This window comes from Staphylococcus sp. FSL K6-0223, assembly GCF_038008285.1.
The window spans coordinates 115,344-173,014 of the sequence record NZ_JBBOYX010000001.1 but is presented as its reverse complement, the minus strand read 5'-3'; the positions used below and the strand labels follow the sequence as shown (position 1 = coordinate 173,014).

Genomic DNA, 57,671 nt, shown 5'->3' with positions numbered 1-57,671 from the left:
CGAAATATTATATGGGTATGATTAAATTGTACTAATAGAAAGGATGTATTATATGTATGAAAATTTTGCTGATAATATTCTCCTCATTGGACATAAAACACGTTTAACTATGTTAATTGAATTATCTAGTGGTATATCTCTTTCAGCTGGAGAATTAGCTAAATTAGCTGGTATAAAACCTCAAACAGCTAGTGAGCATCTTTTAAAATTAGTAGAAGCCAATTTAATCTCAGTAAATACTCAGGGACGACATCGTTATTATAAAATTGATAATGATAAAGTTGTTGATGCAATCCAAGCTTTGTCTGTCATATCTCCACCTATGAGTAGTAAGTCGTTAAAAGAAACAACAAAAAAAGAAAAATTATCATATATGCGTACTTGTTATGGTCATATTGCCGGAAAAATAGGGGTTAAGTTTACTGAATCTTTGATAGAAAATAATTATATTAAAGAAGAAGAAAATTTTTATAAATTAACTCAAGAAGGGAAGACTTGGTTAAAAAAAATAGGAATTGAAACAGAAAAGAGTATGTACTCTAAACCTATTCCTAAACATATAGATTGGACTGAGAGAAAAAATCATATGGCAGGACCGGTTGCATTGCAAATAACTGAAAAAATGATCGAATTATCTTGGATAAAAAATAGTGAAATTAATCGATGTCTTAATTTAACCAAAAAAGGAAAAAGTGCTTTTAAGACATATCTAAATATGAATATCCCATAATAAAAAATGAATAGGTTATACAAAAGCACTACCCATAATGCATGTTATGGCAACAAAAGGGAACTCAATAATGAGTTCCCTTTTGTTATTTATTATTCTAATTCTATTGTTTTAACCTCAGGCACTTCTGGGATAAAAGCATGCTTAATTTTTATATAAAGTTTCGCAGGTTTATCATTTAGATTCACTTGGTAATATCCGATGCCCTCACTTCCTTGATTATCTGATCGTAATTTAATTGATACTTTTTTAGAGTTTCTTAAAATTTGATAAGTTTTATTATTATCTGTTATATCATGTAATTTTTTTGTATCGTGATTTTTTATATAACTATTGATTTGTTTTTCGCTAGAATAGCAAGCCCATTTATCAAAAAAGAAAAAATTCATAAAAATATAACAAATAATTATAATCATGATTATGCCAATGATATAAAATGATTTTTTCATAAAAAACACCTCATCATCAAAAAAATTTTTATAATTTATGATAACTTAAAAATATATAGATTTTCTACATAAAATAATTAAGTTTCAAGGAGATGTAAAAATTGAGAAATATCATTAAATTAATGTTAGCAGGTATTTTAGTCTTAGGGACTGGTATGGCTAGTTTAGAATCAAATCATGCTCATGCTGAAGAAAATCATGATAATCCTCCACAAAATGTTAAATTAGTTGGTACTTATAATGCGTCTCAAGTTGATTCTCAAACAATGCAACAATTTAAAAACATAGAAAAAGAAGATAATAATTTTCATGTAATTCAAAAAAACAATCAAATCATTGTAGAAGACGTATTACCTAATCCAGACAATAAAAAAGTGAATGAGACTGAAAACAGAAGTGCTAAAATGGATACAAAAGTAATTAATTTTTCAGACTTTGTTGGTAGTATGGATGGAAAAGATGATGGCAAAATAAAAGATGGTACATCTTTTTATAGTGCGTCATATAAGGGACAAAAAGATGGGCAAAAAGTGAAAAAAGGGACACACGTCCATTGTAATAGATTTAACGGGACTAAATCGGATCATAGATATTGGTCTAAGAAACATCCTAAAGCTTATGTAGATTTTTATAAGAGTGATTGTTGGTATCATGCAAAAGCTTATAAATGTTCTTCAATAGGTAAAATGACAAAATGTGATGGGTTGAATGTTAAGAAAAAAGGGGTTAAGGATTGTTCTTCATGGAAAGGGAAACCTAAACATAAAAATTGGCCAAAGACAGCATGGTATAGAAACTAGTAAATGAATAATATATACAAACTAACTACCTATAATAGTTAATTATGTAAATTATTAATTAAAAAAAGGGCATATATAATATACCCTTTTTTTAATTTTTTCTTTTAGTAAAGAGATGATAAGCAATTCCAAATTCATCTTTAATATATCCATACCCCTCCGTATAAAATTTCGGGGCAAAGGGTACTAAAATTTCAGACCCTAATTCAACTAATTCATCATAAATTCGCTTTGTATCTTCGACATTTTCGAATGTCACGCACAAAGAAACATTATTTCCTTTTGTAATTGGAAGGCCTTCAGTGTCATCTGCAATCATTAACTTTACATCACCAAATAAAATCACACATTGATCGATTTTTTCTAAATCTCTTTCATCAACATCTTCACGTGCCTCTAACGGTCTATCTTTTATTCTTTGAATATAAACTGTATTTGCATTAAATATTTCCTCTAAGCGTATTCTTAATTTTTCAGCATTATTAGTGATTACAAAATATGGACTAACTTCAAAATTCATATATTTTCCTCCTTCAATAATTTGTTATATAATTATCATACTATTTAAAGGTGTCAATTCTAGACACCGAAAGGGGAATTTATGAATAAAACTATCAGACTTTATAATCTAATAGAATTTTGTAATAATAATCGAAATTTCAAATTAAAAGATGTAATGGAAGAATTTAATACTTCAAAAAGTACAGCTTTAAGAGATATTAAAGATATTCAAGAACTAGGGGTGCCTTTATACAGTATTGGAGGAAAGAATGGAGGATATAAAGTTATTAGAAAAGCTCACCTCACAAGAATTGATTTAAATGATGAAGAAATTAAATCTTTATATTTTGCTTTGTCGAGTATCTCTAATTTAAAAAGTCTTCCGTTTTCATCTGAATATATAAGTATAGTCAATAAAATATATAACAGTTCTACAGAGGTGCAAAAATCGATTATTAATCAATACAAAAATATGTTTGAATACTTCAATGTTGAAATCGGTAATGAATATTCCAATGATATTTTTAATAAAGTTATAAATTTCACGATACTTAAAAAGCAATTCACTTTAGTTTATGGATCAAAACATCTTACTTATATTTATCAAGGGATAGGGTTAACTTATAAAAATAATGTATGGTATTTTGTGACGGCGAACGTTAAAACTAAAATTGTGAGATTATTTAACTTAAATAAAATTGAGGAGATATATGAAACAAGATTTGAAGAGGCAATCCCAAATATTCATCTAAAAAATTATAAACAGTACTTAGTAGAGAAAGAGTCCAAAATAAATATAACTATTGAAAGTAATGAAATAGGCGTAGATTTATTACAAAATCATTTGTGGTCTAATATCACTATAGATAAGTTAGAGGATGATACATTTATATTAAAAATAGACATCAATAAAGAAGATGTGAATTTTGTATCAAAAATCATTATATCTTGTGGTAAAAATGTAAAAGTTTTAAGTCCAGAGAGTTTGCGTAATAATATAAAACAAGACTTACAAGAAATATTAGATTACTATTAAATGAATACGATATACAATTTAACTACCTATAACTCTTTATTAAGTTAAGTCAAATCATTATCGTATTTAATTCTATAAACAGTCTGCCTTGTTATATTTACTTCTTTTGCAATTTTACTAATTGCTTGGCCTTCTTCTAACATTTCTACAACTCTATGATAAATAACACGTTTCTGAGGATCTTTAGCATTCGCTGAATAAAGTAACGGACGCCCTTTATATACACCTTTTTCTTTCGCAACTTGAATACCTTGTGCTTGTCTACGTTTACTTTCATTTCGTTCTTGTTCTGAAATCATTGCTAATATTTGTATGATTAAATCTTTCATAAACTTATCTAATAAAGGATTGCCAATGACTTCATTCATCATAGGTAAACTAGTAATCATCAATTGAACTTCTTTATCCTTTAAATAATTAACTGTGTTAATCACTTCATCATAATTACGACCTAAGCGATCAATCGATTCTACTACAAATCTATCGCCCATTCTCACAAAGTTAAGTGCTTCTTGAAATACGGGTCTATTTTCTACTGAATTTCCCGATTGTTTCTCTGTAAATATTTTCTCTACGCCAAATGTTTTCAAATTATCTAGCTGTCTCTCTAAATTCTGATCTACCGAAGATACTCTTGCATAACCTATAATCATTCGTTTTCACTCCACAATTAATATACACCCTAATCATACGTTTAAGTTACTATAAATTCAATAACTTATTTTGTATGATTAGGGTGTACCTATAACCTACAATATCCCGCAATTTTATATCGATGTTATTTTATGTAAATTTAACTTAGTTCTTTTTTTATGATAAATTAAGTTTAGATTTATATTAAAAATTTTAATAACTTAAAAGGAGATTATCGTATGAATGTTTTAACAGTAGAACATTTAACCAAAAAGATAGGTAAAAAAACTATTCTTGAAGATGTTTCATTAAAGTTAGATCAAGGTCAAATCGCAGGTCTTGTAGGAGCTAATGGCGCAGGTAAAACAACTTTAATGAAAGTTATATTGGGATATTCAAATTATCAAAAAGGACAATTTAATGTTATTGAAAATAAACATAAAAAGAGCAATATTGGAGCGTTGATTGAAAGTCCGGGAATATATCCATTCATGTCAGGCTACGACAATCTAAAGATTTTAAATGAATCTAAAAATTCTAATGACATTGATACTATTGTCTCACAACTCAAAATGAATGAATATATACATAACAAAGCAAAAACATACTCCCTTGGTATGAAACAAAAATTAGGTATCGCAATAGCTTTCTTGAATCAACCTCAATTAATTATTTTAGACGAACCTATGAATGGTTTAGATCCTAAAGCTGTACGAGATGTTAGAGAACTTATCATTAAAAAAGCACAAGAAGGCGTTACTTTTTTAATTTCTAGTCATATCTTAAGTGAATTAGTAAAAATCACCAATTCTATCTTTATTATCAATAAAGGGAAAATTGTAACAGAAACTACAGAAGAAGAATTAAATAAATACGAGGATAATGATTTAGAAAATGTATTATTAGATATTATAGATAAGGAGGAACAATCATAAAATGAGTACGCTAATCAAACAAGAGTGTTTCAAGTTATTCAAAAAGAAATCAACATATATTATCCCTATTATTATTATATTATTAATGCTTGCTCAAGCAGTAGTTTCTAAAAATTATGATGACGTTTTTTCACCAAAATTAGCTATTTCATCAGCATTTAGTGGCTTTTCATGGTTAATCTTCTTATTAATCATTCAAGCAAGTACAATCATTTCCATGGAATTTTATCATGGTACAATTAAAAATCTGCTTTACCGTAAATATACAAGGTCAAGTATCATTATTAGTAAAATCGTAACTTTAATTATTTTTTCGTTAATTTATTTTATTATTACAATAGCTATAGCTATTGTGTTATGGGCTATTTTCTTTAACGATATTAATTTACTTGAGAGTAAAGGTGATGAACTATCATTATTAAGTAAAATGTTATTAACTGGATTAGGTACATTCGTTGGAACTTGGTTAGTTTTAAGCATCACTTTATTAATCTCATGTGCAATGAAAAGTCCAGGTGTTTCTATTGCAGTCGGCATTGTCTTTTATTTTGCTACTTCTATTTTATCAGGTTTATTAACAATTGTTATTGATAAATGGGAATGGTTAAAATGGAATCCAATTAACATGATGAATATCATGGTTCAAATTATTGATAAAAGTTTTAAAGAAATTACAAAATTAGAATTACATGAATTATTTATTGGTAATATTGTTTATATATTTATTTTCTTAATTCTTGTTGTATTTGTCTTCAGAAAAAAAAATATCTAAATAAGTTCAATGTACTTGTGATTAACAAATAATATATTAACCTCCTCACATTAACAATAGTGAGGGGGTTAGAATGTATTCAAACAATACAAAAGTAAATTTAATATAATTAATTATATTAAATTTACATGTTTTAAATCTATAAGTGGTACTTTTTTTTCTAATAATTCATTAAAAAATTCATCTACATCATCTTTTGAATTAATATAATTCCAGTTTAAATCGCTCTTATACCCTTTCTGCTTTGACTCATATTTTTGACTCTTGCAATAACTATTAATTTCTTTTTTAGAAATCACATTTTCTTTTATTAAGTAATAAATAAAGTATCTGAAATACCATAAATTTTGCGACATTACACCTACTGTTGCTGGATAATCTTCCTTAGAATTTTTAAATAGATTATCAATTCTTTTTAATAATTTTTCTATTTTCCAAGACTTTCTTAGATATATTATTGTCAATAACGATAAAGATAAGTTATCTGTATTTTCATTTAGTAAATTCAAAACATCACTTCTTAAAAGAATATCTACATCATATTCAACAATATATACAAGAATTTGATAAGTTTCTTGATGATAATTATTTTTATTATAAAATACTAATAAATTTCTAATTTCTTCGTTTCTATTTTTAAAATACTGGTTAACTTGTTTTGAGACTAACTTTTGATCGTCCATTTTAATAGTTAAATAGTTTAATAAAGATAAGCATCTATTTGTTAATTTAGAGTCCTTTAGTGACAAATCTAATATAAACTGCAAGATATTAAATTTAGTAATATTATTTTTATATCCAAATATCTTACTTATTTTATATTTATTTATTTTTTTCGTCTTTAAAGTATTTTCTATTACTGGGAAAATACTTTTTATTGCGCCTTTATTTCCTTTTCTTTCTTCATCTATGCATAAATCAATAAAGTTCTTAATACCTATAATCCAAGTTTCATCTTTACTATTTGAAGAATAATTTTTGAAATAATTAAATATAAAGTCTTTGTTTTGTGGATGTATATATGGAAAATCATTTACTTCAGTTTTCTTGTCATTTATTTTTAATTCATATTTCATACATACTTTGTTAAAATCTCTATAAAATTTATCTTTCTCTTCTTCAAAATTAAATGAGAATGATATGTCATCCACGTATCTCGCATATCTATATCCTTTATTTTCCATTTCAGAATCGATATAACACATATATAATTCACTAATAATACGACTTAATATATTGCCAGTAGGTATTCCATGAGTTTGATTATATTGACAAGATGTAATTAATTTATCTAATTGATTTGAAAAACCCTTATTTCTTTCTTTTTTAGCATTCTTCTTTCCCATTATTACCCAAGGTATGCTATGTGTATAAAGAGAATGATAAAAATTAGATAAATCAACATTTAATATATGATTACCACCGTAAAGTAAAGTCTTTTTTAGATTATCAGTAAATTTAAAATCAAAATCTGGAAGTGAAAAAAATTTAGATGTTGAAAATTTATTGGCTAGAAAAACCTCTTTAAATTCTTTTTTATTTTTTTGCATGAAGAACATCAAATTTAAATAGCTATAAATATTAGGAATCTTATATTCTCTTCTTGATGTATTATTTTTCGGAATAGTAAATATTACTGGTTCTGTACTGCGTATGTTTTTGTCATTAAAAAACTTTTTAATGTAAAATGGATTATAATTAATATATTCTGCTAATTTACTCATATTAAATATTTTTAAATAAAATGCATCTGATTTACCATAGTTGTTTAATTCTGTTAAATCTTGATTATTTTTAGGAGTAATATCAAAATAACCATAATTAATTAAAAAATTAGTACTAAATAGATCATCGTACAATCTTTCCATTCTTTTTTTACTCTTCATAGCCTTTCTCCTACCTTTGCATTCCTCTACTAACCAGTGTTATAATTTGATTAACAAATAGTGTACTAACATGATAAACACCGAGCCCGATAACTACTGCGAATAGTTATCGGGCTCTTTTGGTGTATTAGCTATATGTCGTCGCTAAATTACTTTTCACGATTATTCAGCCAATGAGAAAATAACGTGAGTATAACCCCTACTATGATAGGAGCTATAATAGTTACAAATAGTGTACTGAACATGATGTCACCTCCTTCCATGCTAAATACAGCACAGAAGTGAACGACGACTTTTGTATTATATCATTTCTAATAATTGAGTTACAGATAACTTCCGATAAGTTAAATTATGTATTATTTTCTGTTTTTCTCTTTCCTTGTATTTTTTCAAATTCTTCTATATGGTTCAAAATCATTGTTGGAGTAATATTAATATATATACTTTCAAACTTTATTTTGGGGTAAATAATAGAAAAATTATTTACATTGATATTCTGAGATAGTGAGGCGTATAAGAAAATAAATTTGATGGTGAATGAATGGGGAATATCCTCCTTTTGTTATAGATACTATTTTCAAAAAAAGATGATTATATTCAATAAATTCACATGATTTATATGTAAATTATGTATATTTAACACAAAATAATAATTACTTAATTTACTCGTTTGAGTTTGTATTTTAATAACAGGGGCATATTTGCTAAAAGAGGATGATTGTATGAAATCAGTTACTTATCAAGGATATAAAAATATGGAAGTATGTGAAGTAAATGATCCAACAGAAATTATCACTCATATTATGCCGTTAGAAGATGTAAAAGAAGCTTATGATATCTTTGATCAAAAAAAGATAATACTATTAAAGTTATTTTAAAACCACAATAACATATAGATAAAGACGCCTTACTTTGAATAACTCGTTCAAAGTTGAGGCGTCTTTTACATATATATTTAAATTTTAATCTTTTTCTATTTAGAAATTTCTTCCAGAAATTCATCCCCCCAATCACAAATTGCATAAACTACTTTATCGAGTGTTTTTCTATGTTTGTTAACTTATACTCAACTTTTGGTGGAACTACTGGGTAGACAATTCTTTCAATATTTCTATATTGAAAGAATCTATGATAAGAAAAGAGTTGAATGAATATAATAAATATAAACTCATCCAACTCTTCTATTTCTACTGATTGATATAGCGTTTCAAGTGTTTAGATGTCAATGTTTCTGAACTATCAATAAAGTTTTTAGGTGTTCCACTAAATTGGACCTTTCCGCCATCCAACCCAGGGCCTGGACCGACATCGATGATCCAATCTGCTTCACACATAATCGATAAATTATGTTCAATCAAAATAACTGTATTGTTTTGATCAATTAAATCATCAAAACACTCCATCAATATAGGGATATCCGATTCATGTAGGCCTGTGGTTGGTTCGTCAAAAATAAAAATACTATTTTTTATCTCTTCATCTAAATGTTGTGCTAGTTTCACGCGTTGAATCTCTCCACCAGACAAAGTGGATAAAGGTTGTCCAAGTGACATATAATTCAAACCTGTTTTACTTACAGATTGTAATTTTGACTTAATATCATTCTTTTTATCAAAGAAAATAATACCTTCGTCAACCGTCAAATCGAGAACATCGGCGATTGAATACCCATCTATGGTAGCATCTAATACTTCTTGTTTATAACGTTTGCCATGACAAACTTCACATGTCTGTGAAAAATCACCCATAAAAGCAAGTTCCGTTTTAATATAGCCCTTTCCACCACAATTTGGACAGGCACCTTTTGAATTATAACTAAACATAGCTTTATTTAAGCCTGTTTCTTTACTGAAAAAGCTTCTTACGCTATCAAAAACACCTAAATACGTTAACAGATTAGATCTATTAGATCCTTGAACTGCTTTTTGATCAATAAAGATGGTATGGTCATTATTTTCAAAACCTGCTTTAACAAGGGTACTCTTACCTGAACCAGCAACGCCTGTTAAGACTGTTAATACGTGTTTAGGTATAGACGTTTTTACGTTATTTAAATTGTTTTGTGTCACAGGACCGATATTATAAAAATGGTTCGCTTCACGAATATTCTCTTTTAAATTATGTTTGTTACGTAATGCGTTACCTGTCGAAGTATTTGAAGAGAGTAATTCATTATATGTTCCTTCAAATGTGATTTCACCACCATTTTTTCCTGAACCTGGTCCCATATCTATGATATAGTCTCCTTCTTTAATAACATCGGGATCATGTTCAACAATTAACACAGTATTGCCTTTGTCTTTTAAAGATTTTAAAATTTCATTGATTTTAGCTATATCTTCCGGATGCAAGCCAACACTTGGTTCATCTATAATGTAAACCAAATCCGATAAAGAACTATTTAAATGACGTATTAATTTAAGACGTTGCGCTTCACCGCCTGATAATGTCGTTGTGACACGGTTAAGCGTTAAATAACTTAGTCCAATATATTCTAGTGCTTCTAACTGCTTTTTGAGAGGATCAATAATATATTTAGCTGTTGGATCCTCTAATTTATTAAGAAACTCTAAATTTTCCTTAATTGTCATTTGGGTAAAATCAGAAATATTTTTACTCATAATTTTAGAACTTAATATTTTCGAGTTTAAACGTTGACCTTTACATGTGGGACATATTTTATTATTTACTACATTTTTAAGATGTTTGGCGTAGCGTTTCTTATTAAATTCTTTATCGCCTAAAAATATTCTACTGAATCTAGGTATTAGCCCTACATATTTAGCTGACTTTCTCCATTCTTTAGGAGGATTTTTTAACGTCATTGGCTCTTGATATAAAAATAACTCTAATTCATCTTTTGTATAGTCTTTCAATTTTTTATTATTATCAAATAAACCACTATCTCGATAGGCTTTACCACGCTCTTTATCTGGTCCAAAAGAAGGAAAGTCTATTGCACCTTCATTTAAAGACTTATCCCAATCTAGCAATTCATCTAAGTTAATGTCTTCAATATATCCTAATCCTTCACAAGTTTTACACATGCCCTTAGGACTATTGAAGGAATATGCATCTGAATAGCCAACAAACGGTTCGCCTATTCTAGACCACAGTAATCTAACGGAGGCATATATATCCGAAACTGTTCCTACCGTAGAGCGAGAATTCCCATTGAATCTTTTCTGATTAATTGTCATTGCTACAGGAAGATTTTTAATTTTTTTCACTTTCGGTCTGGGTTGTTGATTTAAATGAAATTGGATATAACTGGAATAACTTTCATTTAGTAGCTGTTCAGATTCCGCAGCAATAGTATTAAACACTAAAGATGATTTCCCTGAACCAGAACGTCCTGTAAATACGGTTACTAAGTGTTTTGGGATATTTACATCTATGTTTTTCAAGTTATTTTGTGAAGCACCTGTAATATTAATAAAATCCATTAAGTATCCTCCCTTTATAATCTTTACAACATTGATTATTGCATATTAATCAATGATTAACTACTCATTCAAAAGACGACAACTTTAAGTCTTTTATATTACAAATTATTCCACCAATTCAATCCGTCTTCACTAAATAATTTTTTCACTTTCTTTAGGTCCATAGCTTCCAGAGGCATAATTAGGAAACTGTAGCTGTTCTTGTTTTCATACATTTACAATATCAACGAGTAATATAAAAATGTTTTCAAAATTCAATTACACTATATTTATATCAATAGCGTTAATATTTGTTAATACTGAAATTTTTGTCATCTACGAACATATTGATATAAATAGAATTATAAAATTTAAAATATGACTCATTTGTCAGTATTGTTTAAAAACAGGAGCTATGTAAAAATGAGTTATATCAAATATTAAAAGATAAATGTCAGTACTTTAAATGTTTATAGAACTTTTAAATAAAATACACTTCAATATATAGTACTTTCTATTATAAAGTTATTAATTATCTGGACAGGAAGAAACTCATGATACTCGTTTCAAAAAACAAAAAAGAAAGGGTTAATTATGCTAAATATTAAAGACCAAAATTATTTTAAAAGAGCATTAAATTTCTTTATACTATCAACAATTCTACTACTAATGACAATTCCAATCGCTTTATTTTTTCATCCTTCAGAAGAATTTATAAAACAATTAGGATCCAATTCACCTGAAAGCGTTAGTAAATCACAAGGTCTAAAAAAAGTTTGGGGGTTTATACAAAATAATGGCTTTCATGTACCAATACAAATGCTTTTGTTAGCTTTAATACCCATACCATTTTTATATACTCTAAACTTAATAGTATCACTTATTATTCCTGGCATACTATTCGGTTTTTTCATCCATTTTGATACTTACAAAGGTCTAACTAGCTTAATCGCTTATATACCCCATTACACTTTGGAAATGATGAGTTTTTGTATATTTACTAGTGGTCTTTATATGCTAAATAAATCAATCTTAAGAAAAATAATCAATCTATTCAGAAAAGAAAAAAAGCAAAACTACTCTTTCAAATTAAGTTTAATTAATTTATTAAAAGCATATTTATTCGTCTGTTTACCATTGGTTATATTAGCAGCATTTACTGAAACATATGTAGCTGATATGCTCTCAAATTTAATGAATTAACTACAATCAAAAAAATACAAAATCGCAAAAAGTGAGGTCATTTTATGTTTCTTGAAAAATTAAAATGCAGTCATTGTGAAAAAGAAATCGACAAAAACGAAAATATAACAATACACACAAATTCAAAAAATCTTAATGGCGTAACAAATCTAAAAAGTTGGGCTAAAAATCAAAACGTTTTATGTGAAAAATGCTCAAAATAAAAAAGAGCCTGTGTTTAGGCTCTTTTTATCAATACATCACATACGATTATTAGTATTTCCATGTCTTTGTTTAACTAATAAATAAACACCATTTATTAAACCCAAAATAGTCCAAGCAACTGATAAGTAGACATTATCCAGACTATAAATTGGAGCCATAAAAATTAAAAAGAAAATATTCATAACAAACGAAATACGATGAAATGTACTGAGCTTATTAATATCAATTCTGTTATTTTGAATAATAAATCACCTCTTGATATTTATATTATTTCAAAATTTTTACTTTATTCCAATTGCTTTATTGACGTTGAATCTCCGAACCCATAACAAACCCAAAACTTGTCGAATGGTCGACTTAATAGGTCACGCTATGCCAACATTCGTTTGCAAGTTTAGTTAAGGGTTCTTCTCAACACAAAACAAATCTTCTTGTCATAAATGTGCATTTTATTTTTTACTTTTATTTCCTTTTAAAACATAAATAAATAGAGTCATAAATATTGCAAAAAATAATGTAGAAATAAGACTTGGATATACATCAAAATCAAGGATGGATATCACTAAATCAAGTAGCAAATTTAAAATAAAAAAAGAAACAAAGAAATATACGAAATATAAAATAAATTTCAAAATGAAGCCTTCTTTTCCAGCAAAACTTTTTCACAAACATAATTTAAATTTTAAATATCTCTTTCGCAGAGTATGTTGATTATGGTTTTTATTATTATGTGATTCTTGTGTCTGTTTCTTATCCTTATCCTCTCGATTTCATCAATCTGTGTAATGTTTATCGACCATGCGCTTAATAATATAGTACTAATTAATGCTATAATTAATACTTTTTCATCATGAAAACCTCACAACCATCTAAGATATTTAACTTCTTAGATGATATCTTTATTTATCATTTCCAATATTTATTTCTAGAATTATAAATCACAGATGCTATTCCAAAGCTGGCTATAATAAAAATGAGTATGTATATAGAAAAGTTATCAGTCTGTATGTAAAATTTAAAAAGAAGAAACAATAAGAAAGCCACGATGAAATACACAGGAATAAATGCTTTCTTCCAAAAGATAGAATCTTTCATGAATATCCTCCTTTAATAATATTTTTTTATCTATATATTAAGGTTAACATTTTATATTAATCTATTTCTAAAACTATTTGTATAATTATATTTTATTCTCATATGTAAAAACTTAGAATATAAATAGGTGTCTTAGGTATGTTTAAATTATAGTTTTAACAAATTATATACGTAGCTTTCTAATCATACTTTTAAAAATTCAGCTATAATAAACAATCGTAATGCCTTTTATCATCATTGTAATTGTACAAAAATGATAGTTGATTGTTATTTTAAATCACGTTATGTTTGAAACAAGAATTCTAGATGTACAAGGAGATTATTACATGAAGTTTATTAGTATTGTTTTAGGATTGCTAGTTATCATTTCATGGTTATTTGTTTTACGAGAATACCAACATGGACATGAGAAAACAGAAAAAGGAAAGTTAGTCATTATTATTGCTTGTATACTGACTTTCATTATGACATTCATCAATATACTCGATTAATAAAAAACAGCACCTCGCAATGAGGTGCTGCCCTTTTATATCTTCTATTAAGACACAACAACGTGATCAACGTATCCATTTGTGACATGGAATGTAATATGACCTTTACCTACTGTGTAACCGTATAATCCTTCTGTTTTATCTGCTTGTTTTTTAGACAATGATGGTTGATATTGATAATGATCTCCGTAAACATCTTTTACTTGTTCTAAGCTTACTGTTTTAGGTGCGACCTTAAAATCAATCATTGCTGCTGTGTTGCCTTTGACTTGATTAAATGTTTGGTCATATACTTTTTTTGTTGATGTACCGTTTTGATACTGCTCATTCACTTTAATTCCGTTAAATGTTACATTTCCAGCTTTTAACGCATTATAGAACGTGTGATTTAATACGAATTCGCCACCTGACTTTGTATAACCATGATAATGATAATAATAGCCTTGTGACGTATGTGTTTGTGCCTGTGCTTCATTTGATACACCGTTATGCTCAGTTACATTAAACCCTAATACTGTTCCTAAAGTAATACCACCAACGACCATTGCTTTTGCAAATTTCTTCATTATGGATCACTCCTCTTATAGAATTATAATGAACTTCCACCTTTAATATATAATATTACACTCATACATTCAAAATTTTTATAAATTAAAATATAATTTTATTTAAAAATAATTAATTGAAAGACTAATTAATTATATAATACTTATAATATCACTCTGCTTTTTTATTCTTTCATTATTTTTAATTTATATTTAATACATGTTAGCCTTAAATCATACATATTTTAATTGATAAGGAGATTACTAATGAAAACAATACGTTATTTCCTATATTTTTTTATCGTTTATTTTATAATCTTTTACTTAGCACAACGACTATTAAAATTAGATTTAGGTATTGTGCGTTGTTTCATTTCATCCGTCATTTTCGCTATAATGATGAGTTATTTTGCTTACTTTGCGAAGAAACTTAATAGATAATACCTATGTTTATTTGTCATACTTCTGCTTCATTCTATTAACGGTACTTCTTTCTATATCAGTAGTCATCCTATGAAAAGTTAAAAAACGTCATGACATGGTATCAATTGCTAGAAATGTAAATAATAAAAATAATGAAGAATATGTCGTGCAGATTCTTAGATTTAAAGGAGGTATTGTCTATAATGAAGATCATTGATGTAGCTATGTATCTTGTTCACTCTACAATACCTTTATTAAAATTAACGATGGACATGTTTTTTTATTTTGAAAACGGGAATACTTCACTATACGCTTTAACTACGTAAAACTTAATAAATGGAGGTCATATTATGGCTGGATATAAATCACCAGGACGTAAAATTTCTGAATATATTGGCATTATTGCTATCGTAGCAGTATTTGCTGGCGTTTTTTATAAAAACCTTAAAAATGAAAACCAAACTGGTAACGGTTCTTTAGGCTAATTTAAATATTTTTTATAGATGATAAATAGAGCCATCCTTCACTCATCAAGTAGTGAGGGGTGGCTTGTTTTTTATTCTGGTCTAGGACTACGTTTCATTTTAATATATTGAGAGATACTATAAAGCGCAATACCAATCCAAATAAAGATAAATGTAATGAATTGGTGGATATCGAATTTTTCTTTAAATACGAAGATACCTAGTAAAAAGATAATCGTTGGACTAATGTATTGAATAAATCCTGTCAGTGATAGCGGAATGCGACGAGCGCCCGCTGAGAATAAAATAAGTGGGACAGCTGTTACCGCTCCAGAGAATAAGAGTAAAAATGTACTCATATTCAAACCGACTGATGATTGGTGTGCTTGCCATAAATAAATGATATAAATCAGTCCTGCTGGTGCTGTCACAATACATTCAATCGCAATCCCACTCATTGCTTCAACACGTACCAATTTTTTTAGTAAACCGTAAATCCCAAATGAGAATGCCAACATTAAAGAAATAATTGGAAATTCTCCTATCTTCATTGTCATGTAAATGACGCCAATTACGGCTGATACAATCGCTAACGTTTCAAACTTATTGAAACGCTCTTTTAAGAAAATAAATGCGAGTAAGACACTCACTAATGGATTAATATAATAACCTAAACTGGTTTGTAGCACATGACCATTAGACACTGCCCAAATGAATGTTCCCCAGTTAATCGTAATCACATAACCTGCAATAATAATCGCAACAAGTTGAATCGGATGTGCTACGAGTTGATTGATATCATGTTTAAGCGCTTGTGATTTTTTTAATACAAAAATCATTAGAATCATAAAAACCATCGCAAGGATAATGCGATATGCTAAAATTTCAAATGCGCTAATACCGTGAATGAATCTCCAATAAATAGGTAGAATCCCCCATAATAAATGCGCCCCTAACGCAAATAAAATTCCTTTTCTAAATTCTGCATGATTATCCATGCTAAACCCTCCTAGCAATATTACCCTGGAAATATGTATAACTCTATCGTATCAGTAGTTAAACGAAATGGATATATCTAGAAGAATTTTAAAAAAAAAGGTAGCAATTTATATCGCTACCTCTTTACCATTATCATTAATGATATATTCTATTGCCGCCTTCTCTAAATTCTTCGGCTTTCTCTTTCATGCCTTCAAGTTGTTCTTTGTAGGAATCGCGAATATCATGTGATAAGCGCATTGAACAGAATTTTGGTCCGCACATACTACAGAAATGTGCAATTTTCGCTGATTCTGCTGGTAATGTTTCATCGTGAAATTCTCTCGCTCGATCAGGATCTAACGCGAGGTTGAATTGATCAATCCAACGAAACTCAAAGCGCGCTTTACTAATTGCATCGTCGCGTTCTGTTGCCCCTGGTAAGCCTTTAGATAAATCTGCTGCATGTGCTGCAATTTTATAAGTGACCACACCATCACGTACGTCATCTTTATTTGGTAAACCTAAATGTTCTTTAGGTGTCACGTAACATAACATTGCCGTACCATGACTCGCAATTTGAGCAGCACCAATGGCAGATGTAATATGGTCATATGCTGGTGCAATATCTGTTACAAGAGGTCCTAATGTATAAAATGGTGCTTCTTTACAATAAAAATCTGCTAAATCTTGGTTTTCTTTAATTTTATGCATTGGAATATGCCCTGGACCTTCAATCATAACTTGCACATTATGTTTCCAAGCAATATCCGTTAACTCACCTAACGTTTTCAACTCCGCAAATTGACTTTCATCGTTAGCGTCATAAATTGAACCAGGTCGTAAACCATCTCCTAGAGAAATAGCAACATCATATTGACTTAAGATTTCACAAATCTCATCGAAGTGTGTATATAAAAAGCTTTCTTCGTGATGTGCAAGACACCATTGTGCAATAATTGAGCCACCACGAGAAACAATCCCAGTTAAACGATCAACAGTTAATGGAATATAGTGAAGACGTAATCCTGCGTGAATAGTAAAATAATCGACCCCTTGTTCAGCTTGTTCAATTAATGTATCTCTATACGCTTCCCATGTTAAATCTTCTGCCACCCCATTTACTTTTTCTAACGCTTGATAGATGGGCACTGTTCCTACTGGTACAGGTGAGTTACGTAAGAGATACTCACGAGTTGTATGGATATTTTTTCCTGTAGATAAATCCATAATCGTATCTGCACCCCAATGTGTGGCCCAAACTAATTTTTCAATTTCTGCTTCAATAGATGAAGACACAATAGAGTTACCAATGTTCGCGTTGATTTTTACAGAGAAGTTTTTACCAATAATCATTGGTTCAGATTCAGGATGATTGATATTATTAGGAATAATCGCGCGTCCTCTCGCAATTTCTTCCCTTACAAATTCTGGTTCCACTTGTTCTCTAATTGCTACAAATTTCATTTCTTTAGTGATAATCCCTTGTTTAGCGTAGTACATTTGTGTAACTGGTGTATCTTTACTGCCACGTCTTGGTTGATATTCGAATGGATGAGCTACATAGTTTTTATGTCCTTCTTTTGAAAAACCGTTATCAATCGATTGAATACGGCGACCTTCATAATGTTCAACGTCTTCACGTGCTTCAATCCATGCATCGCGAACCTTTGGAAGTCCGTGATTGATATCAACCACATAACTGTCATCATGATAAGGACCTGCTGTATCGTACACTACGACAGGTTCATTTTGAAAACTACGTTGTTCTAATTGGGTGTCAGAAAGTTCAATTTCTCGAAATGGTACAAAAATATCACTATCATTACCTTCACCTTTTTTAAAAATACGTTTACTTGCTGGAAAAGTTCTTTTAAAATTGATTTTTTCTTGTTTCATTAACAATGCCTCCTAAGTTAGGTTACTAGAAGGGTCTAAATATCACTGATTATATGATTCATAAAAAAGCATTCAGCTTAATACTGAATGCATAAGAATAAGTGAATATATACGAAAATATATGTAAGTATCATAATGAAGAAAATGATTCATCGTTAAATTGACCTTTTCATCAAATTATGAAAACATCCATATGTCATTGTAAAGTGACTCACTGGCTTCCCTACGCTAGTATTAACTAGATCAGGTTCAAAGGGTTGGAACATGATGTTCCTTTCAGCAATATAAAGCACCCCTAGCAGAGATTATTAAATTATAGGTTACTTAACCTATACTTATACAATGACTTAAAATTCCAAGAATATCAAGTCAATATATTAAATATTTTTTATAACTTTTAGACATCCGAAAGTCTAACTTCACACGACCCGAAGTCTTACTTAAAGATTGAAAAAGCAGCAACCACAAGGGTTACTGCTGTCCTATTTTTTTGACTTATCCTCCAAAGAACAAATCAATAAAGTCTCTACTTCTGTTTCTATCTTGTTTATAAAATTCGGTATATCCACAATTTTTACAAGTTATCGTCTTAAAATTATTATGTTGTACATCTAAAAATTTAGACAATCCTGATCCTGTTGCAGATAATGTACCTTCTTCTACTTCTGTATGACCACATTTTATACAACCTTGATTTTGATTTTCTGACATAATGAACCACTCCTCTATTATATTTGTTGTTAGCTTACATAATACAATAACCCCCAAAATTGGGGGTTATTCATTAAATTGATGTTTCATGTTTTTTATAACATCAATAAATATGGATTTTCAATATATTTAGCAAGTACTTTTAAGAAATCAGCTGCGCCTGCGCCATCTAAGATTTGATGATCGAAAGTTAAACTTAATGGGATACGAGAGACTTGTTTTACCTGATCTCCTTCAAGCACAAGTTCTTTAGCTAGAGCACCGACACCTAAGATACCTGTTTCACCTAAATTTAAAATTGGTGTGAAGTATTCGATACCACTTGCACCCATATTCGTAATTGTAAATGTCGCGCCACTAAGTTGAACGTCACCTGTATTTCCTTCCCGTACTGCTTCAGCTGATGTTTTAATTTCTTTTGCTAAAGTGCCAATACTTTTAGTATCTGCATTGTCAATGACTGGCACCATAAGACCATCTTCAAGTGATGTCGCAATACCTAAATGTACATCATCGTATTCTGTTAATTCACCGTTTTCATAACGAGCATTCATTGCGCCATATTCTTTAAGTGCTAGGACTACTGCTTTAGCTAATAAAGCTGTGACTGTCAATTTTACATCTTGATCTGCATCTTTTAATTCTTCAGATAATCGAGCTTTAAAGTCTAATAAACGATCTGCATTGACTTTGCGATGTAATGTTAATTGAGCAGTATTATTAAGACTTTGTCGCATATTTTGAGCAATACGTTGACGCATTGGATTCAGACCTTCACCAATGCTAGACACATCGAAGTTTTGTGGCGTTGAAGATGCATTTTCGTTAGACGTATCCGCTTCACCTTCATAATCATAGCCTTCTGAGTCTACACGTTGAATATCTAATTTTGTAATACGATCATTTCCACCTGTACCTTTAATTCTTGTGATATCAAGGTCCTTATCTTTAGCCATATTACGTGCTAATGGAGAGATAAAGATACGGTCACGTTGTTCAGGCTTCGCTTCTTTTTCTGTATCTTTTTTATCAGATTGTTCTTCATTTGAAGAAGCTTGTTGATCTTCAGACGTTGTGTCGTTATCTTTATTCTCTTGGGTAGTTTCTTCAGAATCATCGTCATCGCTTCCTACGTCTTCGCCTTCTTCTCCGATGATACCAAGCACTGCTTTTACTTTTGCATCTTCGCCTGCTTGTACTTTGATTTTTAGTAATGTTCCACTTGTAGGTGCTTCGACATCGTTTGTTAATTTTTCAGAGCTAATTGTGACAATGCTTTCGCCTTCTTCTACTGTATCGCCTTCTGATTTAAACCACTCTTCTACAGTACCTTCTTTCATTGTCATACCAAGCTTTGGCATAATAATATTTTCACTCATTGTGATACACCTCCCTACACGTTAGCCTTTTTTAAGTCATCAACTAATTCAGATGCTACGTCTAATACTTTATCTGCATTTGGAATATATGCCGCTTCTAAGTTTGATGCAAATGGTACTGGTGTATCTGGTGCTGTTACTTTTTTGATTGGACCGTCTAAATAATCGAATCCAATATCACCGATGACAGAAGCGACGTCACCAGCAATGTTACATTGTGGACTTGATTCATCAATAACAATTAAGCGACCTGTTTTTTTCACTGATTCTAACACTGTATCTTGATCCCATGGAGACACTGAACGTAAATCAATGACTTCTACTGAAACGTTATCTTCTTCAAGTCGGTCAGCTGTTTCTTCAGCCACTGCAACCATTTTACCAATTGCGACAATAGTTAAATCATCACCTTCTCGTGTAACATTGGCTTTACCAATCTCAATCGTATAAGGTTCTTCAGGGACATTACTTTTTTGACCAAGTAATGTTTTATCTTCTGAAAATACAACTAAGTTATCGTCTTGAATCGCTGACATTAATAATCCTTTTGCATCATATGGATTTGATGGTACAACTACTTTAACACCTGGAATTGTTGCGAACATATTATATAGAGATTGAGAGTGTTGTGCTGCCGCACTTGCGCCAGCGCCATGAACGGTACGTACCACTAATGGAATTTTAGCTTTACCACCAAACATATATCTCATTTTTGCACCTTGGTTTAAAATTGGGTCTAAACCAAAGCCAATAAAATCGTTAAACATGAGTTCTGCGATTGGACGTAATCCGGTAGCTGCTGATCCTACAGCTGCACTTAATGTAATATGTTCAGAAATAGGTGTATCAATCACTCGTTTACGACTATATTTTTTAGCCAGTCCTTTTGTAACACCGAATACGCCACCAAATGTATCGTCGTCTTGAATATGTTCTACTTTTGCGCCACCTGAAACGTCTGTACCAATTAAGATGACATTTTCATCTTTCTCCATAGATTGATCAATCGCTTCATTAATCGCGCCCATAAATGTTAATTTACGTTCTTCACTCATCGTAAAAACCTCCTCGTCTGGTTAGGTTCGTTCTTATCTATTTCTTCGTTTTAGTGCTTTAAAGGTTTCTTATGCAAAAACATCTTTGTATAGTGAATCTTCATCTGGTAATTCACTTTCGTCCGCAAATTTCACAGCATCTTCTACGGCTTGTTCAGCTGTGTTTTCAATATCATCTGCTTCTTCTTCAGTTAACCAACCTTCTTCAATCGCTTGTTTTCTGAATTCTACAGTGGCATTTTTATCCGCATTACGATCATCTGGTGACTTAACTTTTTGTTCGTCACCTTCAAAGTGACCATATTTACGATACGTATCACATTCGATTAATGTAGGCCCTTCCCCTTTTTTAGCGCGGTCTACTGCTTCTTGTGTTGCTTTATAAACCTCTAAGACATCCATGCCATCTACACGTACGCCTGGCATATTATATGCAGAAGCACGTTCAGCAATCGTTTCAGATGCACTTGCATAGTCGTGTGTCGTACCTTCAGCGAATTGGTTATTCTCACAGACAAAGATAACTGGCAAGTTTAAAATTGAAGCGAAGTTTAAACCTTCATGGAATGTCCCTTCATTTGCAGCACCATCACCAAAGAAGCATACGGCGACATTGTCTTTACCTTGGTTAATAATTGAAATACTTGCACCAATCGCAAGACCAAAACCGCCACCTACGATACCATTGGCACCGAGCATCCCTTTGTCAATTTCGGCAACATGCATTGAGCCACCTTTACCATGACCTAAACCATCACGTTTACCCATGATTTCTGCCATCATACCGTTTAAATCGCAACCTTTTGCGATAGCATGTCCATGACCACGGTGTGTACTTGTAATATAATCATCGTCAGTCAGTTGTGACATGACACCTGTGGCAACGGCTTCTTCACCGACATATAAATGTACAAATCCTGGGATTTGACCATCACTAAAAATTTTGTGTACCTTCTCTTCAAAAAATCGAATTTCATTCATTGTTTTATAAATCCAACGTGCTTGTTCTTTTTCCATTTTCATTGTCAATTCCTCCTATCTTTCATAGGGCGTAAGTGTAATAACTACATGTGAATTGCAGAACCAAAGTATGCATCCGCACCTTCGCCAATCGCTTCTAATAATGCGGGATGTGGTTGAATTATTTCGGATAATTCATAGATGGTACCTTCTGACGCTTTTACTCCTAGGACTTCACCAATTAAGTCTGTCGCATGAGGTCCTACAATAAAGGCGCCAAGTATTTCTCCATATGTTTGATCAATAACTAATTTTATAATTCCTTCATTTTCCCCTTTAATGAGCGCCTTCGCATTACCTTGAAACGCTGATTGTATGACTTTCACATCATATCCCGCTTCTTTGGCTTGCTCTTTTGATAAGCCAATGGATGCCGCTTCAAGTCGTGTATAAATACAACGTGTAATGTTTTCTTGACGAACAAGTGGTGGGTGTTCTCCAGCAAGTGTTTCTGCTACATGAATACCATGTGCACTTGCAGCATGTGCAAGTTGATAACCTTTGACTAAATCACCAATCGCATAGACATGTTTTTGACTTGTTTGATAATGGTCATCCACTTTAAAGAACTTGCCATCCATCTCTAAATTTAAATCTTTAGCCACTTGTGTATTCGGTTGTCTACCTGTCGCGACAAGTAACGTTTCGAAGCTGACGTCATCTTGACCATCGAGTACAATTTTAGTTTTATCTACTGTTTTAATTTTCGCCTTTGTAATAATGTTAATACCTTGATTTTCTAAATGAGCTTTTAATAACTCACGTGTATCATCAATTTCAGTAAGTAAAATATCATCTGCCACTTCAACAATGGTTACGTTCACGCCAAGATCAGCCATTGATGAAGCGAGTTCTGTTGCGATGACACCACCGCCAATCACTGCTAATTGTTTAGGTAGTTGTTTTAAATCGAAAAATGTATCTGTTGTTTCATAATCGATGTTATCTAATCCATCAATAGGTGGTACAAATGGTTTACTACCTGTCGCTAAAATAATATCTTTACCTTGATACGTTTCATTATTTACTTTTACGTTTAAGTCTTTTGAAATGCTTGCTTCTCCCTCAATATAAGCTACTTTATTTTTCTTTAGTAACTGTTTAACGCCACCCGTAAGTGTTTGTACCACTTTCTTTTTACGTTGTACAAATTTAGGAAAATCGATATTTAATTCTTTCGTCGTCATTCCCCAGTCATTAGCAACTTGAATGCTATGTGCTTTTTCCCCGTGTTCTAATAATGTTTTAGATGGAATACAACCCACATTTAAACAAGTGCCTCCAGCATTGAATTTTTCGATGACTGCCACCTTTTTACCCAATTGTGCGGCACGAATGGCTGATACATACCCTCCAGGTCCTGCACCAATCACAATCAAATCATATGATTCACTCATGAATGAACGCCTCCTTCCACAAGAGAAATTTTATCATTTTATTATAAAGAGATATTTGTAATCGCTTTCTAATCTCTTAATTTTCATTTTACACTTTATATTTTGAATTTTCAAATTATTTAGTATTTATTGTTTTTTATTTTTTCCATGCAAGTAGACATTAAAAATTTGGTGAAAATTTTAAAATAAAATCTATATAATTCTTATTTGAAATGCGTTATACTTTATTCAATATCACTTTTAAAAGGACAGTTAAACTATGATTCAAACTATCATTACTGCTGCGATATTGTATATCGCAACTGCAGTCGACTTACTTGTTATTTTGCTTATTTTTTTCGCGCGAGCACAGACAAAAAAAGAATATAGAAATATTTATATTGGTCAATATGTAGGATCTGTGACATTGATTGTCGTAAGTTTATTCTTTGCCTTTGTCTTAAATTATGTGCCTGAAAAATGGATTTTAGGATTACTTGGTCTTATTCCTATCTATTTAGGATTAAAAGTAGCTATTTTTGATGATTGTGAAGGAGAAAAAAGAGCGAAACAAGAACTAGACAAACACGGATTAACTAAACTAATTGGCACGGTTGCGTTAGTGACGATCGCAAGTTGCGGAGCAGATAACATCGGATTATTTGTCCCTTACTTTGTCACATTAAGTGTCTCTGAACTCATTGTGACATTAATCGTCTTTTTAATTTTAATCTATGTCTTAGTGTTTACTGCACAGAAGCTTGCATCTATTCCTGAAATCGGAGAAACTGTAGAGAAGTTCAGTCGTTGGATAATGGCAGTGGTCTATATTGGACTTGGTTTATTTATTATTATCGAAAACCATACCTTGCAGACGATTTGGGGAATGTTATTTTAAATGAAAATTATAAAAGGACTCTAACCTAAGCTAGAGTCCTTTTATTTAAGGTTCTAATTTCATCATCGCACCAAATTGTTGTTGGGCATTTGTAAATGTGATGAACGTAATAAGTTCGACGATTTCTTTATCTGACAAATGAGACTTTAAGATTTCTATGTACGTTGTAGGTATTTGATCTCCCAGTTTGATATAGACTTCTGTAAATCCAATACATATTGCTGATTTTTCATCTGTTAGACTCCCGGTAGGCTTGCCTTTTGCTTTACAATATTGGCAACCATTTTTCTGCGCTAGCATACGGCGTATCTCTTCTTTGAGTTCTGCGTTTAAAGCACTAGTATTTTCTAGTGTGTCACTCAATGCTGACCACGTCTTCATAATGTCCTCATGATGACCTAATAATTGTTGAAATGGTGTATGACCTATGTGTGAGGGTTCAATAATAGCCATGATATATCACTTCCATTTAAACTAAAGCCGCTTTTATTTTTTGTAGTCCCTTTTTCATCACTTCTCTAGGCACTGCAATATTAATTCTAATGTGACCCTCTGCGTTATGAACAAATTGCTCTGCGCCTTCAATGATGACACCAGCGTTTTTAATAAAGAATTTCGCCATTGATTCATCAATATCTTTTTCTTTAATATAATAGCTTAAATCTACCCAAGCTAAATACGTCGCCTCTGGAATTTTAAATTCTGCATGCGGCAGTTCTTTTTCTAGGAAATCTGCTAAATAGTTAAAATTATCATCTAAATAATTATTCATTGCTTGTAACCAATCTTCCCCTTTTTCATAAGCAGCTTGCGTGGCAACCACACTTAGAGGATTTTCTGTACCAAAGTGATGGGTGTTCCAAGTTTTTAGAAGTGATTCATTTTGAATAATGATATTTGAAAACATCAAACCTGCAATGTTGAAGGCTTTACTTTGAGACATAGTAGTGATGATTTTGTCGTAATCTGGGACAGCTTTGGCAAATGGCATATGTGATTGACCTGAACGTTTGATATCACAATGGATTTCATCTGAAATGAGCCATACATCATTGTCTTTCATAATTTGACCCAATGTGGCTAACTCTTCTTCTGACCAGACACGTCCCGTTGGATTATGTGGATTCGCAAAAATGCATAATTTAATATTTTCTGTCTCTATTTTTTTACGTACATCGTCAAAATCAATCTCATAATATCCATGATGATTGATTAGTGGAGAGTATACTGTTGAAATATGATTTTTATCACATGCCATTTTAAATGGGCCATAACTCGGCGTAAAAATTAATGCTTTATCATCCTTATCACAAATATAACCTACAAGTTCAATTAACCCAGCCACAATACCATGAGAGAATACAAGATGCTCTTGAGGAAAAGTGAAACCATAACGTTTCTTTGTCCAAGAAACAAAAGCTTCATAATATTCAGAACCGAAGACGTTTGTGTAGCCTAAAATTTTCTTATTTAAACGTTCACGAATCGCATTTAATACGACTTCTGGTGTACTAAAGTCCATATCTGCTACCCACATACGAATCAGTTCATCATTATCTTTTAAATCTGACGTATCTGTATTACCAAAAAGATAACCTTTATAGCCTTCCACATTCATTGAATTTGTATAACGACGATCAATGATTTCATCAAAATTGTAATTCACGATAGTTCCTCCTAAACATGTTCATATGTTTTATCAATTATCATTCTAATACTTACGTCATATTCTGTATATCAACTTTACTTTTCATTCAACACAGTAGATATTCTTTTTAAAAGAAAAACTCCTCACTTTACAACAGTGAAGAGTTTAAAGTTTAATACGTTTAAATATATTATGCTAGGCCATCAATCACGTATGTCACACCTAGGATTGCGAATGTAAGTGCGATTAATGTTGACACAAAAATCATACCCATCATTGGGTTAAATAATAAGATTATCCCTAAAATAATACCTAGGATATTTACGATAATTGATAAACCGCGTAATTGATGTTGTTGTGATATGGTAAACAGACCGATAACCGAACTGAAAATAAACCAAAACGCAAACATAAATACAAAGAATACTGAACTTGCTCCAACATTAAATACAACAAGAATTCCAAAAATTAAATCGATAATACCATTAATTAAAATTAATTTTGTATTTACTCCTACGAGTTTTTTTGCCGTACGACGGAATAAAAGTTGAATGACACCGCCTACCATAATGAGTAAGCCAATCAGCCAAGTAAGTGTATAAAAGTTTTGCACTGGATTACTAAATATAACCACAGCAATAATTAGTAATAACGTACCAATGATTAAACTTGACCAATTTAATTTTCCATTATCTTGGGCCATTATTATCTCTCCTTTTTATATTTAAAGATTACTACAAGTATAATTTATCTATTATTGGAATACAAAAAAACTCACTAATCGATTGATTAGTGAGGCCACTTTTACGAATTCATAGAATTGGTAAATTGTATACTAGTATGTACCACCATTAAGATTTTTCAAACAACTTTTGTAAAATTATTTTCAATCAAATTAATTTATAATTTTAATATAAAAATTATACCTAGCATGTGTTATTCCTCCTTAAAAATGGGTAATTATGAATTACGTAAACAATTTAGGAGGTATACAATGAGTAAAGCATTAGTAGTTGTTACAAGTGTTTCAAAATATCCTGATATGAATCGTCCAACTGGATTATGGTTAGGTGAAGTCGTTCACTTTGCAGATGTGTTATACAAAAATGGCTATGATATCGACTATATTAGTCCAGAAGGTGGCTATACTGCTATCGATCCTGCAAGTCTACAAGAAGATATGATGTCTGAATTAGATTGGAAATATTATCAAGATAAAGACTTCATGACACGTCTTGGTAGTACACTTACACCAGATGTCGTACGTGCTGAAGATTATGATATTATCTATTACGCAGGTGGTCACGGAACAATTTGGGACTTCAAAGATAATAAAGATTTACAAGAATTAACACGTAAAATTTATGAAAATAACGGTGCAGTTTCTTCTGTATGTCATGGTGCTATTGGTCTATTAAATGTTACAGATAGTGAAGGTAATTCTATTATTAATGGTAAAACTGTAACTGGTTTCTCTAATACTGAAGAAGAAGCAGTTGGCTTAGCAGATAAAGTTCCTTATTTAACAGAAGATGAACTTAAAAATCGTGGTGCACATTACGAAAAAGGTGACAACTGGAGTCAATTCGCTGTTATTGACGGTCATGTGATTACAGGTCAAAATCCACAATCTGGTAAAGCTGTAGCTGAAAAATTCTTAGAATTAAAAAACAATAAATAAGACACCCCGCAGTGTTAATAAAAAAGTTGGACCTTTCAATCTTTAGAAAGATCCGGCTTTTTTATTTACTCTACTTCATAATCATTTCAATGACAGCTCTAATATTTTTATCGATATATTTATCAACATGTTGAGCAAGGTAATAGTGACGTTTCACATTTAAAGTTGTTATCATTAATTTTTCATAATCTTCGGGATGAATTGCTGATTTTGAAATAATCGCAAACCCATTTCCATCCTCTACCATTTGTTTGATAATCTTAATATTATTAATTTCTATCAAATATGGATTTAATTTTAACTCAGAAAGACCTACTTCCTGATAAAACCTTGTTCCAGACCCTTTTTCTCTAACGAAACATATATCCATTCTAGGTTGAACCGATTTTTTGTAAATATACACCATTTCGTCTTCCATTATTTTCTTACATTCTATTGCATTATCTTGAATTTCCTTTTCTACAATACCTATATCTACTCTGTTGTGTTTAATATCATTTATAACAGAATCTGAATTATTAACACGTAAATGAATATGTAACTTAGGGTATTGTTGCATAAGACTGGTAAGCTGTTTTGATAATAAATATTCACCATATGTATAACTGCTTCCAATTGTTAAAGTGCCTGAGATGATCTCAGATTCCGATGTTAAGTTTTGCCATAATTCTTGTTCAATACTTTCCCGCTGAAATGCGTATTGTAATAGCTTTTCGCCATCTCTAGTTAGTTTTAAATATGGAGATTTAAATTCAAATATTTTAACATTATATTTTAATTCTAAACGTTTAATATCACGACTCACAGAAGGCTGCGAAGTATATAAATTTTCTGCTGCTCTAGTAAAACTTTCTGTTTTGATTACTTCAATTAATACCTTATACGGATCCATGCATCATTCTCCTTTAAGTCTAATATAACATTTTTGATATATATACTATACTTATTATTTATTTAACGTTATAACAATAACGTGCTAAGATTTCATATCGAGGTGAAAGTACTATGAAATCAATCACGCAGCCTTCATTTATGAAAGGTATTATGTTTACATTTATGATCGCAATGATTAGTTATATATTAGCTAAATTTCCTATTTTACATACGATTGGGGCATTAGCTATTGCTATCATTTTTGCGATGCTATATCGCCAAGTGATGGGATATCCAGAACACATTCGTCCAGGTATTACGTTCGCATCGAAACGTTTATTAAAATTTGCGATTATCTTATATGGGTTAAAATTAAATATGGGAGATATTCTAGGTAAAGGCTGGAAATTACTACTTATTGATATTATTGTAATTATCTTTTCAATAAGTTTAACTTTAATTTTGAATCAAATTATTAAAGGAAATCAAGATATCTCTATACTACTTGGTATTGGCACAGGAGTATGTGGAGCTGCAGCTATTGCAGCTACAGCACCAATCTTAAAATCTAAAGAAAAAGACATTGCAATAAGTGTAGGTATTATTGCACTAGTTGGAACTATATTTGCACTTATTTATACAGCTATCGAGGCTATTTTTAACATACCTACTATAACTTATGGCGCTTGGACAGGTATCAGTCTCCATGAAATCGCTCATGTCGTCTTAGCAGCAGATATTGGCGGGCCAGAGGCAATGACATTTGCTTTACTTGGAAAATTAGGCCGTGTGTTTTTACTTATTCCATTAAGCATTGGCTTAATTTTGTATATGCGTTATAAGTCACACTCAAGCCAAGTACAACAAAAAATCGATATTCCTTACTTTCTCATTGGATTTATCATAATGGCTTTTATCAATACATTTGTTCCTATTCCTTCATTACTTATGAATATTATAAATGTTATTACAACGGTATGTATGTTAATGGCGATGGTTGCTCTAGGATTGAATATCGTTTTAAAAGAAGTTATTTCAAAGGCACTTAAACCTTTCATAGTGATATGTATTACTTCGATTTGTCTGTCTGGAATAACTCTCTTAGTTACTTCTATAATGTTTAAATAAGTGAACATGTTATATGATTATATTTAAAATAAAAAGCATGCATTTCACCATTTTGAAATGCACGCTTTTTTAATCATTATTCTTCAATGTTTGTTAAGTCTTCTAAGATTAATTCTGACGCGATTAGGCCTCTATATTTTGCCCAACGTTCACGGTTTACATCGTGTACACGATCATTTCTAACTGCTTCAATATTTGACCACGCTTCTGATTCTTTTAATTTTTCATAATCTGCTTTGTTATCTTCATCTACCATAATCAATATACGTTCTGGATTGAAGCTTGCAAATCGGTCTGTATCTACTTTTAAGTAATCTGCACCCATATATTCAGGTAGGTGGTTCTCCATATCTTCAGGAATAGAACCATTAAAACCAACTTTTTGCAAGAATTGTCCAACATATGAATGTGATGCATGAACATATAAGCCATCATGTGTTGGTACAGCAGCAATAGTTGATACGTCTTTATCAAGTTTAATATCTTTGCTTAAGTCTTCAACTTTTTCATTGTGTTGAACAACAAGTTCACGGCCTTTATCTTCTTTAGATACGAGTTCTGCAATTTGTTTAAATGTTTCAATACTTTGGTCGTAGTTAGCATCAAAACTTTCTAATAATACTGTTGGTGCTGCCGTATTTAATTTTTCAAACATTGATTCATGTCTTGTTTTATCTGCTAAGATTAATTGTGGTTCTGCTTTTTTAATTAATTCTGTATCAGGCTCCAAACGTGAACCAACAGATGTATAGTTACCTACTAAGTGTTTAATAGAATTTTCTAAGTTATTTTTATCTTTGTCATCAGCAATACCTGTGACATTCAATTCTAATTTAGCTAATGCTTCTACAAAAGAATATTCTAACGCAACGACTGATTCTAATTCATCTGGTATTTCTACGTTAACACCATTCGATTCAAATTCTTTACCCATAATATAAATCCCTCCAAATGAGATGACGTTTCATTTTTCGTACAATATAGTTATTTACGTTTTAGAGAAATTTAAACATTTCATTCTTTTATAAAAAAACGATTAGCCACATGGACTAACCGTTTTTAAATTCTTATAACATGTTCATTTTTAATAAATCAATCACACCACTTGAAGCACCTGGGAAAGCAAAAATCAATTGACTTAATTCTTTGGCTGTTAAACGTTGATTAATGATAAATACAAGTAAGTTTACTAAATCATTGGCAGCATCTGCATAGATTTCAGCACCTACTAAGTGTTTATGTTCATCTAGTACAATATACATTTCAGCTTCTGTTTCATTCTTATATTCGAATACCATTTGTTTACCGAATGGCACATGTTTTACTGTATATTGATCATTTTCTTTTGCGTCTTCAACAGTTACACCAATTTGTGATAAACGTGGAAGCGAATAAAGTACCGAAGGAATAGCTGGATATTTAATTTCATCTTGTACCATACCTAAAATATGTGCAGCAATGTAGTTTGATTCAAACGTCGCAGTTGGCGTTAATTTAGGAATCGTTTTATCTAAAACGTCACCGCTTGCGTAAATATTTTTAACATTTGTTCTTAAGTACTCATCTACTTCAATACCTTTTTTACTATAATTGATACCGACATTTTCTAATCCAATACCTTCAACATTTGGAACTCTTCCTGTTGCATCAAGTACATATTCTGTATTGATTGATAATCCAGATTCAGTTGTTAGTGTAAACGCGTCTCCTTCTTTTTTAACTGCAGCTGTATTTTCATTTAGATAAAATTTAACGCCTTCATCTTCTAATTTTTCAACTAATTTATCTACATGATTACGGTTAAATCCTGGTAAAATCTCATCTGTATGATGAACCACATGAACGTCAGCGCCAGTTTTAATCATGATAGATGCAAATTCGATACTGATAATTCCGCCACCAATGAATGTGATACTTTTTGGTGTGTCTTCCATCGATAAGAAGTCACGGCTATCATGTGTATATTCTTTACCTTCGATAGGTAATTTATTGCTATGTTGACCTGTCGCAACGACGATATTTTCAGTTTCAATAGCTTCACCATTTACTTCAACTGTATGTTCATTTTTAATTACACCTGTACCATCATATACATCAATACCTTGTTGTTCAAATAATGATTTTAACTGACCAGCCATTGGATCAATCACTTTATGTTTATAATCCATTAAGTTTGACCAATTGACTTTAAGATTTTGTGATTCAACAATACCAGGATAGTGTGTTGCTTCTTCTAACACTTCAAATGGATTTTCAAGTAAGATTTTAGCATTACAGCCCCAGTTTGTGCATGTTCCCGCAATACGCTCTTTTTCGATAATTGCTACTTCTTTACCTGCATGTTTTAATGTTAAAGCTGCGTGCCAAGCTGCATGTCCACTACCAATAAATGTAACGTCGTATGTTTTCATTTAACTCATCCTCTTCTTTATTTTTTATTGAGTTGTTTCAAACCATGTTCTAATTGTTCTAATACGTCTTTTGCTTGGTTATATTTCGTTTTATCAAAATTTGAAGGTAAACATTTGGCTACCGCTTCAAAAACTGCTTCTTGTTGTTGATGTGCTTGTTCAGTAAGTGTCACCATCAGTTGACGTTTATCAGTTTCAGAACGTTCTCTTATGACCCATCCTGATTGTTCTAATCTTTTTAAAAGTGGTGTCAACGTATTACTTGATAAATCAAGTTGTCTACCAATCTCATGTAATGTTCGATTATCTTCTTCCCATAAAGCCAGTAAAACTAAATATTGAGAATACGTTAATCCAAATGGCTTTAGTTGTTGTTCATAAAATTGAGCAAATAAGCGACTCACATTATATGCAGAAAAACATAATTGATTCGCTAAAGTCATCTCGTTCTTGTCCAATACAACACCTCTTTTCAATCGTGCAAGATTTATTTTAGTATAAACAATCGCGCGCGATTAATCAAATGATAAATATCCAAATATTTCTAAAATATTGAAGGTGTAGAATAGAATTTATTTTAAATTTACTGTTCCACTCCCCTAACACTTTTGCTAGTTTAATTAGAAAAGACTCACTTTCCTTTAATAAAAGAAAATGAGTCCATGGTTTACTTATATCCAATCGGTAAATATTTATTTTTTAATCTTTTTTTCGTGATTTTTCGTATTCTTCCGTTATTAATTCAGATGCTTCACTATTAATCAGACTTTTAATTTTTTAAAAGTAAGACTACCTGCCTACTAAAAAAGATAAGATATGCTCTCTTTATTTCACTTTCAATCCTCTATATCGATTTAAGGTACCGATAAATTCTTGTTTACGAGGTAAGGCAAGATTTCCTGGATGTCCATTAAAATGAGAGAGCGCTTCTAATCCTTCATGCTCAATTAAGCGATACATTTCATTTGTTGCTTGAATTATGGAATTCTGATTATTGATACCATGACGTCTAAAGTAATCTAACATCACCGTAATAGCGTTGGTCTGACTATCATCCACAAGTTGTTCTAATCCTGTTAGGTTAATAGGCTCATGACCATACATAATAGAATGTAATCCTTTTGCTTTAAAACGTTTTTCTTTTCCTTTTTTAGAGAAAGAATCTGTTAACGGTATGCGATGAGATAGCACTCCAAATGACTGATCACCATCAATTTCTCGCTTATAGCCGTCAGTATTCGCAATTTCTTTTGCTTCTTCTGTTACATCTTTTAAATGATATTCATCCATCATTAACACTTGGTCAGCAACATCAAAGTAATCTCCTGAACCGCCAACAATAAGAATAGTAGAAACACTATAATCTTCATATAATGATTTTACTTTATTAGAAAATGGAGTAATCGGCTCTTTTTCTGGAGCAATCAGTTGTTGCATACGACCATCACGAATCATAAAATTAGTAGCTGATGTATCTTCATCGACTAATAATAATGAACTTTCTGCTTCTAAAGCTTCGATTACATTTGTGGCTTGAGATGTACTACCACTTGCGTTTTCTGTAGAAAAGTGTGTCGTATCTTTCTTTCCTGGCAGATTATCAATAAATGGACTAATATCGACATTTTCAACGTTTCGACCATCCTCAGCACGTATTTTCATCGCATCATGTTGAGTCACCACAAATTCTCGACCGTCATGTTGAATGTGATCATATACACTACGCTCAAGCGCTTCTAATAGTGTCGATTTACCATGGTAACCTCCACCGACAATAAGTGTAATTCCTTGTGGAATAGCCATCCCTGTGACTGCCCGGCCACTTGGAAGATTGAATGTATGTTCAAATTTCTTAGGACTTGTGAATTGAATGGCACCTTTCATTGGAGCGTCTGACACACCACTTTTTCTTGGTAAAATTGAACCATTTGCCACAAATGCGACTAAGTGCTCTGTTTCAAGTTGTTGTCTCATATAAGTCTGGTCTAGTTTTAATGCGACTTGTTCGTTCAATGCTTGTTGATTTAAATTTTCGTATCGTATCGCTTTTTCTACCATTTGAGGAATGCCATGTATTATCGTATGTGATGCTGCTTTTCCTAGAATCTTACGTCCAGCTGCTGGTAGTCCAACTTCAATACGTATTTCAATCTCTTTATTATTAATCACTACAGATGTACGTTCGAGTATCTCTTGTCCTGGATGATCAATAAAGATCTTCCCATTTTTACCAGAGCCTTTCACGGTACGATTGAAATGTTTTAACTGGGTATCCACTGTTCGAGTTAAAAAGTCTGAAGTCGCTATACGTTTATCTTTAGTGTCTAATAATTCATTAGGAATTTCAGTCTCTTGTTTCCCAATAATGACACGCATTTTTGAAGGTGGCGCAAAAGGATCGACTTGGACATGATCGATAGCTAGACGGAATTGATCAAATTGATATATCCCTTTCATTCGTTTATAAGCGCCATATTTTTGTCCGTCTAAAGATTTAAGTAATCGTTCTAAATCTTTTGACTGTTTCATCTTAATTCCTCCGTTCATAGCATTGCTTTTTTATATTTACCCTTTTTTTAAAAAATAAAAAATCACTACTCCAAATCATTGAAGTAGCGATATACATACGTTATTCAGATTTAACACCTGTACGTAATCGTAACTCATGTTCAATTTCAGCTAAACTGCGACCCCGTGTTTCTGGAAGATACTTAATCACAAAGAACATCGCTAGTACGCCAATAGCAGCAAAAATTAAGAATACCCATTCTGTATCTAAATTATGATTTAAAATTGGGAATAATTGTGCAACGATTAACGTACCAAAGTTTAATACTAATGCCGCAATACCTGTTGCTGCTCCTCTTGCACGCGTTGGGAATAATTCAGGTAACATGACCCATAAAACTGGGCCCCATGAAATTCCAAAGAACACGATGAATAATGATAAACAAATAATAATGATCCAGGCTGATGATTGAATACCGATTGACCAAATAAGCATCGCCATAATAACCAATGAAGCAATCATTCCGATGTTTCCTATAACGAGGAGTTTTTTACGATCGACACGGTCAACAATAAATAATGCCAAAATCGTTACTAATACGTTTACCACACCAATACCGACTGTACCGATAATTGAAGCAGAGCCACCTAGACCTGCTTTAGTAAAAATCGTTGGGGCATAGAATATAACTGCGTTGATTCCGATAAATTGTTGAAAAATCGCAAAGATACACCCAATAATAAGCGTCGGACGTAACCAAGGTGATTTGATTACTGAGAATGTGGATTCTGATTGAGAAGCTATTTCTTTCATTTCTTTAATTTCAGCATCAATTGCATCTGGATTATATGTAATTTTCATTACGTCACGCGCTGCTTTTTCACTTCTATTTTCAAGAAGCCAACGTGGACTTTCAGGCATAAATGCTACACCAATTAATAAAATTAATGAAGGAACCACAGCTAAACCTAACATCCAGCGCCAAGCGCCCATATCTGCAAAGGCATAGTTCACTAAGTATGCAGCTAAAATACCAATTGTAATCATTAATTGGTTAAGTGAACCTAAAGATCCACGTAGTTCTGTAGGTGCCATTTCAGTAAGATATACAGGTACTGTTGACATTGAACCCCCTACGGCAAGTCCAACAATGGCACGACCAATAATAAGCATGACAATATTTGTTGAAAATGCTAAAACAAGTGATCCAACAATAAATACCAATGCGATAAATAGTACTAAGCGACGACGACCAATTCTATCTGATAAAGGTCCACTGCCACCTGCACCTACAATCGCTCCGAAAAGCATTGATGACACAACTAACCCTTCTATCGCCCCATTATGTAAAGGGATGTCCTTAGGAATATAAAGTAATGCGCCGGAAATAATACCGTTATCATAACCGTAAAGCAAACCTCCTAAAGCACCCAAAATAAAAATCAAATATTTATTTACTTTCATATAATATCCTTCCTTTTTCAAACTAGTAAATATTATACGTATTAATTGAAAGCGTTTCAATATTTTTTGATTTAATTTAAAAAAGCAATCTTCACATTATAGCTGTAAAGATTGCCATTCATATTAGTATGATATAAAATCGTTTTCTTTTCTAAGCAAGTAATAATGGACTTGAAAAAATAAGAAAGAAAATAATTGTTAAAAATAACGTGATACTATTAAATACTTTGCTGCCACTCATTAGACCTACAACACTTGAAACCACTGACAATAGCATGACAAAAAAGCCAGGTAAATACCAAAACATATCTGTAAATGTAATCGAAACTGCAAGTAGAAATGATAATACACATAAGATACCAGAAACTATATTCATATTGTTTAATCTCATTGATGTCTTCCTTTCTGTAAGATATTAATCATATTATATACTATATTTACATTTAAATTTACTATATATCATTATTTTTTTAAATATAAAATATCCTATCTAAATAAGAGTATTTTTAATTTTGATTGAATCTCTAAATATTTTTTTAAAACAAAGTTAAGAAGTATGATGTATAAGATGCATAAATAATCAAAATTAAAACGCTCATTGTCTTTTAATTATTTTTTACTAAATACTCATTTTTAATGAGTTATACAATTTAGATGGATCCATTTATTATTGATATATTATGAACATCAATAAGGTTAAATATTTCATCATATACAGATATGTCTTCTAAAAGAATATAAAAATGCACCCCAAAAGTTAGATTTTAAGTCCAACTTTTAGGGTGCATATCAGTTTTAAAAATAATAATTTGCTTAAATTAGTGGAATCTCATGCCACCGTCGACAATAATAGTTTGACCAGTAATATAATCAGAATCACTACTAGCTAAGAAACCAACCACATTAGCTACATCTTCTGGTTTAGATAAACGTTTTAATGTGATTTGATCAGTGAATTGTTTCCAACCCCATTCTTCTGGTTGATTATTTTCTTCGGCTAATTTTTTAGCAATACCTTCCATCATAGGTGTTTCAACGATACCTGGTGCAAATGCATTTACTGTAATGCCTTTGTCAGCTAAATCACGCGCAGCAACTTGAGTTAATCCACGAACTGCGAATTTCGTACTACTGTATAACGATAATCCCGCATTACCTTCAACACCTGCTTGAGATGTTGCGTTTATAATTTTACCGCCATGACCTAATTTTTCAAATTGTTCTAAAGCCGCTTGAATGCCCCAGAATACGCCTCCAACATTTACTCCGATAACTTGATTAAATTGTTCAAGTGTGACTGTATGGATAGGCGTTGTTGGTCCTAAACCAGCATTATTTACGACTACATTTAACTCTCCAAAATGTTCTACAACTTTACGTGTCACATCGAAAACATTTTCACGGTCAGATACGTCAGCTCTAAATGCGACTGCTTCTTGACCTTCTTTTGAAAGTGATTCAGCAGCTTTTTTTGCGCCTTCTTCATTAAAGTCGACAATAGCAACGTTAAAACCGTCATTAAATAAACGTTCTGCTATTTTGAAACCAATACCTTGTGCTGCACCTGTAACAAGTGCTACTTTTTTAGAATTGCCCATTTACTACACCTCTTAAAGTAATATAACTTTCAATTATTATGTTAGCACTTTGTATATAAAATACCATGAAAAGTTTGTGAACTTTTGAACAAAGTTTTGTTAATGATTACTTCTTTAAATAATCAATAAATCGTAATAAAGAGGTCTCATTTTTTCTGTTGTCATTGACTATCGCTGTAAAATACACTGAATAATCAAAAGGATGACCTAGAGGTATGGCCTCAATATATTCGTCATTTAAAATGGGTTCGTCTTCGATCATGTAACTAGAAATCATGCCTACACCTAAGCCTTCTGCAACAGTTCTTAATAAAACGATAGGATTATGTGTACGAAATACAATTTTTAATTCCCCATTTTTCTCTTCAAACTTTTTTAAATGATGATGGTAAAAGCTACGATCATAGAGAATAAATGGATAGTCTTTAATATCCTCTAAATTAACAGTATCTTTAAAGGTAAGTTTAGATTTAGCAGGTACAATAAGTTTAAAATTCGTCGATAAATTAAGAGGAAATTCATGAATTAAAGACATTGTTTTATCAGATTCTTTTTTACCAATTAATCCTAAATCTATGTCATTATTTCTCAACATTTTTATAATATTTTCACGGTCAGATTCTATAACTTCAATATCTACGTTTGGATAATCAACTTTAAATTGAGAAATGACTTTAGGAAGTAGTTTGTGAAATAACGTTGGTATAGTGGCTATAGTTAATTTTCCTGCTATATGTGTATGTAAACGCTCTACTTCTAGCATGAGATGTTCTTTAGCTTCTAAAATTTCCAATATTTTAGGAATCAATCGTTTGCCAATTTCTGTCGGTATTGTTCCTTTTCTGGAGCGATAAAATAATGAATATCCTAATTCTGTTTCCAGGTTAGCAATCGATTGACTCATGGCAGATTGACTAATATGCATCAGTTCACTTGCACGAATCATTGATTCTTGTTCGTATACTGATTTAACATATATTAGCTGTTCAAAATTCATATATTCTCCTCCTTTATATCAGTTTTACTTATATTAAATTAAATTATTCTAATTATACATTAACTTCTACTAATACTATAATAATTAAGTATAAATTAAGATAAATAGGATTAAATAGAGGAGGTTAAACATGTCGCAACGTTTATGGTCAAAAGACTTTATCTTTGTAACGATTGTGAATTTATTTATGTATTTAATTCACTACATGCTTATTGTGACAATTACACAATTCACAATCGAAACGTACCATGCTTCAGAAAGTATTGGCGGATTAGCAGCTGGTGTATTTATCATTGGCATGCTAGCTGGAAGATTAGGCGCTGGAAGAATCATCGATCATCTGCAACCTAAGAATGTGCTCATTGGCGGTGTCATTGGCTCTATTATAGCTATCGCTTTATATTTTACAATTCATAGTATTCTTATTTTGATGTTCGTTCGTTTTATTCATGGAATTGCCTTTGGTTTCTCTTCAACAGCAACGGGTACGATTTCTTCTAGATTAATTCCAGAAAAACGTAAAGGTGAAGGTATCGGTTACTACGGTTTAAGTGTGACGCTTGCTTCCGCTTTTGGCCCATTCTTAGGACTAGTATTAAATAATAATTTAGGATTTTCTTCAATTTTTGGCATCAGTTTGATTAGCATTGTCGTTTCATTTAGTTTTACTTTATTAATTAAAAAATTACCGATGAATCATGACATAGTTACTGAAGAACAATCACGTCCTAAAGGTCTCAGTGCTTTCTTACAAAAAGAAGCATTGCCTATTTCATGTGTCGTCATCTTAGTAGGAATTGCTTATGCAAGTGTACTTTCATTCTTATCAATATACAGTGAAATGTTACATTTAGTTACTGCATCTAGTTTCTTCTTTATTGTATTTGCAGTTGTGACCTTTGTGACACGTCCATTCACTGGAAAAATTTATGATCATTTTGGCGAAAATAAAGTCATGTATCCTGTACTTCTAAGTTTTGCAATAGGATTAGCTATTTTAAGTATAGTAAGTTCTCCATTTTTACTATTACTATCTGCAGCATTTATTGGTTTTGGTTATGGAACCATCGTTCCAACTGCACAAGCCATTGCCATTCAACAATCACCCACTAGTAAGATGGGATTAGCTACATCAACGTTCTATATTTTTGTGGACTTTGGTGCAGGCATGGGTCCTTTCATTTTAGGTCTACTCATTCCATTTATGGGCTATCGCTATTTATATCTTGCAATGGCAGGTCTAATTATTATTGCAATGATTTTATATTTCTTTGTACATGGTCGTTATCAAAACAGTACTTCATCAAAAGGTTAATGTATAAAAAAAAGCGTGCGCTCATTTAACATGAACACACGCTCTTTCGTTATTTTCACAAGATTTTCAAGACATCCATCTCACTAACTTCAGACAACCGTCAGTCTTACCTTATTTTTTTAGTATCCTATTACTAAAGCAATAGACATAGCAACGCTACATATAATTATCCATATTAATATAGGTTTCCATACAAACTTCAACCATTCAGTATAAGAAATTTTACCTACAGCTAGAGCTCCCATTAAAATTGCTGATGTAGGAAATAGAATATTACTTATTGCATCACCATATTGGAAGGCTAAGACAGTAAGCTGACGATTAATATGTAACAAATCAGAGATAGGAACCATTAAAGGCATCGTCGTTAATGCTTGACCCGAACCTGATGGAATAAAGAAATTAAGAATGAATTGTAAAATAAACATAGCTATAATCACTAATGACGTTGGTACATCTGATAATAAGGTCGTCAATGCATGAACAATGGTATCTATGATTTTCCCATTTTCTAACAGTACGATAATTCCTTTTGCGATACCAACAATCATTGCTCCAAATAGAATATTTTTCATTCCATCTACTAAAGCATCAAACGTACCATTAAACCCTAAGCCACCTACTAAGCCCGCTAAAATTCCTGCAAATAAGAAATTAGCGCTCATTTCATTGAAACTCCATCCAAATTTAAAAATACCAAATATATTGAAGAGGATAGTTGCCATAATAATCATTAAACTAAATGCTTGTTTTTTACTAAAGTGTTGATAATCGATGTCTTGATTAACTTGTCCTTCTTCTTTTTCTAAATGATACACAATACTTTTAGTTTTATCTTTTTTAACTTTACTAGCATATAACATTACAGTTGAAATGGCCGTTGCTAATATAAAAAGATATATGATAGTTCGAAGGCACCAACCTGAAAACATTGGAAGTTCAGCAACTGTTTGAGCCACCCCAACTGTAAAAGGATTTAACATGCCCCCACTAAAACCACTAGCTGCCCCCAAAATAACCATGGCAGCACCGGTTAATGCATCATAACCTAAGGTACGAGCAATAATAATACCAATGGGAACAAATATAATAGTTTCTTCAGCTAAACCTATTGTAAAACCTAATATTGAAAAGATGATCATCGTTAGTGGAATCATTAAAAAGTTGGCTTTTCCCAAAACTCTCATAGCTTTATTTACACCATTTTCAAAAGCACCTGTTTTGTGGACAATTCCAAAAGCGCCACCCACTAAAAATACATAAAAAACAATTTCTCCTCCACTAATCAATCCTTCTGGGACAGCTCTAAATATATTCAAAAAATTTAGATGTTCTGAAGATACTGTGTGGTAGGTGCCAGGAATAACTATGGTTTGTCCGTTTTTCTTTTCTCTCGCATATTCTCCAGCAGGAATAATATAAGTAAGTAACCAGGAAATTACTATAATCAACATTAATATTGCATAGGTGTGCGGCGTTTCTAGTTTAAACTTTCCAGTTTTATTCTTTTTCATTTATGTCATCCCCTTGTTATTCATTACATATGAATCAAAACTCAAAATATATATAATTTATCATAACCTATTTAAACAAAAATGATAATATTACATTTTTAATAATTTTAAACTTTTTGTTTTATATAACAAAAGCCAAAAATCATATCATTTTTGGCTTCTTTTTAATAAGTCTGTCTATATCAATTTTAATGTTAAATATAAACCTAGTAAGGTCATGAATAAAACTGGAAGGGTAATAACGATACCTGTTTTAAAATAGGTGCCCCACGATATTTTAATTCCTTTTTGAGCTAAAACATGGAGCCATAACAATGTAGCTAAAGAACCAATCGGTGTAATTTTAGGTCCTAAATCTGAACCTATTACGTTAGCGTATATCATTCCCTCTTTAAGTACATCAGTAGCTGCTGATTGATGAATGGCAATCGCATCAATGAGTACGGTAGGTAAATTATTCATTATTGACGAGAGTATAGCTGAGATAAAACCAACACCCATAATACTAGTAAATAAACCTTGATGTGCGATATTTGAAAATATATGACCTAACACATGAGTAATCCCCACGTTTTTCAAACCGAAGACAACTAAGTACATTCCCAGTGAAAATATAACAATATTCCATGGTGCGCCTTTTACAACTTTTCTAACTGGAACGGCATTCGATTTCGCCGCTAAAATAAGAAAAATAAAAGCAATACTACCTGCAATAATAGAGACAGGCACACGAACAAACTCACTCATCATATAACCTATAAGTAATAAAACTAATACGAACCACGATATACGGAATAATGAAGCATCTTTAATAACTAATTGAGGTGCCTTCATTTTTGTTATATCCACTTGCTTTGGCATTGCCTTTTTAAAATAAAGCCACAATACAACAATACTTGCGATTAATGAAAATATATTTGGAAGTATCATACGACTTAAATATTCTATAAATCCAATATTAAAATAATCTGCTGAAACAATATTTACTAAATTACTCACTGTAAACGGTAAGGATGTAGTATCCGCAATAAAGCCACTGGCGATAATAAATGGAAATACCATCTTTTCTTTGAAACCTAAGTGACGTACCATTGCTAATACTATAGGAGTGAGAATAAGTGCTGCCCCATCATTCGCAAAAAATGCTGCTACTATCGCTCCAAGTATCATAATGAAAATAAACATCTTTCGTCCATCGCCTTGAGATGCCTTTACCATATGAAGTGCTGCTCATTCAAAAAAGCCAATTTCATCTAAAATAAGTGAAATAAGAATAATAGCCACAAATGTTAGCGTTGCATTCCATACTATACTCGTCACTTCCATAACATCTGACCATCCTACTACGCCCGTCAGAAGTGCTACAACTGCACCAATAACAGCAGTAATCGAAATATCTAATCCTTTGGGTTGCCAAATTACAAAAATTAATGTGAGTACAAAAATGGTAATGGCTAAAAAAGTCATCATCTATCATCACCACTTTTATACTTTAAATACTGCCATGTATTCCTTGAAAAATGAAATGTTGTATTTTTATATTTCATTTGCTCCGAACCTCCTACAATCTTATTCATCGTATCATAATAAACAGAAAAACGTTGTAAAATGTCTTAATTTAAACATCTCACAACGTTTTATTAACAATTCATTTATTTTTCTTCTTTTACCATTTTGCCATTTTCATCTAATTTTTGAATTTTTCCGTGTTTCATTCTATATGTACCTAGAATCTCGCCTTTTTTGTTACGATAGTTCACAATCCAGTTACCATTATGATCTGTCATTTTGACATCATCCCATAAATAACCTGATTTTTTTAATTCTACGTCATCAAAATCAGAAATTAATTGATACACTTCGTTACGATAACGCGTATTGACACTACCAGATTTTTCTAAATCATTTGAAGCTAACGGATTCCCATTATCATTAGCACTATCAGGTAACGAGTTTGAAATATGCATTTTACTTATAAGTTCTGGTAAAGCTTTATTATCTTTATTATGTTTATATACTTCTTCTAAACTAGCTTCTTTTCCTTTATCAAGTAAATCGTTATAATCCAATGTACCTTTTTGCATACGTCCTACATAAACTGTATCTTTATTAACTCCAATTAGCGCTTGATAGGTACTTTTATCTGGATAAACCGTAAAGAACTGCATATGTTTTGGTGCATGTTTTACTGGTTGTTTCACTTTAACCAATGTAAAATCAACTAATTTATAATTATGTTTGCCCGTAGGTAATCTATATTCATAAATTCCAGTTAGAATTTCATTTTTAGTCAATGTATATTGATCGACACCATCAATACAGAATGCTAATGCTAATCGTTCTTTCGTTGATAATTTAGACGTATTGGTTAATGACGTTTCATCTTTTTTATCTGATTCGTTCTTTTTAGCTTTTTGAACGTTATTTTGATTTGATTTTGATTTATTATCTTCTTTTGAAGATTCATGCGTACTACAAGCAGCTAATAACATCATCATGATACTACCCAAAAATAAAAATTTTTTCATCTATTGGCCCCTCATACATTCTTCTTATTTTACTAATATACTATACATTATTTATACATTATTTGAAGAGGAAGATAAATATAAATTTTGTTAAAATACCATTTTTTCATAAAAGTTGTATCTTATATAATTAAAAAACTATGTTACACTGTGTACAATGTTTCATTATTGTTTATAGTAATTAAAATTTAAAGGAGTTTAAGCATGAAAAAATTCTCTGCAGTCCTAATGACAAGCGCTTTATTACTTTCAGCTTGCTCACATAGTAATGATGAAAATGAAAATAATACTAAACAAACATCTCAAACTAATAAAAGTGATGACAATCAACAAAAACATAAAAAAGTTATTAAAGAGGGTCGTACATATATCGATGGTATTTTAATTGTAAATAAAAATATAGGTCTTCCTTCAAATTATAATCCTGGTGAAGATCCAAAAGCCCAACAAGCCTTACAACAATTATTTAGTGCTGCACAAAAAGAGGGTATTAACTTATACAAAATGAGTGGCTACAGAAGTTATCCTACTCAAGTTCAACTATACAATCGTTATGCTGCACGCGATGGTAAAAAAGCTGCAGATAAATATAGCGCACGTCCTGGCTACTCAGAACATCAAACAGGTCTTACATTTGACATCGGTGGCGTTAATTCAGATAAAAACTTATATGCAAGTTTCGGAAAAACAAAAGAAGGTCAATGGATTGCGAAAAACGCACATAAATACGGCTTTATCGTGAGATATCCTAAAGGAAAAGAAAAAATTACTGGTTATCAATACGAACCATGGCATTTACGTTATTTAGGAAAAGATACTGCAACCAAAGTATATCAATCTGGTAAAACTTTAGAAGAATATGTAGGATTAAAATAACTTCGCCACACATATTATTAGTCAATTAAAAACCATGAGTGAGAATACTCCTACTCATGGTTGTTTTAATATTAACTTCATTGTTTCACGTCAAACATCATATTTTATCTATTTTTACTATCCAACCAATCAATGATATCTCTAAAAATACTTTGATTATATGACGACTCATTGAAAATTTCATGTTGTAAATTTTCATAAATATACAGAGACTTTTTCTTAGAAGCAATTTCATTATATAAATCGATAGAATCTTTATAGCTTACGAGACCATCTTCTTTACCATGTAAGATGAGTACTGGATCTATAAAATGGCTTGGATGTTCTTTTAGATAGGCAATACCATCCATCAGGGTAAATATGAGGCCTATAGAAATCTCTTTAGCGACTAAATCATCATCTCTATATTTTTGGATAATTTCTTCGTCAGAACAAACACCGTCTTCCAGTTCATTTTTGACATATGTATCTGCTGAAATATTTTTATCTGGCTCTCCGAATGTACGTTTATTATAGCGCGTTAGTGCGCCAGAAGTAATAATGCCATCTACTTTATTAGGGTATTTGGTACCAAATAAAGTTACCGCGTAACCTCCCATACTATGTCCGATTAAAAATACTCTTCCACTATAATTCTCCTTAGTGTAGTTAATTATCCTATCCAAGTCATCAATGATTTCATCCACATGACTATAAAATACTCTCTTACCTTCAGAACGCCCATGACCACGTTGATCAAAACGAACGACATTATAATGATGCTCATTTAAAAACGCGACCAATTCATCATAACGGTCTAGATGCTCTGCAAGACCATGTGCAATTATAATATTTGCTTTACTTTCTTTAACTTCATTAACTTTTGTATAGAGTTTAGTTCCATCTTTTGATTCTAAATATTTTATATAATTCATTTCTATCATCCCTTTTATTTACCTTTACTCGTATCTACCCCTTCGTTAATTAGAATAAACACATATAAAACCTCTTAATATTCTTATTTCGTTTGATGGTTTTCCTCTTATTTTTCCCATAATAACATCACTATGCATCAAAACTTTCTAAAAAACTCATAACTCTATACTCTTAATATATAAAAAGCGTGCTAGTCTTTCCAAAATAATCTCTTTAAGACTGCACGCTCACTTAATTACTTAATTATTGTATTTTCTTTTTCATGAATCATTTGAATTATTTCATTATTTTCGTTCATAATCGCTACTTTAGGTGCATGATCGATTAATTCACGTTCGTCCAACTGTACATAAGTCATAATAATAACAATATCATCTACTTCTACTAAGCGAGATGCAGCACCATTGAGACAAATTTTCCCACTACCACGTTCACCCGCAATCACATATGTTTCGAAACGTGCTCCATTATTATTGTTTACAATAGCAACCTTTTCATTTGGAAGAATATCAACCGCATCTAAAATATCGGCATCGATCGTGATACTTCCTACATAATTTAAATTGGATTCTGTGACACGTGCTCTATGAATTTTACTATTCATCATTGTTCTAATCATTTTCTCTATTTACTCCCTAAAATAATATTATCTATTAAACGTGCTTTAGAAAATTTGACAGCTAAAGCAATAAAAATTTGACCATTTATTTCATTAACAACTTCAAGTTCAGGATAACTATAAATTGCGACTTCATCGATATGACCGCTTGTATGTTCTTGTAAGTATGTTTTTATTGCACCTACAAGTATATGACTTCGACGTTCACCTTCTTCATACATGTCTTTGGCTAATGTTAGACTTTTACTTAGATAAACCGCTTCTTTACGCTCTTCATCAGTCAAATACACATTCCGAGAACTACGCGCCAGTCCATCGTCTTCACGTACTATATCGACGCCGACAATTTCAATAGGATGATTAAAATCTTTTACCATTTTCTCAATAATTGCTAATTGTTGTGCATCTTTTTTACCAAAGTAGGCTTTATTAGGACTTACGATATTAAATAATTTATTAACTACTGTAACGACACCATCAAAATGTCCAGGACGTTGTGGGCCTTCTAAGACTTTCCCTAGACGTCCCACCTTTAATGTGACGCCTAATTCATCTGGATACATCTCTTCAACGGAAGGATGGAATACATAATCGACATGAATAGCTTTAACTAAAGAAACATCCTTATCAATTTGGCGAGGATATGCATCATAATCTTCATTAGGTCCAAATTGTAATGGATTTACAAATACACTAATGACTGTCACATCGTTTTCTTCAACTGAACGTCGCATCATACTTAAATGTCCTTCATGAAGCGCACCCATTGTTGGAATGAAACCTATTGATTGACCAGACGCTTTTATGCGTTGTGCGATTGTTTGCATCTCTTTTACAGTATTAATTACTTGTGTCATTTTTATTAACCTCATCTAATACTTTTTTCTTATACGTATGTGCTTCTGCAGGAAATGCTCCTGCTTTCACTTCTTTATCATATTGCTTCATACCATCAATGCCTACAGATAAATCTGCAAACTGTTTTACGAATTTAGCATAACGTTCTACGCCATAATTTAACATATCATGATACACCAATACTTGTCCGTCTGTATCTTTACCTGCCCCAATACCAATAACTGGAATGTCTAATTGTTTACTAATTAATCCAGCTAAGTCACTTGGAATAGCTTCTAATACTAACGCCACTGCACCTGCTTCTTGAACGGCATGTGCATCACGAATAAGTTGTTCTGCTGCGTCTTTTGTACCACCTTGTAACTTGTAACCCATAACACCGACACTTTGTGGCATTAAACCAAGATGTGCAACAATTGGAATACCCATTTGTGTCGATTTTTTAATGAAATCAGTTAAATGGGCACCTTCTGCTTTTAATGCATTCGCATTGGTTTGTTGATATAACGTTATCGCATGATTTAAATCATGTTCCGCACTTACGCCTACCGCTCCGATAGGTAAGTCTACAACGATAAATGTATCATCGGCGCCTCGACGAACAGCTTTACCATGATGAATCATATCATCTAAAGTAACTTGAGTGGTTGTATCATAACCTAAGACTGTCATTCCTAGCGAATCACCAACTAGAATCATATCAATATTGGCTTGTTGCGCTTGTTTTGCACTGGGATAATCGTATGCTGTAACCATTGAAATTTTTGTACCATTTTGCTTCATTTCCATAAGTTTTGACAAATTTTTCATTATTTTATCGATCTCCTATAACATTATCTCAATAATATCACGTATAATTATATGTAATATTTTAAAGAAAGGAAAGTTATAAATGCGTATTGCGATTATTGGACCAGGCGCTGTAGGTACGACGATTGCCTACGAATTACAACAAGTATTACCTCATATCACATTACTTGGAAGAACAAATAAGTCCATTCACTTTCAACCTGCAAATCAACATATTATTGTTAAAGATATTAAGTCTATGACTGACCCCTTCGATGTGATTATCGTGGCAGTCAAAACACATCAACTTGAATCTTTAGTTCCAGACTTAAACCGTCTTACTCATGATGAGACAACGATTATTTTAGCTCAAAATGGATATGGTTTACGTTCAACTTTACCATTTAAATATGTCTACCAAGCTGTGGTCTATATTAGTGGGCAGAAAAAAGACGATGAAGTGATCCATTTCAGAGATTACCGTTTGCATATTCAGCATGATCGTCGTACTGAACAACTTAAACACTATTTAGAACATACTAAAATAGAACTTATATTAGAAGATCACATAGAAACAACGATTTGGTATAAATTACTTGTCAATCTTGGTGTTAATTCGATTACTGCTTTAGGTGGCAACACTGCACAAATTTTAAAAATTCCAGAAGTCTATCAATTATGCACACGCTTATTAGAAGAAGGTAAACAAGTCGCTATGGCAGAAGGTATTACATTACCCGACACGATTGTTGAAGATATTATGCATATCTATGCTGGTTATCCAGATCATATGGGGACAAGTATGTATTATGATGTTATAAATCATCAGCCCCTTGAAGTAGAAGCAATTCAAGGTTTTATTTACCGTAAGGCTAGAACACATCACCTCTCTACGCCATCGTTAGATACAGTTTATGCATTATTACGGTCTCACCATTCTTTATCCATTCAATATTAATGTTAAAATCAATGTTTAACTATTAATATTTTGTCAAATTATATAGTAACAAACTCTATTACAAGCTATATCATTATTTTTGAAAATTTTTTCACTTTAATAAAAGGGAGATATATCTTTGGATAAAGCAACACGTATACTTAATATTTTGACATTATTATTAAATGGTCATGTTGTCACTCAAGAAGACTTAGATCGCTTTACAAATGTCAGCAAAAAATCTATTCAACGTGATATTAATACAATTAATACATTTTTTTATGAAAGTCATTTTTGGAGAAGCAATCATACTAAAATTGTCTATAATTATCAATTAGGTGGTTATGAACTCACCCATGATACTACGAACAAACAAAGTCTTGGTGTACTAAGTTTACTCATTAAGTTACAAAGTCTCACACCTATTCTTCATTACGATATTTACAAATTTTTCTTACATGCGCTGTCGTCTGTCAGAATAGAAGATAAACATATTTTGATGACGATGTTACATCAATTCAAAGTACGTGATGATTTACTTCCTGGAAAACGATTAATGGATCTTCAAAAAGCCATCGTCAATAAACATAGAGTGCGTATTGAAGTAGATCATAACAAAATGACTATTAAACCGTTATCTATTTTGTATATGCATTATGATTATTGGTTTACTTACGAATTTCAACATAAAATACATACTGTTTCTTTGAAATCGATACAATCCTTACACGTTCTAGATACAAAATTTTCTAAAGACTGCGCGAATAATGCAGTATTATTTGAAATGAGTACAACCATTTGGAATCAATTTAAACAACAATTTTCAATTAAAGAGATTGTTTCACGTAATGAAGACACCATTTTGGCATGGGTAAATTGCACACGGTTTGATGCTTATTACATTGCTTATCAACTTGCTCCTTTAGCAAAAATTATTGCTCCGGAATCATATATCGATAGTTTTATTGAGCGTTTAGATGAAATTAAACGTACTTACACAGAAAACAACAGCTGACCATTAAAATCAGCTGTTGCTTTTTATTAATCAATTGGATCTCCATGTTCATCATATTTTGTCACTATGCCGTCAGAAGTAACGATATATGAGCCAACTAAATCTCCATTTTTATCTAAAATTGAGAATCCCCAATCTCCGTTTTCATCTTGTTCTGGTTCTTTATATGTGTACGTATCTGTATCTAATTGATGACCTTCATAATCTTCTACCTTATCAATGACATTTGCACGTGTCACTTTTTCAGTAGATGAAGATTCGTCAGAAGATGTATTGTCAGAATCAGTATTTAACGATGTTTGACTTCCTGCAAATACTATTTGTTTTGCTATTTCTTCATAATCAGAATTATTATATTTATCATATAATGTACTTACATCCAATTCTTTACCGTTATCTCTTAATTGTTGATAGTTTGCATCGTATTGTGTACCTGCTACGAGTACTTTATCGTTACTTACTCCAATAACTGTTACAAAAGCTCCTCTCGAAGGAGATGCGCTGTAAAATACCATTCCAGATGGTGAACCATTAATAGGATAATCCATAGAAGCTAGTTTGTATGTATCAATATTTTTATGAATTTTACTCACATTTCCTTGTTCAAGATAACTATGATTTCTTAATTCATTTGCGTTAATAGCATAATCTGACACTGAAGGATCATTTAAAGCTAACGCTACTTTTTCAGCTTGAGATAAGTTGTCGACATTACTATTTGTTTTATTTTCTTGTTGATTGTTATCATTTGAACTTTTATTACTATCTTGTTGGGTATTATTGTTATCATTATCTGAAGTGTTTTTATTTGATGATTGGTTACTTTGTGATGTCGTATGTTCTGATTTTTCACTAGAATTATTGAGCCCAATCATATCTCCTAAATCACAACCTGCAAGTAAAGTTGTCGCCGTTATAGCGCCGATAGCTAAGTAATGTTTCTTCATTTGTTTCGCTCCTTTTAAAATAAAAAAATATATACCTTAACTTACAATATTAAACAGACACTGTATGTCGTTATGAAAAAGTACACACTTCATTATCTAAAGCATGTACTTTTTATATTAATTACTTAATATGTTGACGTACGAAACGACCAGCATATCCTTTAAACGATTCGCCACCAGACATTTCTTGTTTAGCATAAGCATCCGTTGAACCACCCATTAAGTTATATCCATATGTTCTTAAGCCATACATTTTTGTAAATGTACTATTTAACATTGGTGAGCCTGAAGCACCTGATCTAAAAATATCTTTCGTTTGAATCTCTGTACCATTTGTTGAGAATTGAGTTACACGAAGTTTATTAAAATACGCTTTTGTGTTGTCGTTATATTGCCATGGATATCCTAATGAATAAAGTGGCGAATTGAATTTCAATTGTTTAATCTCTGAATCCGTTGCAATTTTAACTGGTTTCACATATTTAGACATATTTTGTTTTGTGTGAACCACTGCAATATCATATTGTGGTACTTTAATCACTTCTGTTGCTTGGAAAACATATGGCATACGACTTCCATCACGATTCATTTGAAATTTAATATATTTCGGAGCCGCTGCACGACCATATTGATCATCGATAACATGTGCATTGGTTACAAATGTATGTGCCCCAATCACTGTTCCTGTTCCCATAGAATCTTGCTTTCTTACAGATGCATCGCGAGAGCCTTTTTTCCAGCCATTTAAATTAGATACACGGCCAATCGCCTTTAAATTATTTTGTGAGGCATTTGGATAGCGTTGGATTGAAATACTGCTGTTACTAATTTTTTTCGCTTTTAAATACGCTTGATATGATCCTCTTTGTATCCCGTCATAATAATAGTTGGTTTCTACAGCTTTAGCCTCTTGATGTTGGGCAGAATATCCTAGTACACTGGCACCAATAACGACACTCGCTACTAATGATTTACCAAATTTAGATTTTAGCATTAATTTGTCCCCTGCTTTCTTCCATTTAAAAATGAATTGGTTTTATGTTTAAAATAAAATATGTACATCAATATTATAAAACAAACAAAGGACAGTATGCGTCTTTTTTATAAAACAATTTATTTTTAACTTTAATGTACATTTATAAATTATTTACATAAAAAATATTTTTCTTTACAAACTTCAAAATATATAGTATAGTATTAAAGTAAAATTATGGAGGGATACTCAAGCCTGGCTTAAGAGGCTAACCATTTTATGGTTAGTAGGAGCTTTTAGCTCGCGTTGGTTCAAATCCTTCTCCCTCCGCTATCTAAGAAACCTAAGATTAAATTCTTAGGTTTCTTTTTATTTCATATTTTATATATAAGACACTCTTATTTATTTTTCCCATTTATAAGAGTACAATAGTTAAGTTGCGAAATGACGATACACCATATTCATATATCGGAGTGAAAAAAATGGACTTTTGGTCATCTAAAAAAGGAAAAATGCTAGAAATATCAATACTTGGCATACTAACTATCTTCGGCATTGGTTCACAATATTTTTCAAATTTGGCTTATAGTTTAAATCAAGGTATTTTACAAACATCATTTGGTATAGGTTCTCAATATCTCATTATACCTTCTGTGATTGCTAACTTTGCCTTTGCACTTGGCGTGCCACTTGGACATACATTGACACACAAATTCGGGTTTAGACGTAATTTTTTATTCTTTGTAACTCTATTTTTAATCGGCTCGATTATTGGGCTTTTTTCCTTCGACTTAATTATTTTATCTATTGCTAAAGGGTTACAAAGTTTAAGTACCGGCGTCTTATTCTTCACACTTTTACCAAAACTCTTTCTCAATTTCCCTAAACAATACCGCAATGTATTCTTATTAATGGTTATTGTAGGTTTATTTGGCGCAAATGCATTGGGAGGTCTATCAGGTAGTCTATCTTTAGAATTAGATCGTTGGCATTGGATCTTTATTATTAATATTATTTCAGCTATCTTATGTCTTATTTTAGGTTCAATATTCTTAACAAAAGAAGAATATCAACATTCTGAACCTATTCATATTAGTCGTCCTATGATTATTTCATTAGTTCTTAGTACGATTGCTCTTACGCTACCGATGGGGATGCTTACACAAAAAGGGTACGGGTCTCTCTGGGTCTGGCCTATCCTAATTATAGCAATTTTATTCATTGTAAATTTTGTAGTTTTTAATCACGAAGCAAAACATCCATTTGTTCACTTTAAAACGTTATTAACAAAGAAACCACTTGTTGGTGCAACAATGGCTATATCTTCACATTTAGCCTTATTATGTGGTATTGCAGGAATTAATGTGTATATAATTAGAATCTTAAAATTACCTTTCACTATATCTTTACATTTTTATTTATTCTTTTTCATAGGTGTCATTGTGACAGGATTTATTAAAATGTTTATCTATAGTGCAGTGGGAGCTGGTGTTTTAGGCACATTAGGCTCATCAGCATTACTTTATGTCAGTGTTCATTGGATGATTTTACATGATATTGTAAATATTCATTTACTTTATATTCAAGGTTTCCTACTTGGTTTTGGTGCAAGTATGACACTTGTAAGTGGTGCTATGGCAACATTATTAGATGGCGATTTACTTCAAGCTGGTCAGCGTTCTCAAACGATGCACACAATACGTAACTACGCGGCAGCATTTCTTGTTCCAGTGATTGCCTATCTGATTAAATATAATATTCAAAAAGGAACACAATCTGTTTATACAGAAAATATTACAAACACTTCAATTTATATTAAGCGTATAAAAGATATTGCTATTGATGCTGATCATAAAGTATTTCTACTAATGATTATTTTCAATTCGATTATGTTAGTATCATCGATTATCCAAATGTCTCTTGGAAAAGGGAGACGTATTACACCACCTCGTTCGCCTAAAAACCCCGAGTTACATTTGAATATACACAAGTAATGATTTTTAAGGAACAGTTTACTTTATTAGGATTTCGCTCCTTAGTTTACGATGTTATTACACATTTCAAGTTCATATATCCTTAAAATGTACATTTACTCTATGTAATTGTGACAGATTATTGACAACGCTTTCATATAGCGTTACTATCTATTTACATTCAATAGACAACGTTGATGGTTGAATCTCGTATGTAGCTCTGTTCTACATACGACAATTTTTCGCCATATTTGTAAACGCTTTCTAAATTGTCTGTTAAGAAAGGATGGTTACTTTGGAAAATATTAAAGCGATATTTAGTAAACTTTTCGGATTTATTCCACGTTCAATAATTAATATTTTTATTTAATCTATATATTTTATAACAAAAAACAATTAATAGAGGTGCTATTTATGAAAAAAAGTGAAAACAGATACAGTATTCGTAAATTCAGTGTGGGTGCATCATCCATTTTAGTAGCGACATTGCTATTTATGGGAGGCGGTGCTGCACAGGCAGCAGAAACACATCAGGAAGTGGGAAATCCTGAATCAGCTGTAGCACAATCTATTGGGGATCATAAAAAACAATCTGATAATCAAGAAACACAACAAGACAATGTTCAATCTGACGAACAAGCTACTTCTACATCTCAATCAGTAACTAATGAAAATGAAGCACAACGCTTACATAATGAAAACAAAGCTTCAACTCAAGTTAAAGATAGCACTGATCAATTAAATACTAATGAAGGAACAACTGACAACATTGTAACTCATCAATCTACAAAACATTCAGTAGCTGAAACTGAAGAAGCATCAACTACAAAAACATCTTCTGATGACCCTGAATCAGTTTCAACTAAAGAGGAGCAACCTTCTCTTGAAACACAAGAATCGACTAAAAACACAATTCAAAAAGACACACTAGCCTCAGATAAAAAAGATAACACAACTGAAACATCAACTACTAAAAATCAAGCTCACTCTTCAGAAAACGTGACAAATGAAAGTCCGACAGAAGAGAAAACAACAACTCAAACAACGACTGCTGAAACCAACACATCATCTACAAAAGACAATACTTCAAAAACAACTGACAGTCATTCAACAAAAACATCTCAGTCAACACCTCTAACAGAGAGTAAAGAATTAACACCATCAAAAACTCAACAAGATTCAAATGTAAATCAGGATGCAATAAAAAATAATGACGTAGAGGCACCATCTACTGGAAAAACAAACGATACTGTAGACACAACTGAAACAAAACAAACAGTGACAGCTAAACAACCCACAGATCCTGCTGCACCTACAGTGAATACTTTAAACACTAAAGATGAAGCGATCTCAATTGACGGTACAACAAATGAAACTGTTGGACATAAAGATGCTAAAGATCAAAAAAATTCACAGGCTGGCTTAGAGACATTAGCTAATAATGCAGTAGCAACAACAAATAATACATCTCAACAGCAAGGTACGACAGAAACAAAAGATCAAACCAATAAAGTTGCTAAACAAGGTCAATACAAAAACCAAGATCCAATCATTCTTGTTCATGGTTTTAATGGATTTACTGATGATATCAATCCTAATGTTTTATCACATTATTGGGGCGGCGATAAATTAAACATTCGTCAAGATTTAGAACAAAATGGTTATAACGCTTATGAAGCAAGTATCAGTGCATTTGGTAGTAACTATGACCGTGCCGTTGAACTTTATTACTATATTAAAGGTGGTACTGTAGATTATGGTGCTGCACATGCAGAAAGATATGGACATGAACGCTATGGTAAAACATACGAAGGCGTTTATAAAGATTGGCAACCTGGTCAAAAAGTGCATCTAGTTGGTCATAGTATGGGAGGACAAACTGTTCGTCAATTAGAAGAATTATTAAGAAATGGTAGTCAAGAAGAAATTGAATACCAAAAAACACATGGTGGTGACATTTCTCCTTTACTACAAGGTGGACACGATAATATGGTTTCTTCAATTACAACATTAGGCACACCGCATAATGGTACCCACGCTGCAGATGAATTAGGAAATGAAGCACTTGTTCGTCAAGTGGTTTTTGATTTAGGTAAACGATTAGGTAATAAAAATTCACGTGTAGACTTCGGTTTGTCTCAATGGGGTCTAAAACAACAACCTGGTGAAAGCTACATCTCTTACCTTTTACGCGTTAAAAACTCTAAATTATGGCAATCTAAAGATAATGGTTTTTATGATTTAACACGTGATGGCGCGACAGATCTTAACCGCAAAACATCACTTAATCCAAATATCGTTTATAAAACGTATACAGCTGAGGCAACGCATCCGACTTTAATAGGAAAACAAAAAGCAGACTATAATATGTTCTTACCATTCACAGTGACAGGAAATGTGATTGGTAAAGCTACTGAAAAAGAATGGAGAGAAAATGATGGTCTTGTATCTGTGATTTCATCTCAACATCCTTTCAATCAAGCTTATACAGAAGCAACTGATACAAATCAAAAAGGTATTTGGCAAGTAACACCTACTAAACACGACTGGGATCATGTCGATTTTGTAGGTCAAGACAGTACAGATACAAAACGTTCAAGAGAAGAACTACAACAGTTTTGGTATGATTTAGCAGATGATTTAGTTCAAACAGAAGCGCTAACTTCAACTAACGAAGCTTAATATAATTTTTTGCGGAAAGGTGGTTGTCTAATGTCTGGTGATGTCTTTCAATTACTTGGTTCTTTCTTCAGAATAGTTAAAGCATTATTTTTCTAATTTCATATAAATAAAAGCACCTCCGAATGAGATGAAGACATTTTCACTCGTTAGGAAGTGCTTTTTATTATGTAAGATTTGTAAGAACATGATGTCATAAAGTGCTGTAAGTTTTTCAGTCTAGTTAGATGAACGTACATCTACATTATTATCGTTTGACGAGAATGCTTCTTCATTTGCTGAAAGTGTGATCTTTTTAGAGTGGTTAGAAGCTTTGACTTCATGACGTAATGCACTATTCAATCCTAATAAATTATTTGCTTGAGTTTCTTCACTATTGTAGCTTTCTAATCCATTCACAATTTCAGTCGCTAAATATTCACATGCATCTTGATTGTCAACTTCGACTTTTTCATTGATTATTGATTCAATTACTTCAATTAAGTCACATTTTTGAATTTGAATATCAATCATTTG

54 protein-coding genes, 1 tRNA gene, 4 pseudogenes and 1 riboswitch are annotated in these 57,671 nt (G+C 31.7%); of the genes and pseudogenes, 20 read left to right on the top strand and 39 right to left on the bottom strand.

What is annotated here, in order from left to right:
• Nucleotides 1–52 precede the first annotated feature (52 nt).
• Nucleotides 53–730 (top strand): ArsR/SmtB family transcription factor, encoded by a 678-nt coding sequence (locus tag MHI13_RS00815; RefSeq protein WP_340760977.1) that lies wholly within the window; start codon nt 53–55, stop codon nt 728–730.
• A 92-nt stretch (nt 731–822) separates the two neighbouring features.
• Here the strand turns inward: MHI13_RS00815 and MHI13_RS00810 are convergent, their stop codons facing one another.
• Nucleotides 823–1,179, bottom strand: a complete 357-nt coding sequence (locus tag MHI13_RS00810) for a hypothetical protein (RefSeq protein WP_020365846.1) — start codon at nt 1,177–1,179, stop codon at nt 823–825.
• Nucleotides 1,180–1,280: 101 nt separating this feature from the next.
• On the opposite strand from MHI13_RS00810, the gene MHI13_RS00805 reads away from it, so the two are divergent.
• Nucleotides 1,281–1,979 (top strand): hypothetical protein, encoded by a 699-nt coding sequence (locus MHI13_RS00805; protein ID WP_192832222.1) that lies wholly within the window; start codon nt 1,281–1,283, stop codon nt 1,977–1,979.
• A gap of 91 nt (nt 1,980–2,070) precedes the next feature.
• On the opposite strand, the gene MHI13_RS00800 is transcribed toward MHI13_RS00805, so the two are convergent.
• A complete protein-coding gene (locus MHI13_RS00800) occupies nt 2,071–2,499 on the bottom strand; it encodes a VOC family protein (RefSeq protein ID WP_015740108.1) in 429 nt (142 codons plus the stop codon).
• 81 nt (nt 2,500–2,580) lie between these two features.
• Here MHI13_RS00800 and MHI13_RS00795 point away from each other — a divergent pair, with 81 nt between their 5' ends.
• On the top strand, nt 2,581–3,516 hold the full coding sequence (locus tag MHI13_RS00795) for a helix-turn-helix transcriptional regulator (protein ID WP_015740109.1): 936 nt from the start codon (nt 2,581–2,583) through the stop codon (nt 3,514–3,516).
• Nucleotides 3,517–3,560: 44 nt separating this feature from the next.
• On the opposite strand, the gene MHI13_RS00790 is transcribed toward MHI13_RS00795, so the two are convergent.
• Nucleotides 3,561–4,169 (bottom strand): recombinase family protein, encoded by a 609-nt coding sequence (locus MHI13_RS00790; RefSeq protein WP_301994455.1) that lies wholly within the window; start codon nt 4,167–4,169, stop codon nt 3,561–3,563.
• A 219-nt stretch (nt 4,170–4,388) separates the two neighbouring features.
• Here MHI13_RS00790 and MHI13_RS00785 point away from each other — a divergent pair, with 219 nt between their 5' ends.
• Entirely contained in the window at nt 4,389–5,084 is a 696-nt protein-coding gene (locus MHI13_RS00785; RefSeq protein WP_054105843.1) for an ABC transporter ATP-binding protein, read from the top strand.
• Nucleotide 5,085: 1 nt separating this feature from the next.
• The gene (locus tag MHI13_RS00780) at nt 5,086–5,856 is read left to right on the top strand and encodes an ABC transporter permease (RefSeq protein WP_054105842.1); all 771 of its coding nucleotides are present in this window, start codon (nt 5,086–5,088) and stop codon (nt 5,854–5,856) included.
• A 113-nt stretch (nt 5,857–5,969) separates the two neighbouring features.
• Here MHI13_RS00780 and MHI13_RS00775 read toward each other — a convergent pair whose 3' ends face one another.
• Together MHI13_RS00775 and MHI13_RS00770 are read right to left on the bottom strand one after the other, a co-directional pair.
• Entirely contained in the window at nt 5,970–7,742 is a 1,773-nt protein-coding gene (locus MHI13_RS00775; RefSeq protein WP_083295477.1) for an RNA-directed DNA polymerase, read from the bottom strand.
• Between the two features lie 149 nt (nt 7,743–7,891).
• Entirely contained in the window at nt 7,892–7,987 is a 96-nt protein-coding gene (locus MHI13_RS00770) for a type I toxin-antitoxin system Fst family toxin (protein ID WP_000493114.1), read from the bottom strand.
• 522 nt (nt 7,988–8,509) lie between these two features.
• Between MHI13_RS00770 and MHI13_RS00765 the strand changes: the two are divergent.
• Nucleotides 8,510–8,631: pseudogene (locus MHI13_RS00765) on the top strand (alcohol dehydrogenase); the annotation flags it as partial.
• An 84-nt stretch (nt 8,632–8,715) separates the two neighbouring features.
• Here the strand turns inward: MHI13_RS00765 and MHI13_RS00760 are convergent.
• From MHI13_RS00760 to MHI13_RS00750, 3 genes and pseudogenes are all read right to left on the bottom strand, one after another.
• Nucleotides 8,716–8,849, bottom strand: a pseudogene (locus MHI13_RS00760) (winged helix-turn-helix transcriptional regulator); the annotation flags it as partial.
• Nucleotides 8,844–8,918 (bottom strand): annotated as a pseudogene (locus MHI13_RS00755) (winged helix-turn-helix transcriptional regulator); the annotation flags it as partial. The pseudogenes MHI13_RS00760 and MHI13_RS00755, both read right to left, overlap by 6 nt.
• An 11-nt stretch (nt 8,919–8,929) precedes the next feature.
• Complete coding sequence (locus MHI13_RS00750; RefSeq protein WP_049437657.1) at nt 8,930–11,188, bottom strand: ATP-binding cassette domain-containing protein; 2,259 nt, start codon at nt 11,186–11,188, stop codon at nt 8,930–8,932.
• Between the two features lie 573 nt (nt 11,189–11,761).
• On the opposite strand from MHI13_RS00750, the gene MHI13_RS00745 reads away from it, so the two are divergent.
• Nucleotides 11,762–12,370 (top strand): stage II sporulation protein M, encoded by a 609-nt coding sequence (locus MHI13_RS00745; protein ID WP_049419905.1) that lies wholly within the window; start codon nt 11,762–11,764, stop codon nt 12,368–12,370.
• A gap of 1,110 nt (nt 12,371–13,480) precedes the next feature.
• Here MHI13_RS00745 and MHI13_RS00735 read toward each other — a convergent pair.
• On the bottom strand, nt 13,481–13,669 hold the full coding sequence (locus MHI13_RS00735) for a hypothetical protein (RefSeq protein WP_049431661.1): 189 nt from the start codon (nt 13,667–13,669) through the stop codon (nt 13,481–13,483).
• A 326-nt stretch (nt 13,670–13,995) separates the two neighbouring features.
• Between MHI13_RS00735 and MHI13_RS00730 the strand changes: the two genes are divergently transcribed.
• A complete protein-coding gene (locus tag MHI13_RS00730) occupies nt 13,996–14,160 on the top strand; it encodes a hypothetical protein (RefSeq protein WP_017174774.1) in 165 nt (54 codons plus the stop codon).
• A 47-nt stretch (nt 14,161–14,207) separates the two neighbouring features.
• Here the strand turns inward: MHI13_RS00730 and isaB are convergent, their stop codons facing one another.
• Nucleotides 14,208–14,726 carry an immunodominant staphylococcal antigen IsaB family protein gene (gene isaB / locus MHI13_RS00725; protein ID WP_049335343.1) on the bottom strand — a complete coding sequence of 173 codons (519 nt, stop codon included), beginning with the start codon at nt 14,724–14,726 and terminating at the stop codon, nt 14,208–14,210.
• 605 nt (nt 14,727–15,331) lie between these two features.
• Between isaB and MHI13_RS00720 the strand changes: the two genes are divergently transcribed.
• A complete protein-coding gene (locus tag MHI13_RS00720) occupies nt 15,332–15,454 on the top strand; it encodes a hypothetical protein (RefSeq protein ID WP_017174772.1) in 123 nt (40 codons plus the stop codon).
• A gap of 24 nt (nt 15,455–15,478) precedes the next feature.
• Nucleotides 15,479–15,613: a hypothetical protein gene (locus tag MHI13_RS00715; RefSeq protein ID WP_002449300.1), complete on the top strand. Its 135-nt coding sequence runs from the start codon at nt 15,479–15,481 to the stop codon at nt 15,611–15,613.
• Nucleotides 15,614–15,684: 71 nt separating this feature from the next.
• Here the strand turns inward: MHI13_RS00715 and rarD are convergent, their stop codons facing one another.
• The 7 genes from rarD to lpdA form a co-directional block, all read right to left on the bottom strand.
• Entirely contained in the window at nt 15,685–16,590 is a 906-nt protein-coding gene (gene rarD, locus MHI13_RS00710) for an EamA family transporter RarD (protein WP_054105536.1), read from the bottom strand.
• A gap of 136 nt (nt 16,591–16,726) precedes the next feature.
• Complete coding sequence (thiC, locus tag MHI13_RS00705; RefSeq protein ID WP_054105535.1) at nt 16,727–18,469, bottom strand: phosphomethylpyrimidine synthase ThiC; 1,743 nt, start codon at nt 18,467–18,469, stop codon at nt 16,727–16,729.
• Nucleotides 18,470–18,672: 203 nt separating this feature from the next.
• Nucleotides 18,673–18,776: riboswitch (TPP riboswitch) on the bottom strand.
• Nucleotides 18,777–18,964: 188 nt separating this feature from the next.
• Entirely contained in the window at nt 18,965–19,180 is a 216-nt protein-coding gene (locus MHI13_RS00700) for a zinc ribbon domain-containing protein (protein WP_017174769.1), read from the bottom strand.
• A gap of 95 nt (nt 19,181–19,275) precedes the next feature.
• Nucleotides 19,276–20,559, bottom strand: a complete 1,284-nt coding sequence (locus MHI13_RS00695; RefSeq protein WP_054105534.1) for a dihydrolipoamide acetyltransferase family protein — start codon at nt 20,557–20,559, stop codon at nt 19,276–19,278.
• Nucleotides 20,560–20,573: 14 nt separating this feature from the next.
• Complete coding sequence (locus MHI13_RS00690) at nt 20,574–21,614, bottom strand: alpha-ketoacid dehydrogenase subunit beta (RefSeq protein WP_049335336.1); 1,041 nt, start codon at nt 21,612–21,614, stop codon at nt 20,574–20,576.
• A gap of 69 nt (nt 21,615–21,683) precedes the next feature.
• Nucleotides 21,684–22,637: a thiamine pyrophosphate-dependent dehydrogenase E1 component subunit alpha gene (locus MHI13_RS00685; protein WP_002454646.1), complete on the bottom strand. Its 954-nt coding sequence runs from the start codon at nt 22,635–22,637 to the stop codon at nt 21,684–21,686.
• A 41-nt stretch (nt 22,638–22,678) separates the two neighbouring features.
• Nucleotides 22,679–24,031, bottom strand: a complete 1,353-nt coding sequence (gene lpdA, locus MHI13_RS00680; RefSeq protein ID WP_054105533.1) for a dihydrolipoyl dehydrogenase — start codon at nt 24,029–24,031, stop codon at nt 22,679–22,681.
• A 259-nt stretch (nt 24,032–24,290) separates the two neighbouring features.
• Between lpdA and MHI13_RS00675 the strand changes: the two genes are divergently transcribed.
• A complete protein-coding gene (locus tag MHI13_RS00675) occupies nt 24,291–24,908 on the top strand; it encodes a CadD family cadmium resistance transporter (protein WP_002449206.1) in 618 nt (205 codons plus the stop codon).
• Nucleotides 24,909–24,953: 45 nt separating this feature from the next.
• Here MHI13_RS00675 and MHI13_RS00670 read toward each other — a convergent pair whose 3' ends face one another.
• The 3 genes from MHI13_RS00670 to MHI13_RS00660 all read right to left on the bottom strand — a co-directional run bounded on the left by MHI13_RS00670 (nt 24,954) and on the right by MHI13_RS00660 (nt 27,259).
• The gene (locus MHI13_RS00670) at nt 24,954–25,361 is read right to left on the bottom strand and encodes a carboxymuconolactone decarboxylase family protein (RefSeq protein WP_070548075.1); all 408 of its coding nucleotides are present in this window, start codon (nt 25,359–25,361) and stop codon (nt 24,954–24,956) included.
• A 16-nt stretch (nt 25,362–25,377) separates the two neighbouring features.
• On the bottom strand, nt 25,378–26,574 hold the full coding sequence (locus MHI13_RS00665) for a 3M3SH-releasing C-S lyase (protein ID WP_070548079.1): 1,197 nt from the start codon (nt 26,572–26,574) through the stop codon (nt 25,378–25,380).
• Between the two features lie 172 nt (nt 26,575–26,746).
• Nucleotides 26,747–27,259: a DUF308 domain-containing protein gene (locus MHI13_RS00660; protein ID WP_049419894.1), complete on the bottom strand. Its 513-nt coding sequence runs from the start codon at nt 27,257–27,259 to the stop codon at nt 26,747–26,749.
• A 291-nt stretch (nt 27,260–27,550) separates the two neighbouring features.
• Here MHI13_RS00660 and MHI13_RS00655 point away from each other — a divergent pair, with 291 nt between their 5' ends.
• The gene (locus MHI13_RS00655; RefSeq protein WP_049382212.1) at nt 27,551–28,237 is read left to right on the top strand and encodes a type 1 glutamine amidotransferase domain-containing protein; all 687 of its coding nucleotides are present in this window, start codon (nt 27,551–27,553) and stop codon (nt 28,235–28,237) included.
• A gap of 70 nt (nt 28,238–28,307) precedes the next feature.
• On the opposite strand, the gene MHI13_RS00650 is transcribed toward MHI13_RS00655, so the two are convergent.
• Nucleotides 28,308–29,129 carry a LysR family transcriptional regulator gene (locus MHI13_RS00650; protein ID WP_070548081.1) on the bottom strand — a complete coding sequence of 274 codons (822 nt, stop codon included), beginning with the start codon at nt 29,127–29,129 and terminating at the stop codon, nt 28,308–28,310.
• A gap of 113 nt (nt 29,130–29,242) precedes the next feature.
• Between MHI13_RS00650 and MHI13_RS00645 the strand changes: the two genes are divergently transcribed.
• Entirely contained in the window at nt 29,243–30,238 is a 996-nt protein-coding gene (locus MHI13_RS00645) for a YeiH family protein (protein WP_070548084.1), read from the top strand.
• 76 nt (nt 30,239–30,314) lie between these two features.
• On the opposite strand, the gene MHI13_RS00640 is transcribed toward MHI13_RS00645, so the two are convergent.
• The 8 genes from MHI13_RS00640 to MHI13_RS00605 all read right to left on the bottom strand — a co-directional run bounded on the left by MHI13_RS00640 (nt 30,315) and on the right by MHI13_RS00605 (nt 39,217).
• On the bottom strand, nt 30,315–31,172 hold the full coding sequence (locus MHI13_RS00640) for an ABC transporter substrate-binding protein (RefSeq protein WP_049382209.1): 858 nt from the start codon (nt 31,170–31,172) through the stop codon (nt 30,315–30,317).
• A 133-nt stretch (nt 31,173–31,305) separates the two neighbouring features.
• A complete protein-coding gene (locus MHI13_RS00635) occupies nt 31,306–32,649 on the bottom strand; it encodes a dihydrolipoyl dehydrogenase family protein (protein ID WP_070548087.1) in 1,344 nt (447 codons plus the stop codon).
• 17 nt (nt 32,650–32,666) lie between these two features.
• Nucleotides 32,667–33,107, bottom strand: coding sequence for a MarR family winged helix-turn-helix transcriptional regulator (locus MHI13_RS00630; RefSeq protein WP_070548089.1), 441 nt, complete (start codon nt 33,105–33,107; stop codon nt 32,667–32,669).
• A 367-nt stretch (nt 33,108–33,474) separates the two neighbouring features.
• Nucleotides 33,475–35,178, bottom strand: a complete 1,704-nt coding sequence (locus MHI13_RS00625) for an ABC-ATPase domain-containing protein (protein WP_054105525.1) — start codon at nt 35,176–35,178, stop codon at nt 33,475–33,477.
• 100 nt (nt 35,179–35,278) lie between these two features.
• Nucleotides 35,279–36,622, bottom strand: coding sequence for a glucose transporter GlcP (locus MHI13_RS00620; RefSeq protein ID WP_054105524.1), 1,344 nt, complete (start codon nt 36,620–36,622; stop codon nt 35,279–35,281).
• A gap of 151 nt (nt 36,623–36,773) precedes the next feature.
• The gene (locus MHI13_RS00615; protein ID WP_049335305.1) at nt 36,774–37,013 is read right to left on the bottom strand and encodes a hypothetical protein; all 240 of its coding nucleotides are present in this window, start codon (nt 37,011–37,013) and stop codon (nt 36,774–36,776) included.
• A gap of 427 nt (nt 37,014–37,440) precedes the next feature.
• Entirely contained in the window at nt 37,441–38,220 is a 780-nt protein-coding gene (locus tag MHI13_RS00610; protein ID WP_070548092.1) for a (S)-acetoin forming diacetyl reductase, read from the bottom strand.
• 106 nt (nt 38,221–38,326) lie between these two features.
• Complete coding sequence (locus tag MHI13_RS00605) at nt 38,327–39,217, bottom strand: LysR family transcriptional regulator (protein WP_070548095.1); 891 nt, start codon at nt 39,215–39,217, stop codon at nt 38,327–38,329.
• Between the two features lie 130 nt (nt 39,218–39,347).
• Here MHI13_RS00605 and MHI13_RS00600 point away from each other — a divergent pair, with 130 nt between their 5' ends.
• On the top strand, nt 39,348–40,532 hold the full coding sequence (locus MHI13_RS00600; RefSeq protein ID WP_070548098.1) for an MFS transporter: 1,185 nt from the start codon (nt 39,348–39,350) through the stop codon (nt 40,530–40,532).
• A 119-nt stretch (nt 40,533–40,651) separates the two neighbouring features.
• Here the strand turns inward: MHI13_RS00600 and MHI13_RS00595 are convergent, their stop codons facing one another.
• The 3 genes and pseudogenes from MHI13_RS00595 to MHI13_RS00585 form a co-directional block, all read right to left on the bottom strand.
• Nucleotides 40,652–42,046 carry a YfcC family protein gene (locus tag MHI13_RS00595; RefSeq protein WP_049434191.1) on the bottom strand — a complete coding sequence of 465 codons (1,395 nt, stop codon included), beginning with the start codon at nt 42,044–42,046 and terminating at the stop codon, nt 40,652–40,654.
• 177 nt (nt 42,047–42,223) lie between these two features.
• A pseudogene (gene arsB, locus MHI13_RS00590) lies at nt 42,224–43,513 on the bottom strand (arsenite efflux transporter membrane subunit ArsB).
• Nucleotides 43,514–43,698: 185 nt separating this feature from the next.
• Entirely contained in the window at nt 43,699–44,574 is an 876-nt protein-coding gene (locus MHI13_RS00585) for a hypothetical protein (RefSeq protein WP_017174745.1), read from the bottom strand.
• Between the two features lie 204 nt (nt 44,575–44,778).
• Here MHI13_RS00585 and MHI13_RS00580 point away from each other — a divergent pair, with 204 nt between their 5' ends.
• The gene (locus MHI13_RS00580) at nt 44,779–45,450 is read left to right on the top strand and encodes a M15 family metallopeptidase (protein ID WP_017174744.1); all 672 of its coding nucleotides are present in this window, start codon (nt 44,779–44,781) and stop codon (nt 45,448–45,450) included.
• A 104-nt stretch (nt 45,451–45,554) separates the two neighbouring features.
• Here the strand turns inward: MHI13_RS00580 and MHI13_RS00575 are convergent, their stop codons facing one another.
• From MHI13_RS00575 to panB, 4 genes are all read right to left on the bottom strand, one after another.
• Complete coding sequence (locus tag MHI13_RS00575) at nt 45,555–46,364, bottom strand: alpha/beta hydrolase (RefSeq protein ID WP_049416069.1); 810 nt, start codon at nt 46,362–46,364, stop codon at nt 45,555–45,557.
• Between the two features lie 236 nt (nt 46,365–46,600).
• Entirely contained in the window at nt 46,601–46,984 is a 384-nt protein-coding gene (panD, locus tag MHI13_RS00570) for an aspartate 1-decarboxylase (RefSeq protein ID WP_002449536.1), read from the bottom strand.
• A 5-nt stretch (nt 46,985–46,989) separates the two neighbouring features.
• Entirely contained in the window at nt 46,990–47,841 is an 852-nt protein-coding gene (gene panC / locus MHI13_RS00565; RefSeq protein ID WP_070548101.1) for a pantoate--beta-alanine ligase, read from the bottom strand.
• Entirely contained in the window at nt 47,825–48,652 is an 828-nt protein-coding gene (gene panB, locus MHI13_RS00560; protein ID WP_017174741.1) for a 3-methyl-2-oxobutanoate hydroxymethyltransferase, read from the bottom strand. Before panB ends, panC begins: the two co-directional genes overlap by 17 nt.
• 82 nt (nt 48,653–48,734) lie before the next feature.
• Here panB and MHI13_RS00555 point away from each other — a divergent pair, with 82 nt between their 5' ends.
• A complete protein-coding gene (locus MHI13_RS00555; RefSeq protein WP_017174740.1) occupies nt 48,735–49,589 on the top strand; it encodes an oxidoreductase in 855 nt (284 codons plus the stop codon).
• A 118-nt stretch (nt 49,590–49,707) separates the two neighbouring features.
• Nucleotides 49,708–50,583, top strand: a complete 876-nt coding sequence (locus MHI13_RS00550; protein WP_070548104.1) for an HTH domain-containing protein — start codon at nt 49,708–49,710, stop codon at nt 50,581–50,583.
• A 26-nt stretch (nt 50,584–50,609) separates the two neighbouring features.
• On the opposite strand, the gene MHI13_RS00545 is transcribed toward MHI13_RS00550, so the two are convergent.
• Both MHI13_RS00545 and MHI13_RS00540 read right to left on the bottom strand, forming a co-directional pair.
• Nucleotides 50,610–51,530: a hypothetical protein gene (locus tag MHI13_RS00545; RefSeq protein ID WP_070548108.1), complete on the bottom strand. Its 921-nt coding sequence runs from the start codon at nt 51,528–51,530 to the stop codon at nt 50,610–50,612.
• 121 nt (nt 51,531–51,651) lie between these two features.
• Nucleotides 51,652–52,524 (bottom strand): trypsin-like serine peptidase, encoded by an 873-nt coding sequence (locus MHI13_RS00540; protein WP_048761071.1) that lies wholly within the window; start codon nt 52,522–52,524, stop codon nt 51,652–51,654.
• 218 nt (nt 52,525–52,742) lie between these two features.
• On the opposite strand from MHI13_RS00540, the gene MHI13_RS00535 reads away from it, so the two are divergent.
• From MHI13_RS00535 to lip, 3 genes are all read left to right on the top strand, one after another.
• A tRNA-Lys gene (locus MHI13_RS00535) sits at nt 52,743–52,833 on the top strand.
• 152 nt (nt 52,834–52,985) lie between these two features.
• Complete coding sequence (locus tag MHI13_RS00530; RefSeq protein ID WP_017174736.1) at nt 52,986–54,497, top strand: MFS transporter; 1,512 nt, start codon at nt 52,986–52,988, stop codon at nt 54,495–54,497.
• A gap of 393 nt (nt 54,498–54,890) precedes the next feature.
• A complete protein-coding gene (lip, locus tag MHI13_RS00525) occupies nt 54,891–57,158 on the top strand; it encodes a YSIRK-targeted triacylglycerol lipase (protein ID WP_017174735.1) in 2,268 nt (755 codons plus the stop codon).
• Between the two features lie 216 nt (nt 57,159–57,374).
• Here the strand turns inward: lip and MHI13_RS00520 are convergent, their stop codons facing one another.
• Entirely contained in the window at nt 57,375–57,668 is a 294-nt protein-coding gene (locus MHI13_RS00520) for a hypothetical protein (protein WP_002449192.1), read from the bottom strand.
• Nucleotides 57,669–57,671 lie beyond the last annotated feature (3 nt).

Bases quoted from the DNA above. Each gene is read 5' to 3' on its own strand.
- MHI13_RS00645 (WP_070548084.1), top strand. From the start codon at position 29,243: ATGAAATCAATCACGCAGCCTTCATTTATGAAAGGTATTATGTTTACA.
- MHI13_RS00520 (WP_002449192.1), bottom strand. From the start codon at position 57,668: ATGATTGATATTCAAATTCAAAAATGTGACTTAATTGAAGTAATTGAA.
- MHI13_RS00575 (WP_049416069.1), bottom strand. From the start codon at position 46,364: ATGAATTATATAAAATATTTAGAATCAAAAGATGGAACTAAACTCTAT.
- MHI13_RS00700 (WP_017174769.1), bottom strand. From the start codon at position 19,180: ATGTCAGAAAATCAAAATCAAGGTTGTATAAAATGTGGTCATACAGAA.
- MHI13_RS00780 (WP_054105842.1), top strand. From the start codon at position 5,086: ATGAGTACGCTAATCAAACAAGAGTGTTTCAAGTTATTCAAAAAGAAA.
- isaB (WP_049335343.1), bottom strand. From the start codon at position 14,726: ATGAAGAAATTTGCAAAAGCAATGGTCGTTGGTGGTATTACTTTAGGA.
- MHI13_RS00655 (WP_049382212.1), top strand. From the start codon at position 27,551: ATGAGTAAAGCATTAGTAGTTGTTACAAGTGTTTCAAAATATCCTGAT.
- MHI13_RS00605 (WP_070548095.1), bottom strand. From the start codon at position 39,217: ATGAATTTTGAACAGCTAATATATGTTAAATCAGTATACGAACAAGAA.
- MHI13_RS00785 (WP_054105843.1), top strand. From the start codon at position 4,389: ATGAATGTTTTAACAGTAGAACATTTAACCAAAAAGATAGGTAAAAAA.
- MHI13_RS00595 (WP_049434191.1), bottom strand. From the start codon at position 42,046: ATGAAAAAGAATAAAACTGGAAAGTTTAAACTAGAAACGCCGCACACC.
- MHI13_RS00745 (WP_049419905.1), top strand. From the start codon at position 11,762: ATGCTAAATATTAAAGACCAAAATTATTTTAAAAGAGCATTAAATTTC.
- MHI13_RS00530 (WP_017174736.1), top strand. From the start codon at position 52,986: ATGGACTTTTGGTCATCTAAAAAAGGAAAAATGCTAGAAATATCAATA.
- MHI13_RS00770 (WP_000493114.1), bottom strand. From the start codon at position 7,987: ATGTTCAGTACACTATTTGTAACTATTATAGCTCCTATCATAGTAGGG.
- MHI13_RS00635 (WP_070548087.1), bottom strand. From the start codon at position 32,649: ATGAAAACATACGACGTTACATTTATTGGTAGTGGACATGCAGCTTGG.
- MHI13_RS00555 (WP_017174740.1), top strand. From the start codon at position 48,735: ATGCGTATTGCGATTATTGGACCAGGCGCTGTAGGTACGACGATTGCC.
- MHI13_RS00815 (WP_340760977.1), top strand. From the start codon at position 53: ATGTATGAAAATTTTGCTGATAATATTCTCCTCATTGGACATAAAACA.
- lip (WP_017174735.1), top strand. From the start codon at position 54,891: ATGAAAAAAAGTGAAAACAGATACAGTATTCGTAAATTCAGTGTGGGT.
- panD (WP_002449536.1), bottom strand. From the start codon at position 46,984: ATGATTAGAACAATGATGAATAGTAAAATTCATAGAGCACGTGTCACA.
- MHI13_RS00585 (WP_017174745.1), bottom strand. From the start codon at position 44,574: ATGAAAAAATTTTTATTTTTGGGTAGTATCATGATGATGTTATTAGCT.
- thiC (WP_054105535.1), bottom strand. From the start codon at position 18,469: ATGAAACAAGAAAAAATCAATTTTAAAAGAACTTTTCCAGCAAGTAAA.
- panC (WP_070548101.1), bottom strand. From the start codon at position 47,841: ATGACACAAGTAATTAATACTGTAAAAGAGATGCAAACAATCGCACAA.
- MHI13_RS00540 (WP_048761071.1), bottom strand. From the start codon at position 52,524: ATGCTAAAATCTAAATTTGGTAAATCATTAGTAGCGAGTGTCGTTATT.
- MHI13_RS00640 (WP_049382209.1), bottom strand. From the start codon at position 31,172: ATGGGTAAAGAATTTGAATCGAATGGTGTTAACGTAGAAATACCAGAT.
- MHI13_RS00615 (WP_049335305.1), bottom strand. From the start codon at position 37,013: ATGAGATTAAACAATATGAATATAGTTTCTGGTATCTTATGTGTATTA.
- panB (WP_017174741.1), bottom strand. From the start codon at position 48,652: ATGAAAAATTTGTCAAAACTTATGGAAATGAAGCAAAATGGTACAAAA.
- MHI13_RS00800 (WP_015740108.1), bottom strand. From the start codon at position 2,499: ATGAATTTTGAAGTTAGTCCATATTTTGTAATCACTAATAATGCTGAA.
- MHI13_RS00620 (WP_054105524.1), bottom strand. From the start codon at position 36,622: ATGAAAGTAAATAAATATTTGATTTTTATTTTGGGTGCTTTAGGAGGT.
- rarD (WP_054105536.1), bottom strand. From the start codon at position 16,590: ATGGATAATCATGCAGAATTTAGAAAAGGAATTTTATTTGCGTTAGGG.
- MHI13_RS00610 (WP_070548092.1), bottom strand. From the start codon at position 38,220: ATGGGCAATTCTAAAAAAGTAGCACTTGTTACAGGTGCAGCACAAGGT.
- MHI13_RS00790 (WP_301994455.1), bottom strand. From the start codon at position 4,169: ATGATTATAGGTTATGCAAGAGTATCTTCGGTAGATCAGAATTTAGAG.
- MHI13_RS00670 (WP_070548075.1), bottom strand. From the start codon at position 25,361: ATGGCTATTATTGAACCCTCACACATAGGTCATACACCATTTCAACAA.
- MHI13_RS00735 (WP_049431661.1), bottom strand. From the start codon at position 13,669: ATGAAAGATTCTATCTTTTGGAAGAAAGCATTTATTCCTGTGTATTTC.
- MHI13_RS00600 (WP_070548098.1), top strand. From the start codon at position 39,348: ATGTCGCAACGTTTATGGTCAAAAGACTTTATCTTTGTAACGATTGTG.
- MHI13_RS00580 (WP_017174744.1), top strand. From the start codon at position 44,779: ATGAAAAAATTCTCTGCAGTCCTAATGACAAGCGCTTTATTACTTTCA.
- MHI13_RS00715 (WP_002449300.1), top strand. From the start codon at position 15,479: ATGGCTGGATATAAATCACCAGGACGTAAAATTTCTGAATATATTGGC.
- MHI13_RS00675 (WP_002449206.1), top strand. From the start codon at position 24,291: ATGATTCAAACTATCATTACTGCTGCGATATTGTATATCGCAACTGCA.
- MHI13_RS00720 (WP_017174772.1), top strand. From the start codon at position 15,332: ATGAAGATCATTGATGTAGCTATGTATCTTGTTCACTCTACAATACCT.
- MHI13_RS00750 (WP_049437657.1), bottom strand. From the start codon at position 11,188: ATGGATTTTATTAATATTACAGGTGCTTCACAAAATAACTTGAAAAAC.
- lpdA (WP_054105533.1), bottom strand. From the start codon at position 24,031: ATGAGTGAATCATATGATTTGATTGTGATTGGTGCAGGACCTGGAGGG.
- MHI13_RS00775 (WP_083295477.1), bottom strand. From the start codon at position 7,742: ATGAAGAGTAAAAAAAGAATGGAAAGATTGTACGATGATCTATTTAGT.
- MHI13_RS00810 (WP_020365846.1), bottom strand. From the start codon at position 1,179: ATGAAAAAATCATTTTATATCATTGGCATAATCATGATTATAATTATT.
- MHI13_RS00660 (WP_049419894.1), bottom strand. From the start codon at position 27,259: ATGGCCCAAGATAATGGAAAATTAAATTGGTCAAGTTTAATCATTGGT.
- MHI13_RS00690 (WP_049335336.1), bottom strand. From the start codon at position 21,614: ATGAGTGAAGAACGTAAATTAACATTTATGGGCGCGATTAATGAAGCG.
- MHI13_RS00545 (WP_070548108.1), bottom strand. From the start codon at position 51,530: ATGAAGAAACATTACTTAGCTATCGGCGCTATAACGGCGACAACTTTA.
- MHI13_RS00625 (WP_054105525.1), bottom strand. From the start codon at position 35,178: ATGAAACAGTCAAAAGATTTAGAACGATTACTTAAATCTTTAGACGGA.
- MHI13_RS00730 (WP_017174774.1), top strand. From the start codon at position 13,996: ATGAAGTTTATTAGTATTGTTTTAGGATTGCTAGTTATCATTTCATGG.
- MHI13_RS00650 (WP_070548081.1), bottom strand. From the start codon at position 29,129: ATGGATCCGTATAAGGTATTAATTGAAGTAATCAAAACAGAAAGTTTT.
- MHI13_RS00795 (WP_015740109.1), top strand. From the start codon at position 2,581: ATGAATAAAACTATCAGACTTTATAATCTAATAGAATTTTGTAATAAT.
- MHI13_RS00685 (WP_002454646.1), bottom strand. From the start codon at position 22,637: ATGAAAATGGAAAAAGAACAAGCACGTTGGATTTATAAAACAATGAAT.
- MHI13_RS00695 (WP_054105534.1), bottom strand. From the start codon at position 20,559: ATGAGTGAAAATATTATTATGCCAAAGCTTGGTATGACAATGAAAGAA.